Source organism: Peribacillus sp. P4_C12 (assembly GCF_056402095.1).
Window position 1 is genome coordinate 1 of record NZ_JBFUIB010000012.1, and the last position, 43,561, is coordinate 43,561.

At 35.5% G+C, this 43,561-nt stretch carries 53 protein-coding genes and 2 pseudogenes; 42 read left to right on the forward strand and 13 right to left on the reverse strand.

Going from position 1 to position 43,561, the window contains the following annotated elements:
- The 3 genes and pseudogenes from AC1DUW_RS04700 to AC1DUW_RS04710 form a co-directional block, all read right to left on the reverse strand.
- Positions 1–204 (reverse strand): annotated as a pseudogene (locus AC1DUW_RS04700) (helix-turn-helix domain-containing protein); the annotation flags it as partial.
- A 98-nt stretch (positions 205–302) separates the two neighbouring features.
- A complete protein-coding gene (locus AC1DUW_RS04705; protein ID WP_477642069.1) occupies positions 303–1,712 on the reverse strand; it encodes a recombinase family protein in 1,410 nt (469 codons plus the stop codon).
- A 76-nt stretch (positions 1,713–1,788) separates the two neighbouring features.
- The gene (locus tag AC1DUW_RS04710; protein WP_477642070.1) at positions 1,789–2,451 is read right to left on the reverse strand and encodes a LexA family protein; all 663 of its coding nucleotides are present in this window, start codon (positions 2,449–2,451) and stop codon (positions 1,789–1,791) included.
- A 177-nt stretch (positions 2,452–2,628) separates the two neighbouring features.
- On the opposite strand from AC1DUW_RS04710, the gene AC1DUW_RS04715 reads away from it, so the two are divergent.
- From AC1DUW_RS04715 to AC1DUW_RS04740, 6 genes are all read left to right on the forward strand, one after another.
- Entirely contained in the window at positions 2,629–2,865 is a 237-nt protein-coding gene (locus AC1DUW_RS04715; protein WP_397328264.1) for a helix-turn-helix domain-containing protein, read from the forward strand.
- Between the two features lie 47 nt (positions 2,866–2,912).
- Positions 2,913–3,050 (forward strand): hypothetical protein, encoded by a 138-nt coding sequence (locus tag AC1DUW_RS04720; RefSeq protein ID WP_430082323.1) that lies wholly within the window; start codon positions 2,913–2,915, stop codon positions 3,048–3,050.
- An 87-nt stretch (positions 3,051–3,137) separates the two neighbouring features.
- A complete protein-coding gene (locus AC1DUW_RS04725) occupies positions 3,138–3,335 on the forward strand; it encodes a hypothetical protein (protein WP_477642071.1) in 198 nt (65 codons plus the stop codon).
- On the forward strand, positions 3,298–3,669 hold the full coding sequence (locus AC1DUW_RS04730) for a hypothetical protein (protein WP_477642072.1): 372 nt from the start codon (positions 3,298–3,300) through the stop codon (positions 3,667–3,669). The genes AC1DUW_RS04725 and AC1DUW_RS04730 overlap by 38 nt, the downstream gene beginning before the upstream one ends.
- A 190-nt stretch (positions 3,670–3,859) precedes the next feature.
- Complete coding sequence (locus tag AC1DUW_RS04735) at positions 3,860–4,045, forward strand: hypothetical protein (RefSeq protein WP_397328261.1); 186 nt, start codon at positions 3,860–3,862, stop codon at positions 4,043–4,045.
- 6 nt (positions 4,046–4,051) lie between these two features.
- Positions 4,052–4,435 (forward strand): ArpU family phage packaging/lysis transcriptional regulator, encoded by a 384-nt coding sequence (locus AC1DUW_RS04740; RefSeq protein WP_477642073.1) that lies wholly within the window; start codon positions 4,052–4,054, stop codon positions 4,433–4,435.
- A 67-nt stretch (positions 4,436–4,502) separates the two neighbouring features.
- Here AC1DUW_RS04740 and AC1DUW_RS04745 read toward each other — a convergent pair whose 3' ends face one another.
- The gene (locus tag AC1DUW_RS04745) at positions 4,503–4,745 is read right to left on the reverse strand and encodes a hypothetical protein (protein WP_477642074.1); all 243 of its coding nucleotides are present in this window, start codon (positions 4,743–4,745) and stop codon (positions 4,503–4,505) included.
- Between the two features lie 130 nt (positions 4,746–4,875).
- On the opposite strand from AC1DUW_RS04745, the gene AC1DUW_RS04750 reads away from it, so the two are divergent.
- A complete protein-coding gene (locus AC1DUW_RS04750) occupies positions 4,876–5,430 on the forward strand; it encodes a tyrosine-type recombinase/integrase (protein ID WP_477642075.1) in 555 nt (184 codons plus the stop codon).
- A gap of 355 nt (positions 5,431–5,785) precedes the next feature.
- On the opposite strand, the gene AC1DUW_RS04755 is transcribed toward AC1DUW_RS04750, so the two are convergent.
- The gene (locus tag AC1DUW_RS04755) at positions 5,786–6,679 is read right to left on the reverse strand and encodes a hypothetical protein (RefSeq protein WP_477642076.1); all 894 of its coding nucleotides are present in this window, start codon (positions 6,677–6,679) and stop codon (positions 5,786–5,788) included.
- 266 nt (positions 6,680–6,945) lie between these two features.
- Here AC1DUW_RS04755 and AC1DUW_RS04760 point away from each other — a divergent pair, with 266 nt between their 5' ends.
- The 12 genes from AC1DUW_RS04760 (at position 6,946) to AC1DUW_RS04815 (ending at position 16,091) form a co-directional block, all read left to right on the forward strand.
- Positions 6,946–7,890, forward strand: coding sequence for a hypothetical protein (locus AC1DUW_RS04760; RefSeq protein WP_477642077.1), 945 nt, complete (start codon positions 6,946–6,948; stop codon positions 7,888–7,890).
- Positions 7,891–8,086: 196 nt separating this feature from the next.
- Entirely contained in the window at positions 8,087–8,917 is an 831-nt protein-coding gene (locus tag AC1DUW_RS04765) for an ATP-dependent DNA ligase (protein WP_477642078.1), read from the forward strand.
- Between the two features lie 184 nt (positions 8,918–9,101).
- Entirely contained in the window at positions 9,102–9,296 is a 195-nt protein-coding gene (locus tag AC1DUW_RS04770; RefSeq protein ID WP_477642079.1) for a hypothetical protein, read from the forward strand.
- Positions 9,297–9,540: 244 nt separating this feature from the next.
- Positions 9,541–10,275, forward strand: coding sequence for a hypothetical protein (locus AC1DUW_RS04775; protein WP_477642080.1), 735 nt, complete (start codon positions 9,541–9,543; stop codon positions 10,273–10,275).
- A 250-nt stretch (positions 10,276–10,525) separates the two neighbouring features.
- Positions 10,526–10,792, forward strand: coding sequence for a hypothetical protein (locus tag AC1DUW_RS04780; protein WP_477642081.1), 267 nt, complete (start codon positions 10,526–10,528; stop codon positions 10,790–10,792).
- Positions 10,793–10,866: 74 nt separating this feature from the next.
- Positions 10,867–11,052, forward strand: a complete 186-nt coding sequence (locus tag AC1DUW_RS04785) for a hypothetical protein (protein ID WP_477642082.1) — start codon at positions 10,867–10,869, stop codon at positions 11,050–11,052.
- A gap of 325 nt (positions 11,053–11,377) precedes the next feature.
- A complete protein-coding gene (locus AC1DUW_RS04790) occupies positions 11,378–11,977 on the forward strand; it encodes a hypothetical protein (protein ID WP_477642083.1) in 600 nt (199 codons plus the stop codon).
- A gap of 82 nt (positions 11,978–12,059) precedes the next feature.
- Positions 12,060–12,308 (forward strand): hypothetical protein, encoded by a 249-nt coding sequence (locus tag AC1DUW_RS04795; RefSeq protein WP_477642084.1) that lies wholly within the window; start codon positions 12,060–12,062, stop codon positions 12,306–12,308.
- Between the two features lie 298 nt (positions 12,309–12,606).
- The gene (locus tag AC1DUW_RS04800; protein ID WP_477642085.1) at positions 12,607–13,317 is read left to right on the forward strand and encodes a hypothetical protein; all 711 of its coding nucleotides are present in this window, start codon (positions 12,607–12,609) and stop codon (positions 13,315–13,317) included.
- A gap of 396 nt (positions 13,318–13,713) precedes the next feature.
- Positions 13,714–14,046 carry an HNH endonuclease gene (locus tag AC1DUW_RS04805; RefSeq protein WP_477642086.1) on the forward strand — a complete coding sequence of 111 codons (333 nt, stop codon included), beginning with the start codon at positions 13,714–13,716 and terminating at the stop codon, positions 14,044–14,046.
- Positions 14,047–14,157: 111 nt separating this feature from the next.
- Positions 14,158–14,460, forward strand: coding sequence for a P27 family phage terminase small subunit (locus tag AC1DUW_RS04810; RefSeq protein WP_477642087.1), 303 nt, complete (start codon positions 14,158–14,160; stop codon positions 14,458–14,460).
- Positions 14,457–16,091 carry a terminase TerL endonuclease subunit gene (locus tag AC1DUW_RS04815; protein ID WP_477642088.1) on the forward strand — a complete coding sequence of 545 codons (1,635 nt, stop codon included), beginning with the start codon at positions 14,457–14,459 and terminating at the stop codon, positions 16,089–16,091. The genes AC1DUW_RS04810 and AC1DUW_RS04815 overlap by 4 nt, the downstream gene beginning before the upstream one ends.
- A 227-nt stretch (positions 16,092–16,318) precedes the next feature.
- On the opposite strand, the gene AC1DUW_RS04820 is transcribed toward AC1DUW_RS04815, so the two are convergent.
- Positions 16,319–17,104: a hypothetical protein gene (locus AC1DUW_RS04820; protein ID WP_477642089.1), complete on the reverse strand. Its 786-nt coding sequence runs from the start codon at positions 17,102–17,104 to the stop codon at positions 16,319–16,321.
- Positions 17,105–17,543: 439 nt separating this feature from the next.
- Between AC1DUW_RS04820 and AC1DUW_RS04825 the strand changes: the two genes are divergently transcribed.
- The 21 genes from AC1DUW_RS04825 to AC1DUW_RS04925 all read left to right on the forward strand — a co-directional run bounded on the left by AC1DUW_RS04825 (position 17,544) and on the right by AC1DUW_RS04925 (position 36,769).
- Positions 17,544–18,362, forward strand: coding sequence for a DUF2971 domain-containing protein (locus AC1DUW_RS04825; protein ID WP_477642090.1), 819 nt, complete (start codon positions 17,544–17,546; stop codon positions 18,360–18,362).
- Between the two features lie 205 nt (positions 18,363–18,567).
- Positions 18,568–19,665, forward strand: coding sequence for a phage portal protein (locus tag AC1DUW_RS04830; RefSeq protein WP_477642116.1), 1,098 nt, complete (start codon positions 18,568–18,570; stop codon positions 19,663–19,665).
- Complete coding sequence (locus tag AC1DUW_RS04835; RefSeq protein ID WP_477642091.1) at positions 19,655–20,380, forward strand: head maturation protease, ClpP-related; 726 nt, start codon at positions 19,655–19,657, stop codon at positions 20,378–20,380. Before AC1DUW_RS04830 ends, AC1DUW_RS04835 begins: the two co-directional genes overlap by 11 nt.
- A gap of 12 nt (positions 20,381–20,392) precedes the next feature.
- The gene (locus tag AC1DUW_RS04840) at positions 20,393–21,538 is read left to right on the forward strand and encodes a phage major capsid protein (protein ID WP_477642092.1); all 1,146 of its coding nucleotides are present in this window, start codon (positions 20,393–20,395) and stop codon (positions 21,536–21,538) included.
- 44 nt (positions 21,539–21,582) lie between these two features.
- A complete protein-coding gene (locus AC1DUW_RS04845) occupies positions 21,583–21,834 on the forward strand; it encodes a phage gp6-like head-tail connector protein (protein ID WP_477642117.1) in 252 nt (83 codons plus the stop codon).
- Complete coding sequence (locus AC1DUW_RS04850) at positions 21,821–22,189, forward strand: phage head-tail adapter protein (RefSeq protein ID WP_477642093.1); 369 nt, start codon at positions 21,821–21,823, stop codon at positions 22,187–22,189. Before AC1DUW_RS04845 ends, AC1DUW_RS04850 begins: the two co-directional genes overlap by 14 nt.
- On the forward strand, positions 22,186–22,578 hold the full coding sequence (locus AC1DUW_RS04855) for a hypothetical protein (protein ID WP_477642094.1): 393 nt from the start codon (positions 22,186–22,188) through the stop codon (positions 22,576–22,578). Before AC1DUW_RS04850 ends, AC1DUW_RS04855 begins: the two co-directional genes overlap by 4 nt.
- Positions 22,578–22,964, forward strand: a complete 387-nt coding sequence (locus tag AC1DUW_RS04860; protein ID WP_477642095.1) for a gp17 family tail completion protein — start codon at positions 22,578–22,580, stop codon at positions 22,962–22,964. The genes AC1DUW_RS04855 and AC1DUW_RS04860 overlap by 1 nt, the downstream gene beginning before the upstream one ends.
- A gap of 38 nt (positions 22,965–23,002) precedes the next feature.
- Positions 23,003–23,632 carry a major tail protein gene (locus AC1DUW_RS04865; RefSeq protein ID WP_477642096.1) on the forward strand — a complete coding sequence of 210 codons (630 nt, stop codon included), beginning with the start codon at positions 23,003–23,005 and terminating at the stop codon, positions 23,630–23,632.
- Positions 23,632–24,126: a head fiber protein gene (locus AC1DUW_RS04870; RefSeq protein WP_477642097.1), complete on the forward strand. Its 495-nt coding sequence runs from the start codon at positions 23,632–23,634 to the stop codon at positions 24,124–24,126. Before AC1DUW_RS04865 ends, AC1DUW_RS04870 begins: the two co-directional genes overlap by 1 nt.
- 229 nt (positions 24,127–24,355) lie before the next feature.
- Positions 24,356–24,619 (forward strand): hypothetical protein, encoded by a 264-nt coding sequence (locus AC1DUW_RS04875; protein WP_477642098.1) that lies wholly within the window; start codon positions 24,356–24,358, stop codon positions 24,617–24,619.
- Positions 24,620–24,928: 309 nt separating this feature from the next.
- Entirely contained in the window at positions 24,929–25,291 is a 363-nt protein-coding gene (gene gpG, locus AC1DUW_RS04880; RefSeq protein ID WP_477642099.1) for a phage tail assembly chaperone G, read from the forward strand.
- Between the two features lie 38 nt (positions 25,292–25,329).
- Positions 25,330–25,476: a phage tail assembly chaperone GT gene (gene gpGT, locus AC1DUW_RS04885; protein WP_402877955.1), complete on the forward strand. Its 147-nt coding sequence runs from the start codon at positions 25,330–25,332 to the stop codon at positions 25,474–25,476.
- Between the two features lie 37 nt (positions 25,477–25,513).
- Positions 25,514–29,554 carry a phage tail tape measure protein gene (locus tag AC1DUW_RS04890; protein WP_477642100.1) on the forward strand — a complete coding sequence of 1,347 codons (4,041 nt, stop codon included), beginning with the start codon at positions 25,514–25,516 and terminating at the stop codon, positions 29,552–29,554.
- Positions 29,551–30,267 (forward strand): distal tail protein Dit, encoded by a 717-nt coding sequence (locus tag AC1DUW_RS04895; protein WP_477642101.1) that lies wholly within the window; start codon positions 29,551–29,553, stop codon positions 30,265–30,267. The genes AC1DUW_RS04890 and AC1DUW_RS04895 overlap by 4 nt, the downstream gene beginning before the upstream one ends.
- A gap of 12 nt (positions 30,268–30,279) precedes the next feature.
- Entirely contained in the window at positions 30,280–34,329 is a 4,050-nt protein-coding gene (locus tag AC1DUW_RS04900) for a phage tail protein (RefSeq protein ID WP_477642102.1), read from the forward strand.
- A gap of 13 nt (positions 34,330–34,342) precedes the next feature.
- A complete protein-coding gene (locus AC1DUW_RS04905; RefSeq protein ID WP_477642104.1) occupies positions 34,343–34,771 on the forward strand; it encodes a DUF1617 family protein in 429 nt (142 codons plus the stop codon).
- The gene (locus AC1DUW_RS04910; protein ID WP_477642105.1) at positions 34,771–34,983 is read left to right on the forward strand and encodes a hypothetical protein; all 213 of its coding nucleotides are present in this window, start codon (positions 34,771–34,773) and stop codon (positions 34,981–34,983) included. The genes AC1DUW_RS04905 and AC1DUW_RS04910 overlap by 1 nt, the downstream gene beginning before the upstream one ends.
- A 55-nt stretch (positions 34,984–35,038) precedes the next feature.
- Positions 35,039–35,323, forward strand: a complete 285-nt coding sequence (locus AC1DUW_RS04915) for a hypothetical protein (protein ID WP_477642106.1) — start codon at positions 35,039–35,041, stop codon at positions 35,321–35,323.
- A 1-nt stretch (position 35,324) separates the two neighbouring features.
- Positions 35,325–35,570 carry a phage holin gene (locus tag AC1DUW_RS04920; protein WP_477642107.1) on the forward strand — a complete coding sequence of 82 codons (246 nt, stop codon included), beginning with the start codon at positions 35,325–35,327 and terminating at the stop codon, positions 35,568–35,570.
- A gap of 50 nt (positions 35,571–35,620) precedes the next feature.
- Positions 35,621–36,769, forward strand: a complete 1,149-nt coding sequence (locus AC1DUW_RS04925) for a peptidoglycan-binding protein (RefSeq protein ID WP_477642108.1) — start codon at positions 35,621–35,623, stop codon at positions 36,767–36,769.
- 113 nt (positions 36,770–36,882) lie between these two features.
- Here the strand turns inward: AC1DUW_RS04925 and spoIIP are convergent, their stop codons facing one another.
- Positions 36,883–37,815, reverse strand: coding sequence for a stage II sporulation protein P (gene spoIIP, locus AC1DUW_RS04930; RefSeq protein WP_477642109.1), 933 nt, complete (start codon positions 37,813–37,815; stop codon positions 36,883–36,885).
- Positions 37,805–38,344, reverse strand: a complete 540-nt coding sequence (locus tag AC1DUW_RS04935) for an RNA polymerase sigma factor (protein ID WP_402877974.1) — start codon at positions 38,342–38,344, stop codon at positions 37,805–37,807. The genes spoIIP and AC1DUW_RS04935 overlap by 11 nt, the downstream gene beginning before the upstream one ends.
- Before the next feature lie 313 nt (positions 38,345–38,657).
- Here AC1DUW_RS04935 and AC1DUW_RS04940 point away from each other — a divergent pair, with 313 nt between their 5' ends.
- The gene (locus AC1DUW_RS04940) at positions 38,658–39,002 is read left to right on the forward strand and encodes a YolD-like family protein (RefSeq protein WP_477642110.1); all 345 of its coding nucleotides are present in this window, start codon (positions 38,658–38,660) and stop codon (positions 39,000–39,002) included.
- Between the two features lie 37 nt (positions 39,003–39,039).
- Here the strand turns inward: AC1DUW_RS04940 and AC1DUW_RS04945 are convergent, their stop codons facing one another.
- The 5 genes from AC1DUW_RS04945 to AC1DUW_RS04965 form a co-directional block, all read right to left on the reverse strand.
- Entirely contained in the window at positions 39,040–39,441 is a 402-nt protein-coding gene (locus AC1DUW_RS04945; RefSeq protein WP_477642111.1) for a hypothetical protein, read from the reverse strand.
- Entirely contained in the window at positions 39,420–39,809 is a 390-nt protein-coding gene (locus AC1DUW_RS04950; protein ID WP_477642112.1) for a HEPN domain-containing protein, read from the reverse strand. The genes AC1DUW_RS04945 and AC1DUW_RS04950 overlap by 22 nt, the downstream gene beginning before the upstream one ends.
- A 64-nt stretch (positions 39,810–39,873) precedes the next feature.
- The gene (locus tag AC1DUW_RS04955; protein WP_477642113.1) at positions 39,874–40,140 is read right to left on the reverse strand and encodes a hypothetical protein; all 267 of its coding nucleotides are present in this window, start codon (positions 40,138–40,140) and stop codon (positions 39,874–39,876) included.
- A 265-nt stretch (positions 40,141–40,405) separates the two neighbouring features.
- Positions 40,406–41,839: a hypothetical protein gene (locus tag AC1DUW_RS04960; RefSeq protein ID WP_477642114.1), complete on the reverse strand. Its 1,434-nt coding sequence runs from the start codon at positions 41,837–41,839 to the stop codon at positions 40,406–40,408.
- 227 nt (positions 41,840–42,066) lie between these two features.
- A complete protein-coding gene (locus AC1DUW_RS04965) occupies positions 42,067–42,912 on the reverse strand; it encodes a helix-turn-helix domain-containing protein (protein ID WP_477642115.1) in 846 nt (281 codons plus the stop codon).
- 59 nt (positions 42,913–42,971) lie between these two features.
- On the opposite strand from AC1DUW_RS04965, the pseudogene AC1DUW_RS04970 reads away from it, so the two are divergent.
- Positions 42,972–43,561: pseudogene (locus AC1DUW_RS04970) on the forward strand (ATPase, T2SS/T4P/T4SS family); the annotation flags it as partial.

Consider the following 43,561-nt stretch of genomic DNA (forward strand, 5'->3'; position numbering starts at 1 on the left):
GCTCACACCGATTTGCTTACAACTGTGCTGTTTTAATAGCTCCAGTAATGCAATAAGTCGTGATTGTACATCGACGCGCTTAATAGCCGCTCGAATAAGGTCGCTATAAACTCGGACCATTTTATTTAACCCTTCAATGTCAGTGAAAGWTGAAAGGTTGTTATATGCTACTTCATTTGCTATTACATCGATACGAGTTTTCATAATCCTTATCTCCTTTTTATAAGAGAGACAGGCTAAGACATCGTGAATAACTTAGTAATATTTATAGTACGTTACCAACTGGTAACGTACTATAAAGACTAATGAAAATTAACATTAGTAATCACGATTAAAGCCTTGCCCTTCTTTGATTTATCTGGTCTTTTGGGTTGTTGAGGGATGATTTTAAATTCAATTTTTCTAATAAAGTTAGAAATAAAAATTCTTTTTTCTTCTTGAGTTAATGAAAAAAAATTGGTATTAAAACTATTTACTATGTTTTTTAATTCATTTAGATCGACAACTATTGGAGTAGGGGACTCTTCAACTTTAGCTTTTAACTCTTCATACACATTTCTAGTCTCATTCATTAACTTCTTAAATTCATCATCACTCATTAAATCGGATGCCCAAGCTCGTTGATACTTTTCTCGTTTCTTTTCGATATGCAATAATTGTTCATGATTGAGAGAAACATCTGATTCATCTTTGACAGGTTCAAGGTGTTTGATTTCAAAATTTTTCAGATAATCCTTCAAGGCATCCTCAAATCGATATTCACCAATCGTATCCATCTTCCCATGTTCTTTCCAACATAGCTGACAACGATAGACTGCACCTTGGCTTTCAGTACCATCTTTTTTCTTCCGGATATATCTATTAACGGAAAGCGGGTTTCCGCATTCAGGACAAATCAACACTCCTTGAAATAAGTAAGTATTTTCAACTTCCCGTCGATGATGTTTTGCGCGATCACTTAAAATTTGCTGTAATTTTAAATACATAGTTTTGGATATAATGCCTTCGTGAGTGTTTTCGTGAATTTGGTCGTTCCATCTAGTTGCACCATATAGGGCTGGGTTTTTTAAAATTCGAAGTACGCCCTGAGTATGCCACCTCGCTCTATCATTATTAGTTTTGTTAAGAAATGTTGCGACTTGGTTGGCAGACATTCCGGATTCGACTTTCTTAATCATATCGAGCACAATAGCTGATTTATTATTTTTCACAAGTTTCTCGTCTTCAGATAGATCAAAGCCAAATGGTATATTTCCCACACGTTCACCATCGGCTACTTTCTTTTCAAGTGCCATCTTGATGCGTTCAGATAAGTTTTCTGTTTCCCATTGAGCCAATAGTGCAACAAGTCCAATGAACATCCGGCCCATAGCAGTTGATGTATCGTATATTTCTGTAGCTGACTTGAACGTGCAATCATGCTTGTCTAAAGTTTGAAGCAAGTTATACAAGTCTGATACGGAACGAGTGAACCGATCTAGACGATATACAAGAATCATACTGATTGAACCATTCTTAATGTGATTCAATAATAGAGATAATTGAGGTCGATTCGTATCTTTTGCTGATACACCTTCGTCGACATAAAACTTAAAGTCATCCCAACCTTGAGCCATACAATAGGCTTTTAAACGTTCTCTTTGTGCTGCAATAGAATAACCCTCATTTGCTTGTTCTAGTGTACTGACGCGAATGTAAATCCCAACAGTCATATCTAAAAATCCCTTCTTTATAAAAGATGGGGGACCGTCGCCCACCCTTGAATATTAAAATATTAACGTTAGAAATTTAATATTGTATAAAATTAGTCTTTAATTTCCCTATGATTTTTACTTTTGAATTTTTATTCAAAATAATTGGTGGGTATTTTGGGTTTTCCGATTGTAAGAACAATGAGTTATCTGTTCGATACACTCTTTTTAAAAACGCTTCTTCTTCTACCAGTACTGCCATAATTTCACCATTCTCGAATGTTTCTTGCCGTCTAATAAGAAGTAAATCTCCGTTTTCAATTCGAGCGTTAATCATGCTATCTCCTTTTGCCCTTAGCATAAAATGCTTACCGCTACCTAACCAACTTTTCGGAATGTCTTTATATCCTTCAATGTCTTCATAAGTTAAAACTCCATTTACATAACTGAAATTTCCACATATAGGAAGTTTTTCGATGGAATCCGAACTAATTTTTTGATTATCATATTCTTGAACGATATCAATATTGGGTGTTTTAAAACTTGGATCAATTTCTGATTTCGGAACTCCAAAAGCTTCTGATAATTTTTCAACGTTACCTGGATTGATAAGTGTTTTACAATTCTTATAATCTGATAGTGTACTTTTAGATATTCCAGAAAGTTCACTAAGTTTTATTTGAGTCCATCCACGGTCTTTTATTAATTTTTGAATGTTATTAGCTATTTCTTTTTTTAGGGGGAGATCACGATCTATCATTTTTTCACCTCGTTATTTTCATTTTAGTTTATCCGATAAAATACGGAATATCAAGATTTAGTCCGAAAAAACTCGAAATATTATAAGGGTAATTATGAAATATTCGGGAAATTTCGTTTGACACTCCGAAAAAACTCGAATATAGTCTAATTAAGTCGAAAGTAGGAGGTGAATAGTATGGAAATGATTAAACTTACTTTGAGAGCTGCTAGGGTAAATGCGGGTTTAAAATTAATTGATGCGGCCAATTTGTTTGGGATAAATAAAGATACCCTCTCTAAATATGAAAAAGACTCAACCAACGTGCCTCGAACATTCCTTGAAAAAATTGAGGTCCTCTATAATATTCCAGTAGAACATATTTTTTTTGGAGAGCAATCCGAGTTTTTTCGGAAATTTAAACGAATTGCATAAGTGGATATAAAAAAACTAGAACAGTCATATTGAGGAAGGTGCTATTGATGAATCAAACAGTAAAGGAGTTAGTTGTTAAACCGCCTAATATTAGCGAAGAAACGATGAGAGAGATAGCAAAGTTTTTCATGAAAACGTCAATCCCTAGAATTCTTGCCGCAAGACAGAAAGAGCAGGAAAGATAAAAAAGTTTAAAATATTCTTCTTCATTGCTTCCTTATTTGAACTAGGTATCGTTATGGCTGAAGAACGGTTGAAAGGAGGTGAGTCTCATGAGTAAAGTTACAGTTTGGGTCATGACTGAAGAAGAGCGGCTTGCCTATATTAAAAAGTATCCGATTGTACCGATGGAGAAACCGCGGAAAAGTGGATCCTTCACAAACGTCCATACTTATGGAAATCGGAGAAAGAAATCAAAGGGAGGTGAAAAAAATGGGGAGGGTAATAAAATCTTTCGAAGTGGCGGGTGAAGCTTTTATTTATACATTTGCAGTTGGTAAAGTATACAGTGGAGAAGTAGTGGCTGACATTATCGAACATGATGGAGTATTCAAATTGTTTAATCGAAAGAACGAGCTTATCACGGAAATCCATTTACCTGTTATTAGTGTGAAATATGAGCATATCGGAGGCGAATTAATTGCCAAAAAGGATATCGACCATTCGGGAACTACACATACATTAAAAACTGGTTATCCCAATTTAATAGTACAACCAGAACATGCTGGGATCGATTATTATGCTAATGAAATTCTAGTAGTTGATTCAATTGTCATAGATAAATACAATGGTTGTCATAGATAAAAACAATGGTGAAGTCTATTAAGAAAATAGTTTGGAAGATTATTTAATTGAAGTATTAGGTTTTCAATTTACTACGGGCGGAATGAAAAATGACCCCTGTTCTCAGCAGAAGTCACTAAATCTCAAATCAATCTAATTACGACATTCTAGCATAAACACTAGAGAGGTTAAATGAAGTCTATTTAGGAACATGAATGTAATTTCTACTAGAGATATTTATCGAATCGAATGTCTAGAAGATCGCAAGAGGGAATTGGTAGAAGTGAAAATGGTGATTTTTACAACACATATGATAAGGCTGAATTACTTAGAAAACAGTATTGACCATGGTCATGAAAATCAACATAGAAATGGGGTTTCATATTTGAAGGAGTGATTTAAAATGAATGCCAAGCAACTTACATTCTTTTCTGACATAGATGAAAAGGAAGTACAGAATCTTACTATTCGGGAGCTTAGACATTATCGTGCTCTAAAAGTACAAATTGAAAATAAAAGAGAACAGATAGAATCAGGTGTTGTGGATCTCTTTCATTCGGTGCGGAAGCAAGACCGATTAAATGAATTGAAAGTAAAACAGATTGAAAGAGCATTAGAGTGTAGTTTAGATTTTATAGAGAGCAGAATCATTGAAATGAAATATCTAACTTCTCAGGAGACGAATGATATTTATATCTACATGGAGATCGGCTTAAAGAAAGGAAAATTCTATGAGAAAAAAAGGACAGCTATATATCGTTTGGCAACAGCACTCGGCATGATTTGAGGGCTGTTTTTTTTGTAAAAAAATTTGAACAAAAACGGAACAAATATCGGACAAAATGGGTACCTTTTTATTTTTCTAATGAAGGTATTATTTTCTTATCAGGTAAATATCCTGATGGGAGACGCATCTTTCCCATATCAATGGTGTACTCGAGTGTATCGAATGACTGAGAAGGTTGCCGGCTAATTAGGGGGAACAACTGGAGTCTAGCTGTATTGCGAACGATAGCTACGGGGCTACAAAGTGTGAAATTCCTTTGTAAAGACAGACTGTCATTTTGTACAGCGACCGTTACTGCAATCCCAGCCATTCTCCCAGGTGATTGATAAGAACGGGAAAATCTTTTTAAGCAATTAGCATAATGAGGTGGTAATTATAAGGGCATTCCCAGGAGTGCTTTTTCTTTTTGCTCAAAAGAAGATAAGAGTAGGTGAGGCAAGGTGAATATTGTACAACCAATTCGCAATTTGAATACAATTCAAGAAATTAAGATGATGTTAAAAGAGCGAAATGAGCGAAATTATATTCTGTTTTTATTGGGCATACAAACCGGCTTGAGAATATCCGATATATTAAAACTGAAAGTGAAGGATGTTCAAGGCTGTTCTGTTTTTGTAAAAGAAGGTAAGACAAAGAAAACAAAAGAAGTCAAAATGCCCCCCGAACTTAAAAAAGCCATTCGGCAATTCGTTCAAGAGAAAAATAAAAACGAATTTCTTTTTCAGAGTAGGCAAAGAGGCAAAAAAGGAAGAGTAAAACCTATTTCAAGAGGAATGGCTTATATTATATTGCAAGAAATAGCAGATGAATTTGATCTTGAACGAATTGGCTGCCATTCGTTGAGAAAAACATATGGATATCATCATTACAATCAGTACAAGGATGTTGCCGTTCTTCAAGAAGCATTAAATCATAGTCATCCGGAGATTACCATGAGGTATATTGGCATTACTCAGGACAAGCAAAATAAATACCAAACAGGGTTAAGAATCTAAAAAAAACCTTTTTTTGACCAAACAGTTAGATATAAAAACGCTATTGTTTAACTCGTTTTTAAAAGGGGTCTTAAGGTTTCATACAGCAACGTTTAGAAGGTGGTGGCGAGTTATACTCCCTATGTCTTGAAGATAACTCAGAGGGGTGATTTGGCTAAAATTCAAGCGGGGTTCGGCATGAAATAGTAATATTTATTAAATCGAAACAATGACGTTAATAAATCGTGTTGTTAGGAATTAGACACGTTAAATTTATATCATCGGTAATTAAGAAAAGGGAGGAACTCATAGTGTCATCTTTTTAGGTATTATGTAGAATACAAAAAAATAAAAGCCACATCAAGTGGCTTTTTATTTAATCTATAGGCTTGATATTCCTATCTCTATTAATTCTTTTAAAAGATTCACTTGCCATAAAAGCTTCTGGATTCTTCTCTATTTTAGCTATGATACTTTTACGTTGCTTCTCGGACAGGGTTTTCATGCCTTTTTCTCTTTGTTCATTCATATAAGATAATTCTTCGAAAATAGGACTGACGACTTTTTGGGGGGATTTTATTTTACCTGATTCATTTTTTACGAATGTATTTTTCCACTTTTCGTTTTTTGCTGCTTTTATTATCGTTACTATAATAACTCCCAGTAAATTATTAAATATAAAAATCCCACCTGAAGTACTGATGACAGTATAGCCAAAAACACCGCCGTGGACCATTGAATGTGGTCGTAAGTGTAAAATTTCTCGTGACATCTTTTCGACATTTTCATAAAAGAAAAGATGAGTATCTATTGAACCTAAGTTTGATTTTTTTCCTAATAAAAATTGCCTCATAATTACTTCTGCTTTTTCCAATGAACTCAATTGCTTCATAAATAATGGGTTTGAATCATCTTTATTATCAACGAAACTTGGCATATCTTCAAATAAAGTTCGCCAATTTACCGATGTTATAAAATGCAAAAGCCAATTCCCATCATATTTTATGTTTACAACCCCATCCTTTTTAAATGGGAGAAAAACATTATTCGAGAACTTTCTCTCGTTATCACTAAATATATCTTCGCAATCTGAACATAATAAGTATTTCTTATCTCCATCTTGTAAAGCTACATTGGGGTTTGTAGCATTTCTAATTATTCCTGAAAATGAGTCTCTTTTTAAGTATCTGAAAACAAATTTAGGGATTATATGACTAAGTTCTAATTCTCTTTCATTTTTACATAATGCACATATTGATTTTTTTGTCATTAAAATACACCCTTTTTCCTTAAATATAAGTCTCAATGGGGTTAATGATAACAAAATTTTAGAAAAAAAGTAGAAATATTTCCTAAATTAGAGGGATTGATTGTGTTGTTAGGCTGGATAAGTGTTAAATTTATATTATCAAGAAAATAAGAAAGGCCAATTTTGGTGATAAGCGGCATTCCTTGCAGATGTCGTCTTTTTAAGGATAGAAGGATTTTATCCCTTTCTGTCGAAAGTTTGAAGACAAAGAAAAGGGAGGTAGAAAGTTGGGTAAGAGAACTAAGGAGCAACGATTGAAAGAATATAAACATAAAACAAAACAAGAACTAAGAAAAAAACAATCTCAAAACAGAGAAAGGTTTTTAAACGGTGAACCCATAAGATTAAGCACTAGATTACATATGCCAACTAGTGAACAATACATTAAAGTTTTCAATCCAGAAATAATCCAGAATAAAATAACCAAATTAAAAAGCTTAGATTTAAAAGAAGTTAGTGAAGCAGATTTGCACTACGCAATTAATGATGTTATTTCTTATAAGTCCGTACCGGATATGAATCATTCCATGGTAAATATGATGTCAACTTATCGTAATATCAATAAAGACGATAATCTTTATCGGGTCAGAATTTGTGGAGATAACTCTTTTGAAACAATGAAAGAAGAAAGTGATGCTTGGAATCCTCCACAAAAATTCGCTAAAAAGGGGCGCGTAAATAATGAGAATGAATCATTATTATATGTAGCTGAGAATATGGAAACAGCGATTAAAGAAGTGAAAATCAAAGGGAATCAATGTTTCTGGTTAATTGTTTATGATATAAAAAAAGATATAGGAGTAATAAATATCGGTGAACCTTCAGCTCATGACAGTGAGTATTCTTCTATACACAATATAATCGCAGAATTTCTTAGGAGTGAATTTACACGAAATATTAATGAGGGAGAGGAGTATGAATATCGTATTTCAAATAGGATAGCAAAATTCTTTTACCCTTACAATATATACAACTATGATGGTTGGTCTTACCCTTCTGTCGCTGATAAAGGATTATCTAGCCTTTGTCTAGATCCCATAAAAGCTAAAGAAAAAATGGATATTAAATATGTAATACATTATGTTAAGATAAACAATGAAATTAGACCTGATTATAAAGGGTATTTGAATGCTGAATCTGGATTATTTGAATTTGAAAAGATTGATAATTAAACCCATTTCGAATAAGAAAATAAATATTATGTAAGCACCCCATTCATGGGTGCTCTTTTTACAAGGTGGTGGAAAAGGTAGTGCGTAGACGTAAGTCCTGTTAACTCGCTTAGGTCTTCTTTACCTTTTGATTTTACATTATCTACCTCAGAGAATATTGTAATATTAGTGCTACAATTATCTTGAGGTGGTAACTTTGTTTATTTCTCCAATGCTTTTGCACAAAACAGAGCAACCCTTCGAGGACGATGATTTCATAACTGAGTTGAAGCTTGATGGTATTCGTTTGATACTTTCCAAGTTTGATAATCAGATAAGATTATATACTCGTCATAACAATGAGGTCACATCGAAATTCCCTGAATTGCTCCAATTGGATATTCCGAATGGAACAATACTTGATGGTGAAATAATCGTGACAGATCGACAAGGTAAGCCTGATTTTGAAGCAATGATGGAAAGGTTCCAATCCAAGAATTCAGAGCGTGTTATACAATATTGCGTGTTTGACGTGATTTATTATAATGGTCAAAAGGTAACTCATTTACCTCTACCTGAGAGGAAAGAGCTGCTTAATAAAATAGTGGAAGATACTGATTTAATTTGTAAGGTTCGATGGATGTATGGTAACAGTCCTGCTTATTTCGATTTAGTGAAACAACAAGGGCTTGAAGGAATCGTCCAGAAGAAGGCAAATTCACAGTATCAAATTAATAAACGATCTCATGATTGGTTAAAGGTTATTAATTATCAATACACTGATGCAGTCATAACCGGATTACGAAAAGATGAATTTGGATTGCTGCTTGGGATTGAAAAAAATGACCGAATAAAGCCAGCTGGTATAATGGAGTTTGTCACTCCTGCAGCAAGAAAGCAATTCTATAGCCAGTATCAAGATTTAATTGTAGATGAAAACAATAAATTCATTTACTTGGATCCCAAGATTAAATGTAGGGTGAAGTTCAGAAATTATACAAAGAATGGTTTGCTACGCATTCCTTCTTTTGTTGAATATATATCTTAATAATCGTCTATCCTTTGGGTAGGCGTTTTTTAGTGTCATTTTCTTTGTAAACTAGGCATGAAGGCCATATATGTTCGCTAACAAGTAAACGTTCGTGTAAATGTCTTTTGCCTAGTTTAGAGTGAATATATAAGCAGGAAAATAGTCCCTTTGGTCGAATTTCTTGATAAAAGGAGTGATTGTAATGAGAGTGAAAGTTGAATATATAAAGTTTACTGAGTTTAACGGTAATTTGTTCCCAGAAGGCCCCCGTTTTGAAGTTGTTGAAATTGATAACATGCCAAGTGACGATATATCAAAATTAGCCGAAGAAGCGTTAAGTAAGAAAATAAGCTTAAGTAAAAGGAATTTCAAGTGTATGAGTTTTACACAACTTTAAGCATCCTTGCGAGGGTGCTTTTTTATTGTCCTAACACATACAAACGAATGTTCCGTACTCCAATTGCAGTACGCTAGAGTACTCCAATTAGAGTACTATAAAATTTTTTCCTTCATTAGAGCGAGATTCCTAAAGAAAATCTTTAAAGAAAATATATAAAGAAGACCCTCTGAATTCTTTTTATATATAAAGAAGGAAATTAGTCCCTATTGTCGAATTTCTAGGGCAAAAGGGGTGGATTGGTTTGAGGAAAAAGTATTGTGATGCGTTGATTAATGAAAGTGAAGAAATGTTAGGACAGATTGAAGAAATAATAGATATGCACATAAAGGAAACAGATGAACCTACGATAGTTGTTCCGAAGATAAAAAGCTTTTTGGAACACTGCCGCAGTAGTTTAGAATATTGTGCACAGGACATCTTTCAATATGTTGTTCCACAGAACAATAGGGAAAAAAAATTAAACAGTAGAAATAAAAATGTTTATTTTCCGTATGGTAAAGATGAGGACACTTTTAATCTAAGTGTTGAAAGGAATTTGCCTGGTTTATCAGATGTCTTTATTAAACGTATAATTTCAGATCTTCAGGATTTTAGAAGATTCAACAATAAAAAGTTTTTATCCTACATGTGTAAACTGACAAATGACAATAAACATGATCAATTAACTGAGCCTATCCGTAAGAGTGATAAAGGAATTTCAGTAGGAGGTTTTCTTAAAGTAGATGAAGGTTCTACTGTAACTGTAATTAACAGCACAGTTAATGGAATTCCAACTGGAAACTTTACAATTCGAAATGCAAAAATTGAAGGAAATATTAATCAGGTTTTGCTAGGTGAAGTATTGAAGTGGGATAATGGTTCTTTTGTATTCACAGATACAAAATGGAATGTTGTAGATTTCTTGAGACTTTGCTTAAAGGAAATTAAAGATTTTTACTTATCGCTTTACAAAAGATTAGAAGAAGCATTCATTTAATTTATGTAAGAGCATCCTATGAAGGTGCTCTTTATTTTTTGGAATGAAAGGGTGACCTTGATGAAGTTTACCAACCATTAACCTAAACCTTGCACTCTTAAATCCATTCAACTTAATAGATAAATCACATCATCAATGATATGTGAAGAAAATGTGAATATATAATTTCAGATTATCCAAAAAGTTGTCACAAGGACTTATCGTTTTTTAGGAGAACCATTCAGGTAAGAAATGAAAGGTGGTTTTTATTTTGAAATACTGTATTACTACTTTTATTTTTCCTGATGGTTGGCAGACTGAACTATTATTAAAAGGTAGGTCAATTAGTTTTATGGAAGAGCAAATAAAAAGATACGGTAACGGCTGGATAAGTACATCAAAGAAAGGAGTAGCCACAAGTAATGTAGATACTGTATACGTTCAGGAGATTACTGACTTCACTATGTACAATAAAAGTGACTTTAAGCTAATAAATACGACACGCAGCTACGATCATTCGGATTTTAAAAATGAATAGTTTTGGAATCAATATAAAAAGGAAATAATCCTTTTATGTCGAATTGAAAGATAGACAGTAAAAGGAGCGTATATATGAAAACAGAAGATAGTATCATTGATCATATTAAAGGAATGTCTGAAGAAGATGTGAAAATAAGTTTTGCTGAATTAATGCTTAATTATGACCGAATTGGAATCGGGGGATATTCAAAAGAAAAATGCATGAATGATTACGAAAACACATATAAGAAAATCGTGTTGCGTAATATGTGGAAATGAAGCATCCAAACGGGTGCTTTTTTTATTGCCTAATATCATACAAACGCCTGTTCCGTACTGCAATTGCGGTACGGTGCTCAGAGTACTCCAGATGCAGTACGCTAGAGTACTCCATTTAGAGTACTCTAAAATTTTTTCCTTCATTAGAGCAAAATTCCTAAAGAAAATCTTTAAAGAAAATATATAAAGAAAACCCTCTGAAGGATTCATTTAAGTTAATAACATAGAGAAAAAAGAAAAGGAGCGGTACTTATAAAGGTGTCGTCTTTTTTTAAAAGGATTCTGTCATCCTATGTCGAATTTTTGATATAAGGAGATGAATCAAATGGGTAAAAAAACAACATTGGGATTTGGCATAATTACTTTAATATGTATGGGTGGTCTACCTATTCTAATAAACGGGCTCATGTTTAAACATTATTTCCCTGTAGCAGGAAATGAAGTAACATGGATAGGTTCTTTAAGTAGTATTTGGGGCGCAATAATAGGTGGGGTAATATCAGGGGCACTGACTTTAATAGGGGTAAGACTAACTATTAAAAACGAACTAAATAAAGAATTTCAAGAAAAAATGCCCGAACAATTAATGAATATTGAAGATATCATTTCATTTATTAAAAAACAAAATGCATTATTAAATAGAGGTACTAGGCCAGAAGCGACATTGCGTCTAAGAATGAAATACACTTACGAAGGTCTAAGTGAAGATGGTTTATTAAAGAAGTCAACAGCTGTTAACCTACACACATATTCAACTGTAAGAAAACTTTATGATTTTATATATAATTCATTATTTCCAAACCACATCTCTACTTTCACAGAGAATGAAGTTAAACAGTCCTATAAATCATGTCTTGATGCATTAGAGTTGGAACACAAAAAAATAATCAGTAAAATAGAAAAATATGAAGTAAAAAGAAAATGAGCACCCATCATATTGGGGGCTTTTATTTTGAAGGAAATTATCTTCATTTGTCGAATGTGTAGTACATAGGGAGGTGTTTTGCATGTTAATTGAAGGGGAGACTACTTGTCAAGATTGTAAGCATGACTTTATGTGGTATTACTTTTATCAGGAAAAGGGAAACACTGTCTTTAAAATACCGCATTTTAACAATAAGGAATGCGCTACATTAGTGACAGCTAATGAAGATAAAACACCAAAGAGTCTAAAAGTTCATTGTCCTAAACAAGAATGTGGATATCCAAATTATTTTGATGTCGATTACACCAATGTGAAAATAACCAAACAGTAAAAGCGAAGCGCTCAAAACAGAGCGCTTTTTATTATGGAGAAAGAAGGGTGAGCTCGATGAAGTTTGCTGACCATTTATCTAAATCGGATATTCAGAAATTCTGGAATTCAATCAACTTAGAAGAGGCAGCAAGCAGAGTAAACCTGAATCCAGGCCTATTATAAAAGAAGAATTAAGCTGCTGTAGGAAACAGCATCGATTTAGACCAGTTTCATAAATATAATAACGAATTCCCATTCTGTTAATAGAATATTCCAGCTTCCTTTGTATAAGATAAGCTTAATGAAAGGAGGGCCCTATGCCTATTATTCCAGATAGTTCTAGCGTTGGTGTATATATGAAAGCCTTGGCAGCAACCACTGAATTAATCTTTAAGTTAGCAGGATTTTATGGTTCACGGGAGCAGCATATAAATGGACAAGATAATCTATCCATTATTACTCAGATAACAGAGGCAATGGACGAATTTTTAAATGAAAAGTTATATGATGTATTTTATTCACAATTTAAAGGTTCTCTTTATGGTTTAAATATCCGCTATAAGGAGTATAAAGGAACAGCTGATGAAAAGGAATGGCTTAACAATATAATAGAAGATTCGGCCGACTTACTTGGTTTGGTCAAACAACAATTTGAAACGGAAATGGAAAACAAACATGAACATGCTATTTTAACTTTGGGAATTTACACCGATGTTTGTCTTTTTCGTGCTACTGCTATGTCGGAGAGAAAGCATACATATCAAATGGATAGAGATAAAGAAGTCAAAGATATGCTTCAAGAATGCAAAGGAAAACTAGATAATACGGTCGAAAAACAGCAGCGGATATATGATAATAAGAAAATCATAGCAGATAATTGTGTAGATCCTCCTCCAGCACCTGGTACTATTGCGTTGCCTATTTGTTTTATATATAAGGATGAGGCCACGGAAGTTGCGAACATAATCACAAATCTAAAAAAACAAATGGAAAGTATAGAAAAAACAATCTTGGCTATTCCTATATAGGTTCCGTAACATGAATGAATTTGATGAGGGAATTATTTACTATCAATAAATACAGGCGAGATAAAGTAGCTAAGAAGTCATATAAATCTTTTGTGTCGTGCTGTTGTATTAGCGAGAGACAATTATCTTTTCCAGGAATGTTTGAGAAAGAAACGGGTCACACTGGCTTAAATGGTCCATCACATCATTGAATCATCTCAAAATGGGATGATTTTTTATTTTGGAGAAAGAAGGTGGAGTAATGGCTAATAAAGCTAACCGAATTAATCCTATTCATATTTGCAAAGCAGCTATTAATTATCTATCGATTACGTTGCAAAGGAAGATGAGTATCACATAGGTCTTGATAAAGGAAAACCTGTTATGAAGAGTGAATGATATAAGGAGTTGCTATCATTGACCGAGTACAAGACTGAAGCACAGAAGAAGAAGTTCTATAGAACAGGTGACTGGAACCAGCTAAGGCAGCAGGCATTGGATAGAGACAACCATGAGTGCCAACAGTGTAAGCGTGAAGGAAGGGTGCATGTAGACTCAATCAAGGCGCAGGGTGAACGAAAGAGTGTGGAACTCAACGTCCATCATAAGTATGAGATTGAACACTATCCGCAATTGGCATTGGTATTGGATTTCTTGGAGACACTTTGCTTAAACTGTCACAATAAAATGCACGATCGAGTTTTTGGAGAACAAATAAAGAAAAAATGGGATGATGAACGCTGGGATTAACAAACATTCCCCCCACCAAAATATTTCAATCATCTAAAAAAACCCGGGGACCGGGGAGGGGGTCGTTTCCCCAGATTTATCATCAATTTTTCACGTTAGGGGGGTGGGTACATGGCGGTTAGGATCACGGAACTCAAAGAACAGCTAATGAACAAAATAAATTTGGATGATTTAATTCAAGTTGAGAAAGTGGAAAGGTATATCGATTTGGTCAAGTCTTTTAGAAGGGTTAATAAAATCATCAACAAAGAGGGCGAATCCGTTACAACGAAAAATGGATCCCAGTCTTTTACTAAAGCCCACCCCCTGATTGGTGAACGGAATAAAATTAATGCATCTTTATTGAGTATAGAGAAGTCATTTGGTTTCGAGGGTGAAAAGGAGATCAAGCATAGCGCTAGTGACCTTATATGATTTCAAATAAATACATTGATAAATATATTGACTTGTATGAGTCGGGTAATATCAAGCTTAATAAAGAACGGGTAATGTTAATTGATTATCTACAAGAAAACGTGTTGATACGTGATGATCTATATTTCCATGAAGAGCAAATCAATAATTTTAAGAGGTTTACAGAGAAGTGGTATTTCCCCTTAGAACCCTTTCAAATGTTTATAGCGGCATTTGCTTTTTTGTTTTACAAAGATAACGGGAGAAACTTCTTTCGTAAATTCCTAATTATGATGGGGCGGGGTGGTGGTAAGAACGGTTTAATCACTGCCTTAACAAATTTTTTCATAAGTGAACTACACGGTATACCAAAGTACAATGTTTCAATTGTAGCAAACTCGGAAGACCAGGCGAAAACATCCTTTATGGAAATGTATGAAACTATTGAAGAACATGAAATTCTAGAAGAAATGTTTTATAAAACGAAAGTAGAAATTAAAAATAATGCCACAAAGAGTGTAGTCAAATATCGCACATCCAATGCTTCCACAAAAGATGGTCTAAGAGATGGCTGCGTCATTTATGATGAGATTCATCAATACGAAACAAATGAAGTAGTACGGGTATTCTCTAGTGGATTAGGAAAAGTAAAAAATCCTCGCGAGTTTTTTATTGGTACTGATGGTTATGTTCGGGAAGGCTATCTCGATAAAATGAAAGAGCGTACCAACAATATCCTTGAAGGAAAAGAATTAAATGATTCTCTTTTCCCGTTTATTTGTAAATTGGATGATGCTGAGGAAGTAGAAGATATAAGCACTTGGGAAAAAGCGAATCCGATGTTTTGTGAGCCTAGAAGCGATTATGCCGAAGGGCTTTTTTATATTGTTCAGGAAGAATTTAAAGACCTTGTCAACGATCCGTCCAACCGTGAAGAGTTTATGACCAAACGGATGAACCTTCCAGAAGTGGACTTGGCAAAAAGTGTAGCAAGCTGGGAAGATATCTTGGCCACAAACAGACCATTCCCTGACTTATCGCACCGAACMTGTGTAGGCGGTTTGGATTTTGCCAGTATCAAAGACTTTGCTKCAGTCGGGTTGCTTTTTAAAGTCGGTGAGGATTACGTTTGGAAATCCCATTCATTCGTTCGTAAAGGATTTTTGGATACTGTTAAGTTAAAAGTACCTATCAAAGAATGGGAACGCCTAGGACACCTCACCATTGTGGATGAGCCCGTTATTGATATCCGTCATATTGTTAATTGGTTTGTWGAGATGCGTGAGCAATACGGACTGACGAAAATTGTAGCTGATACTTTCCGTTTGGATTTAGTAAGAACCGCATTAGAAGCAGAGGGATTTGAATTAGAATTTATCCGTAATCCTAAAGCCATTCATTCCTTATTAGCGCCGAGGGTAGAAACATTGTTCGCTAAGAGTAATATCATCTTTGATGACAACCCACTCATGCGTTGGTATACCAATAATGTCTATGTTCACATTAAAAAGGATGGGAACAAGGAATATCTGAAAAAAGACGAATTTAGAAGGAAAACAGATGGATTCCAGGCGTTTATCCACTCTTTATTTAAAGCAGATGAAATTTTAGTGGATAATGTGGACTTTTTCTTGGATGATATAGATTTTTAAAAGCTCTGTTAAAAGGATGTTGTTGATTTTCTTGTTGAACTATCGGGGCAGGATAGTTGGAGAAGGATGAACTACTAAAAGTACATAGGGCGATTTTTTAGGACCGCCCCTCAGAAGTATACTAAAAATTTTTCTTAATAAACACTAATACAATATTTTGTGTAGTTTCCCAAGTGAACGGCTTAAGCTAATTTTGTAGTGTTCTTTGATCAATTTCTAGTGATCATTTAATTAGTGGTTTCTTTTTCAATGATATTTGCAGTAAATTCAAAGTACAATTTAACCGTGGAAAGTTTTGAGAAATTAGAGAGAGTGCCGATATTAAGATTGAACCTGTCGTAAAGATTGTTTTGGAGATTTCTATGTAAACATACTCTCGCCTCTTTCTGATATGAATATTTTGGGAACTTATAAAACAACTCTTCTCTTCTCTCTGTAGGTTCAATGTAAAATTCATCTTTTTCAAATTCTGTGTAATTAATATGCTTTATCTGATGGTCTATACCTTGTTTAAGCAACTCACCCCCAAGTAAATATTTAAATGGTTCGACCTGAATAATCAATGTGGCGGGATATGATTCAGTTGATAAAACGTTCCTAATTGGGTCAGAACTAAATTCGCTAAACATTTTATCATCAAATTTATGCTGTATCTGTTGTACCCCAGATTTTTGAATATTTGTACTCAAAGAATCTTTCACTCGGTAGGAATAGAAACAAAAAGTAGGGACAAAGTATGTTGATTTTCTTTTAAGTTTTACATATTCCCCGTCAGATATTATTTCTAAGTCATCTTTAAGTCGTTCAGCAGCTTCTCTAATACGGGAATCTCCTTTTTTTAAACGGGCGAATACACCTTCATCTATGTCACCCTGTTCATTGTTTCCTGTTCTTTTTGCTATATCGATGTAACTACCAGGACAGGAAAAGCTTATTTCGCCTTCTTGGATCTTCTTCATCCATTTATATTCTCCAAACTTAAATAAAATCAGGGAATTTTCTTCAGATATCATTAATGACCTCTCCTTTAATGTGAAACTTACTGAAATTATGAAAGAAAAATAATTGTTTATAATTAAATAGTTCTATAAGGGGATTTAGTACTCCTTCATATAATAGGTAAAAGGTCTTTTGAAGAAACTATTGATAAAATGGTTAAGATGGTAAACTGTAACAAAAGATGCTTTTGGAGTTGAATAGTGTTATTTGTCGGAATAGTGACTTTAATTGTTTTATTTTAGCTATAAACAGCATAGAGAAAGCTTTAAAATCTATTGAAAAACTAATAGAATGGTTTAGAAATTTTAAAAGGAATACGTAATAAACAATAATATAGAAAATCCTTTGTGACATAACAGATCATTACAAAGAAAAGGACTAATTATATTGCGGAGCCACTGTGAAATTAGAAAAAGAACTAATTTCGTAATTGAATCATAGGAGCGAATTTCAGTGAATAAATGGATGAATGAATTTATGACTTTGTATAGTAGTAGTGATAGAGGAGAGGAGGCTTATAGATTTAAACATTTTCATATACCTCAAAAATTATATAAGTATCAATCCCTTTCGGAAAGGAACATTGATTCATTAAAGAATAATAAACTATGGTTTTCCAATCCAAAAAATTTAAATGACCCATTTGATTGTACGGCTTTATATTATGATGAAGAAGTTTTATTAAACCAATTGACAAATAAAAATTTATTCAAAATTGAAAATAGTAATGATATCAATTTATCCCTTAGATCTTTACAGAAAATGACTAAAATCACGTGTTTTACTGAAAATCCTTTTAATATGCCAATGTGGGCACATTACGGTGATAATCATAAAGGTATTTGTGTTGAATATGACCTGACTCAACTCCCTTTTAAAAGTGAATTGTCAAGAGGTCTATACCCAGTAGCATATGAAGATAAAAGATATGACGGCACAAAAACACTAAAGAAGATTTTTGAAGGTGAAGATGATTTAGAATCAGTATTAATGTTATTTTACTCAATGCTCTTAAAACATAAAAGTTGGAGTTATGAAAAAGAATGGAGAATAATTTTACTGGGTGACGATGGAAAAGGAGGGTTAGAAGATTTTCCGATTAAACCAACAAGAATTTATTTTGGATTAAATACAAATCGAACTCAGGTTAAAAATGTAAGGTCATTACTTGACGAAGATATAAAGATTACAAGACTGAGAATGCAAAATGATGAATATTTTAACCTTGAATCCTATGAATGGAAACAAAAAGGAAAAAAATCTTTGTACTAAAAGATTGTTTCTTCTGATACATATAAGTTTTATGGAACTAACGGGTGCGTTAGCTCCATAGGATGTACTAAAGAAGACCACAAAAAGTGGTCTCTTTTATTTGTTCAAAGATCCAACATTAATTTTTAACATAGCCTTAAAAAAAGTAGGTGAGAAATTGGGATTTCTGGATTTAGTGAAAAGCAGAAATAAAGAACTTGAATTCATGTTTGATTTTGATTTAATTCAAGATACTTCCAAGAAAATTCACATGAAGCAATTGGCCATCCAAACATGTATTAATATGATCGGCCGCACCATCAGCCAATCGGAATTTTATGTGAAGAAGGACAAAAAGATTGTGAAGGATGAAATGTATTATCGGTTAAATGTCAGGCCCAATCCAAACATGTCGGCAAGCCAATTTTGGCAGACTGTTGTTCACAAGCTGATATATGACAACGAGTGTTTAATCATCCAGTCGGATACCGAAGATTTATTGATTGCTGACTCCTTTACACGAATCGAATATGCCCTGGTCAATGATTCATTCAAAGATGTAACCATTAAGGACTATACATTTTCGAGAACATTTCAAATGAGTGATGTTATTTATTTGGAATATAGCAATAAAAAACTCTCGGATTTGTTTGACGGTTTATATTCCGATTATGGAGAACTATTTGGTAGGATCATAGAATTTCAGAAACGTAAGAATCAAATTCGCGGTTTGGTAGATATAGAGGCTGTCAGTGATAAATCAGAAAAGACACAGGAAAAACTACAGAATTATATCAACAAAATTTATACGGCTTTCACAGACAAATCTGTAGCCATCGTACCTCAACAAAAAGGATTTAAATTAGAGGAATTGAAGAACACTAGCCAGCTTCAAAGTGTGGATGAAGTCGCCAAGGTAATTGATGGTTTTTTAGATCAGGTTGCCAAAGCCTTAGGTATTCCGGTTTCGTTACTTCACGGTGACATGGCAGATGTAGAAAAGCCTACTCGCAATTACATGACTTTTTGCATTGATCCTTTCTTGAAAAAAATCAAAGATGAATTGAATGCCAAGATGATCGATAAAAAGGAATACTTGGCAGGGAAGAAGATGGAAACTAAACGGGTTTCTTACAGTAATGTTTTTGATGTAGCTGCCGCCGTTGATAAGTTGAGAGCTTCAGGGGCATTTAACGGTAATGAATTACGTGAAGCATTAGGTGAGGAAAGGGTGGACGATCCTATGATGGATAAATACTTCATCACCAAAAACTATCAAGAAAGTTCAGAAGCACTTAAAGGAGGTGAGAAAAATGAAGCATAAAATAAAGGGTGATATTATCAATTGGAATTCGAGTATTTTGGATTTTAACTATCAAATGAAGTCTATAAAAGAAGATGAGGATATTGATTTATCCGTTAATTCTTATGGTGGCGATGCCTTTTTAGGAATTGATATTTGTAATACTCTTAAAGATCATAAAGGACTTGTTACTGTGACGATAACAGGCATGGCGGCAAGTGCTGCATCCGTTATTTGTATGGGTGCTGATAAAATACGAGCGCATGCAAATACCATGCTGATGGTCCACAATGCTCAAACATTTGTAGCTGGGGACGCTAAAAAACTTCGAAAGGCTGCTGATGATGTTGAAAAGGTAAGCCAAGCTGTACTGAAATCATATACAAATCGGGTAGATGCGGATACGATGAAAAAATTACTCAATGATGAAACATATCTTACTGCGGAAGAAGCATTAAAATATGGGCTAATTGATGAAATCATCGATGCTGAACCAGAAGAAGTCGAGTCTGAAATCTTTGAGAACAAAGCAAAAGCATTTAACAATAAAATTACGGCTGCTGTTGCACCAAAGCAACCTATCTCTGCATCAGCATCAGACATCGACGAAAACACATTAAAACAAATGTTTGCTGAATTTAAAAATGAAATTAAGAATGAATTAAAACCCAAAGAGATTGTATCTGATCCTGTTGTACCTAAACAGAATTTGAGCAGTCTCTTTTTACATTTATAGGAGGTATGGAAAATGACAATTAAATTTAATAATTTTGCAGAGAAAAAACTAGCATTTGCTAAAGCAACACAGGAAGGTAGTGCTGAAGAACAGTCTGCTGCGTTAAATAATATGCTGGAAGCGTTGGCTCAGGACGTACAGGGCGATATTATGAATCAAGTTAATACATCAATGCTTGACCGTTCCATCATGCAAGCCAGGGGCGCTAATGTCCTTACGAGTGAAGAGACAAAGTTTTTCAATGTCGTGATTGAAAAGGGTGGGTTTAAAGATACAGAAACACTGCCTAAAACAACACAAGAACGGATTTTTGATGATTTAGTTGAAGGGCATCCGTTACTGCAGCAACTAGGTATTCAAAATCTTGGTGCAGTTACAGAATTCATTTATGGAGATCCGGAAGGTGCTGCAGTATGGGGCCCATTATTCGGAGACATCCAAGGGCAACTAAATGCAACGTTTAGAAAAGAGTCTATCAGCCAACTTAAATTAACTGCTTTTATTCCTCTATCAAACGACATGCTAAAACTTGGACCTGTGTGGGTGGAGCGCTATGTTCGGACCATGATTTCGGAAGCAATGTCCGTTGGTCTTGAGCGTGGATATGTTGCAGGGACAGGGAAAGATATGCCGATTGGATTGTTAAAAGATTTGAAGGGATCTGTTGTGGACGGAAAATATCCTGACAAGGCATCTGCCGGTATCCTTACATTTGAACCAGGTAGGGCGACAATCAATGAGTTAAAAGGTGTTGTCGAAAAATTATCTATTCGTCCAGTTGGAAAGGATGAAGAAGAAAAGGTCCGCAATGTGGCTGGAAAAGTTGTAATGATTGTCAATCCCTTTGATAACTTTAGCATCCAAGCTAATGCGACCGTCCAAAATGCTGCAGGTATATACGTGACAAGCTTGCCATTTAATCCAACCATTACTGAATCCATGTTTGTACCAAAAGGAAAAATTGTATTCTTTATTCGTGGTGAGTATGTTGCAGCTGTCGGTGGAGCGATGGAAGTGAAGAAATTTGACCAAACACTGGCCATGGAAGACGCGACACTTTATATCGCGAAACAATACGCTACTGGTAAGCCAAAAGATAATTATGCAGTGCAAGTCTATGACTTAGATCTAGACTTGGAAGGCGGCCTTGAGGGGTGATTTAATTGATCACAATTGAACTATTAAAAGAATTTAAAGAGCGTATGCATATATCCCATTCGAGTGAGGACGACAATTTAAAACGATTGTTGTCCTTTTCTATTGCGGATTTACTAGACAAATGTGGACAATTCGATGTGGAAAGAGACGAGAGGGCAAAGGAGCTAGTCTTTGAACGTACTCGTTATGCCTATAATGATGCCCTTGAATACTTCAACGATAACTTTCTTAGTCAGATTAATAGTTTGGGATTATCGATCGCATTAAAAGAGGGTGAACCAGATGCAGCCGTTTAAATATAAACCGCCAAAAGTGAAGACGGGGGATTTACGTACTTTTATAACTTTTTATGAGTATGCACCCAATAATGGTCCCGAACCTGGGGAATCTGAAAAAAAGATTCTTTATGAAGGGTGGTCAAAAGTTGTTAACGTTTGGCTAAAGGATTTGGAGATTGCTAAGTCTAATGGAACTTTATCAGATATAACCATCACCATTAGAGACCCACATGCTGACTATATTCCGACTAATAAGCATTATCTTTCCATCGATGCTCCTGAATACCGAGACAAACGCTATAACATCAAGCATGCTCAACCCGATTTGCAAAATAAGGAGTTTATCACAATCGTAGCGAGGCTAACCGAATGAGTGTAAAGGTCAAAGGTGAAAAAGCACTGGTTGCAGAACTTGAAAGACGTATTGGAAAAATGAAGGCGCAGCAATTAAGTGATAAAGCCTTAAAACGTGGTGCCCAAGTATTTATAAAGGAACTAAAAAGTCAATTTGCATCCTTTAAAGATACCGGGGCATCCATTGAAGAAATGAAAATAACAGAGCCGATGTGGGTAGCTGGTGTTAGGACTGTTAAAGTTTATTGGCGTGGTCCGAAAGAACGTTATCGAATCATTCATTTAAATGAGTTTGGCACTGTACAAAACCCAAACCCAAAAGGGAAGGGTTCAATCGCAAGAGCAATGAGAAACGCTGAAAGGGCTTATCGAGAGGCTATTAAACAAGCAATAAGAGAGGGGATATAATGGATGTTCTAGGGATGATATATAATGCGTTGATTGCAGACCCATACATCAAGGAAAAAGCTTCTGGGAGAATCAAATATTATGAGTTTCCCGGAACTGGAGATGTTACAGCACCATATATCATCATAGATCCATTAGATGTCCCTCTTCCTAAAGATTTCGCTGATGATACATGGCTGACATATGATTGCCTATTTCAAATAGAAGTTTGGTCAAAGAATAGGGTGGCCACAAACGAATTATCCGGACGTATCCGCAACGTCATGTGGAACTTTGGTTTTTCCCAAGGAACGGGTGTGGGTGAATGGGATGAAGATACAGGTATTTTTCGAGATGCAAGAAGGTATCGAGGGAAATTGTATAGAGACGATCTAGACACTTTATAAGGTGTCTTTTTTTATTATTTAAAATAGGAGTGATTAATTTGGCAGAAGAGAAAAAAAGCTATAGAGCATCAACCGGTGTGAATGAATTTTATTATGCGGTTTTAACAGATGACGATGACCATTCATTTACGGCTGGTGAAATTACCCGGATTAAATTTCTACAAAATATTGAGGTAGAAATGCCGCAAGAAGCGATGAGGGCGTATGGGGATAATGGTACAGCTGAAATTGCTATTTCAGGTGGAAATGTAACAGTATCCACTCAATTTCACAAAGTACCAATTCAGGATAAGAATATTTTATTTGGTTTAGAAACAGTGGACAGACTTTCATCCATTGGCGGTGAGGATGTGCCACCTTATGTGGCAGCGGTATTTACCAAGACATTTGAGGACGGTTCTAAAGAGTGGGTGGGGCTTACAAAAGGAATGTTCATGCGTTCTAAAATTTCCGGTAAAACCAAAGAAGAAAACAAAGAATTTGATAATGAAGAAGTAACGGGAGAATTTATGGAGCGTTATGTTGAAGGGGCCACATCTGAAAAATCTGTTCTGTTTGGAGCTGACAAAAAAGGTGAAACAGACAGCCGGGATTCTCTATTCCAAAAGATATTTGGCAAGCCTTATCCAGGAACAAATGATGGGGAGCAAGGTGGCGTTGAAGGATAATGACAAACTTTAAAGCTGTTGTAGTTGAAGATATCCACGCTAATAGATTAGTAGTATTAGCAGTCAAAGAAAAGGAAAATGAAAATGAAAATGAAATTAATATTCGTTTAGCCCAAGAAGGCGAAATACCTGACTTTTTAGCAACAAGAGCGATCAAAGAAGGCGAAGCGGTCTATGTGACTATTAAGAATAGAGAAACGTGGAAGGTCGAAGCTGGAGAAGACATTCAAGCAGGTGTTTCTGTTGGTATTGGTGAAGATGGAAAAATCGTTGAAGCTCTTGGAGAAGATGCGCCAACTATCATCGGATATTCAATAAATGCGGCAAATGCAGGGGAAGTTGTTAACTATGTCCGTAATGTAAAAGGCGGAGGAGAAGGTGTTCCGGGTCTGCAAGGCTCAAAAGGCGACAAAGGCGACAAGGGTGCTGATGGATTCCCAACGGTAGAACAGTGGAACGAATTAGTAGTGAGAGTAGAGACACTAGAAGGTTAAAGAGCAGGAATATTCCTGCTCTATCTTTATTTAATTTAAGGCTCTTTTAAAGGATGTTGTTAATTTTCTTGTGAAACTAACGGGGCAGATTAGTTCATTAAATAGGATTTTAATAGAAAAATTTGGATCAAAACTCTTTTTAAATTTACGTTTATATCATAAAAAATCTTGCTCATAAAGAAGAGGTGAGAATTCACCTCGAGATATTACCTAATTTACCACGCTCTATTTGGATACATTTGGTGCCACTGTTGCCAAGAACCATGAGGATGGTGCTGATGCCACTGTTGCCAAGGTACGTAAGGATGTTGTTGTTGCCACTGTTGCCAAGAACCATGAGGATAGTGCTGATGCCACTGCTGCCAAGGTACGTAAGGATGTTGTTGATGCCATTGTTGCCAAGTACTGTGAGGATGATGCTGATGCCACTGTTCCCAAGGTACAAACGAGGTATGTGATTGATCAGGTCGCATTAAATTCACCTTCTTTTTGATTTATTCTTCATAGGATATGTACATTAGTTTTTAAAGAGCTTATCTCTACTAAATATAGGCTGTTTGCTGTTTTACTAATCAATTCTGCTGTAAATGACTCAGAAAACCATCACCTAAAGAGTATCCGAAATTAATGATTGAAGAAATTGAAAAATTGAGGGAGAGGTTAAAAACCTTCTTCAACTACCAGGTGCTTTTGTTCCATAAGATGCACTAAAGAAGATCACAATAAGTGGTCTCTTTTTATTTGATCAAAAACAACATTAATCTATCAATGACCTACTTAAAAAACGAAGGGATGTTTTAAAATGGCAAATTTAAAAAGAAACATGATCGAATTGGTAAAGGAAGTGAAGGAAGGTGAAATTGAAACGGTAAAGTATCTCACACCTGTATTCATTCCTTTTTCAGTAGTTTATGAAGCAATCGATATGACACAAGAAATTGATAAAAGCGAAGATGCTAAAAGTGCTACATCTGAAAAAGAATTGATTGATAAACTGTTAGATTTTGTAGCAAATAAGATTTATAACAAGCAATTCTCTAAAGAAGAATTATTCAATGGCCTACACGCCCCAGATGCTATCCAAACCTTACAAGAACAAATCATCTTTGTTGCACAAGGACGTCAAAATGATGAAACAAAAAAGTTTTTGGAGAAGAGAGGTTAACGGATGAGGACTTTTCTCCAGCCAAGCAAAAAGAATACTTGGACAAACTCATCCTTGATCTCATGAAAGATGGAAAAGACATCAATGAAATACTGAGTATGCCTTACCACTTTTTGATTGAAATTTTAAGAGATACAAATAAACCAAAGCAAGAGAAATCTTTAATCGCCGCATTCGGAGGTTAGGGATTTTTTTTATTGGTATGAGAAGGGTGGGTGATTGATGGAGAAGATAGAAGGACTTTCGATTGGACTTGACCTTGACTCCACAGCCCTCAACCGTGGTCTAACTGGGGTAAAAGATAAGTTAAAGACTGTAAACAGTGAAATGAAGGCGAACATGTCAGCTTTTGACCGTGGTGATCGGTCTATAGGAAAATATGAAACACGTTTATCTGGTTTGAATAGAAAATTGGAAGTGCAAAAAGAGGTCACGAAACAAGCCAAGGCTGAGTACGAAAAGATGGTCAGAGAGCATGGAGAAGGGTCGAAAGAAGCGGATAAAGCTGCCAAAAGCTATAACAATGAAGTGGCATCCCTAAATAACTTAGAACGCTATGTGGGACGAACACGTGAGGAACTAGAAAAGCTAAAAGAACAACAAAAGATAGCCGAATCTAGCTGGGGAAAGCTTGGCAAAAAACTTGACGAAACAGGCACTCGTTTAACCAAAGTCGGCAACAGTATGAAAAGTACTGGAAAGTCTTTATCTATGTATGTAACAGCCCCATTAGCTGGTTTAGGTGGTATGGCAGTTAAGGCCTCAATTGATTTTGAAAGTGCATTTGCTGGTGTCCGAAAAACAGTAGACGCTACCGAAGGCGAGTATAAAGTGTTAGAAAAACAGATAATCAGTATGTCCAAAACATTGCCTGTTTCTGCAAATGATATAGCAGCTGTTGCAGAATCTGCTGGACAATTAGGTATTAAAAAAAGTAAAATCATGGATTTCACCAAAACAGTCATTGATTTAGGGGAATCAACTAATATGACGAGAGAACAGGCTGCTACCGAATTTGCTAGATTCGCAAACATTGTAGCCATGCCTCAAAAGAATTTTGATCGATTAGGTAGCTCAGTAGTTGCATTGGGGAACAACATGGCGACTACTGAATCTGAAATTGTTGATATGTCCATGAGATTGGCTGCTCAAGGTAGTCAAGTCGGTATGACTGAATCTGATATTATGGCTCTTTCAGCAAGTATGTCTTCCCTAGGTATCGAGTCAGAAGCAGGCGGTACAGCGATGACAACTGTCCTTAAAAAGATAGATATGGCGGTTGGTACAGGTGGTAAATCCTTAGCAGAATTTGCGGAAGCAAGTGGTGTATCTGCAGAAGACTTTAAAAAGGCATGGGAAAGTGATCCTGTAAAGGCATTAGAAATGTTTATACAAGGGTTAAGTGAGTCTGGAAAAGAAGGGGAAAACCTAACTTCGATTCTAGATGATTTAGGTATTAAGGGAATCAGGGAATCTGATACTATTTTGCGATTGGCAGGAAATGCAGGACTATTAGGAGAGGCAGTAGGATTGTCCTCCGAAGCATGGGAGGAAAATACAGCATTATCCAATGAGGCAGAACAAAGATATGCAACAATGGCATCTAAATTGGGAACCGTAAAAAACAATATCTTTGCTTTAGCTAAAGACATCGGAGACATATTAAGCCCATATGTGATAAAAGCGGCAGACTTGTTTAATAGCTTGATAGATAAAATGTCGGGGATGTCGAAACATACTAAAATCGCAATGGTTGTTATCGCGGCATTAGCTGCAGCAATAGGTCCATTATTGGTTGCAGGAGGCTTTTTCATCAGCTTTTTGGGAAGTACAGCAACAGGACTCGGAAAACTCTTTCCGTCCATTGCAAAAGCTGGTGGGTTATTAAAATGGCTAAGGTTAGGGTTTACTGCTTTAACAGGTCCCATTGGGTTAACAATTGGTATTTTAGCGTTATTAGCTGCAGGTATTGTCATTGCTTATAAAAAGTTCGAGCCTTTTCGGAATGCTATAAATAAATTAAAAGATGTTTTTGTAAGTGCATTTAAAATAATCGCGGATTTCTTCAAAAGTAAAATAGCAGAAATGAAAGCCTTTTGGGATTCAAACGGGAAACAATTACTCCAAGCCTTCCAAAATATTTTTGATGGTATTATGTTTGTGATTAAACCTATGATGCCGATACTCAAAGCTATCTTTAAAGTAACATTTAAAGTCATTTTGGAAATTGTAAAATCAGTTTTCGGAAATATAAAAGGTGTAATAGACGGTGGACTAAAGGTCATTATAGGTTTAATACAAGTTTTTTCCGGATTGTTTACCGGTAATTTCTCGAAAATGTGGACAGGAATCAAAAATATCTTTTCAGGTTCCATTCAGTTTATTTGGAATTTCGTGCAGCTAATGTTCTGGGGTAAGATGCTTAAAGGTATTTTATCGTTAGGTAAATTAATGGTAAATGCATTCAAGGGCATGTGGGGCAGTATTAAAAATGTATTTTCTACAGTCATTAAGTGGATCGTGGATTTTGTGAAGAATCGATTTACTGCCATGAAAAATACAGTGATCACGATTACTACCACTATAAAAAAACTCATTTCGACCATTTGGAATGGTATTTTAAACTTTTTCAAATTAGTGATTAAATCTATTGTGGATTTAGTGAAAAGCCGTTTCACTACTTTGAAAAATACAATCAATACTATTTTTAGTGGGATCCGTAATCTTACTAAAACCATTTGGAACGCCATAAAGGATTCCATTTATACACCTATCAAAAACGCGGTCACAAATACCTTAAGTCGTTTTACAAATTTAAAATCACGCATATCAGACATATTCGGCACAATTAAAAAAAATATTAAAGGCTATGTTTCAGATATGGTTGATACTGTAAAGGGTATGCCACAAAGGATGTCGGATGGTCTAAAAAAGACAGGCGGTAAGATTAAAGAAGGTGTTATATCCGTATCCAATAAGATGGTATCTGGCTTAGGTAAAGGTGTCAATGGCGTTATTACAGGCGTTAACTGGGTAATGAGTAAGCTCGGAGTAGAAAAGAAATTAAGTGTATGGAAAGTTCCACAATATGCACAAGGTACAGACGGGCATCCTGGTGGATTGGCCGTTGTTGGGGATGGTAAGGGTTCTAACGCCGGTCAAGAATTAGTACAAACCCCTGATGGACAACAATATTTATCGCCGGCAAAATCTACACTAGTTAATTTACCTAAGGGCACTCATGTATTACCTGCAAGCCTGACGAAGCAATTAATCCCACATTATGCATGGGGTACAGACTTTGGTAAGAAAGTTAAGGATACTGCCGTAAATGTTTGGGAATATGCAAGTAACCCTAGCAAGCTATTGAATCTATCCATGAAAACATTGAGGGTTAACGCACCTAGTGAAGATGGCAATTTAGGTAAAATTGCAAAAGGTGGTTTCACAAAAGTAAAAAATAGCGCTATCGATTTTATAAAAGAAAAAATGAAAGGCATGTTTGACTTTGGTGGAAGCGGCAAAGTATCCGGTAACGTTAAAAAATGGATTAGTGAAGCTATTTCTAAAGCCAATGTTCCAGGGAATTGGGCAGCGCCATTAGCAACGATTGCGATGAAGGAATCAGGCGGCCGTACTGGTCCATCCACTATTAATAAATGGGATAGTAACTGGAAACGGGGCACTCCTTCCATGGGGCTTATGCAGACCATCAAACCGACTTTCGATGCTTATAAAATGAAAGGCTATAATGACATTATGAATCCGGTCCACAATGCCATTGCAGCCATTCGGTATATTAAATCTAGGTATGGAACACCTTTCAATACTCCAGGTATCAAATCCTTGGCGAACGGCGGACCGTACAAAGGATATGCTACTGGTGGTTTAATCCGCAATGAAGGCATGTATAATCTTGCTGAAGATGGATGGCCTGAATTCGTCATACCTACTAACCCAAGCAAACGGACAGATGCCATGAAGTTGTTGGCTTTGGCAGGGAAGACGGTTGATAAAGGGAACAAGCGCCCTGGACAATTGCCGAATGTAGAGGGCAGCAGTGAAGGAAATAATGTTCTACAGAAATTACTCGAGGCCACACTCGAACAAACAAAAGTGCTTTTACAATTGTTAAGCAAGGATACAGACATCCATTTGGATGGATCTTCAGTAGCCAAAGGTATTCATAGAGAAGTGGCTAAATATCAGACGCAAGATAAAAGAATAAGTAAAAGAACGATTAAAGGGAAGGTGAGAAGGTGAACAGTTTTACTTTCAATGGTATATCGAAGCCGTACCTCACAGCCCTGATAGGTAGCAACAGACAGCCATGGGCTCCAATCGAGTGGACTTATCAAGACGTTCCAAAACGAACTGGAGCTCTTCCTGTTAAAAAGAATACGAGAGTTAGACCATTACCTATTCCTGTTTTTTTAAAGTCTAATAGTATTGAGGATTTGCAAAAAGTAAAAGAGGATTTGGCAGAATGGTTAATCCATGACGAGCCAAAGCCTCTTATTTTTGATGACGAATCTGATCGGATTTATTATGCAGTCGTGGATGGAAGTTTTGAACCTGAAGAAATATTGAAGTGGGGTGAAGGAGTCATTCCTTTTATCTGCCCGGATCCATACAAATACGGAGAAGAAGAATCATTGCTCCTGGGTGATTATCCAATTCGTAATGAAGGCAACTTAAAAGCGAATCCGGTATTTTCAATTAAATTCATGGCTAACTCTACGAACTATACGGTTTCTGTGAACGAAAAGATAGTTAAGGTTATTTGGAACTTTAAACAAAATGATTTGTTAATTATCGATACAAGCAAGCGGAAAATCATCATCAATAATTTGGTGAAGATGACCTCGTTAGATTTAAGTAGTAAATGGCCTGAATTTAAAAAAGGTCAAAATTTCATCATAGCTGATAAAACTGTGGCTAACATAACAGTAACATTCAGACCGAGGTGGCTATAGGAGGTGTTTCGGTTGTCTGATTTATATATCTTTGATCCATACGACAATCTAGTTGCCATCCTTTCTAACGATGGAGAGGGAGCATGTCCGTTTTGGGATGCTCCTTTTAAGGAGGTACTCAATCAGGGTTCTACCTTTGAATTTACTGCGGTCGGGGATCATAAAGATTCTCAATATATAACAGCAGAAAATCAGGTGGCTTTCCGAGACAAGGACGGAGCTTTCCGTCTCTTTATTATTAAGGAGCCAGAAAGAGCAGATGGTGAAGATGGTCCGATTATAACAGCGGTCTGTGAAGCAGCTATGCTTGAGTTAAATGATGAGGTTATTGAAGATGTTCGGCCTTATAATGTCACTCTTAAAACGGCCATTACAAAAGCACTGGAAGGTGTGAGGTGGAAAGTCGGAGAGGTGGCAGAGTTAGGTTTAAATTCCACGAATTATTATTACATGACACCGACTGAAGCGATAACCGAATGTATTAATACGTGGGGTGGTGAACTTCGGGATCGTGTGGAAATTGAGGGGAATAGGATAACTGGTCGATTTATCGACATCTTGCGTAGAAGAGGGGAAGACATAGGTAAATGGTGGGAAATTGATAAAGACATCCTATCTATTACGGAAAGAGTTCAATCTTACCCTAAGACAGCTTTATACGGACGAGGCTCTTCTCTTGAGATAGAAGATGAAGAGGGAGAAGCTACCGGAGGATACACTAGAAAAATCTCTTTTGCCGATATTGAATGGAAAGTAAAGAATGGTGATCCTGTAGATAAACCAATAGGACAGAAGTGGGTTGGAGACCCTGCAGCACTTACGATATTCGGGAGAAAAAACGTTGACGGTACCCTAAGGCATCGAAGGGGAATATTTGAAAGTAGTGAACAAGAGGACCCTGCAGCTTTGTTACAAGAAACATGGGATGCTTTGCAAGAACAAAAATACCCTATTAGTAATTTCGAGATGAGCGTTTTTTTACTTGAAAACATTATAGGATACGAGCATGAAAAAGTGAGATTAGGCGACACCACTTTTGCTTTGGATTATTCTTTTGCAAAGCCAATTGAAGTTGAAGAACGAGTGATCAGTTTTGAGTATGATGTATCAGACCCGGACAATTCGGGTGTGGTCGAACTTGGGAATTTCATCGACTTGTATTCTGATGATGCCCGACTTGATCAGATTGAATCGGAGTTGAATGATAACAAAGGGGTTTGGAACAATGGTGGGAAAAGGCCAATTACGGATGACAGGATTGAAAATGTCACCCCTACTAAACCTCTAAATGTTATTGCATCTGGATTATTTCAAAATGTATTAGTCGAATGGGATTTTGTTAATACCATTTCTATTGCTAATTACGAGGTTTATGCTTCTCAGATACAAGGATTTACACCTGACATTTCTAATCTTGCATTCCGGGGTAAAACCAGTATTTACACCCACCAGGCAGCTAACAATCAGCAATGGTATTTTCGAGTGAGGGCTGTGAATACACATGGTGTTGCAGGTCCATTCTCTGAGGAAGCAATGGCTCAGACAGCAAGGATTATTTCTGATGATATTTTATTCGGCCCCGAGATAGCTGAAAAACTAAGGGATCTAAGTGAGACGGCTAAACTTCTCGCAGATGGGACAGTTGATTTCAATCTAATTGCTAATGACGTTAAAACACCTATTCAAAATGCGGTTAATCAAGCTAATCATGCAGTAGCGAATGCAAATACAGCGACTAGTCATTCACTGGATGCTATCGTTCAAGCCCAATTTTCTTTTGACGCTGCAACAGACGCAATCAGGAAGGCTGATGATGCAACAGGTCAAGTATCTGTGTTAAGTCAGACCATTAGTGGACTACAATCAACCGTATCAAATAAGGCTGAAACATCTACTGTCACACAATTAGCCGGTGTTGTTGATTCAAAAATAAGCAAGATTGATGCCGATGGTAAGTATGCAACACAATCTCAATTAACACAAACTTCTACTAGTTTACAAAGTACGATTACTCAGACTATTAACGATTTACAGATTGGTGGAGCAAATTTATTAATATGGACGGATTACACTAGTGTAAATATAAATGATATTTTAAGAGACTACCAATATAACGTTACACCAGATATCAGAATTGCAAATTGGTCATCCTTAGAAGGAACATTTATTTATGGGAAGAAAATTTTAGCGTTAGTTAGCAAGGTTGATGGAACGTCCAAAGAATACTACTTCAATATGAAAGGTGATACTAATCAAGGGTATATGGTCTTAGAGCCAAATAGTGAGTATACATTCTCTACGTGGTATTACCATGGTGGTGGAATCGAAAATATCGCTTTCGGTGTCTGGGCATACGATAACAATGGTTCAAACAGAGTATCATATAAATTTCAAATTGCGAGTGATACTTACTCTTCTATGTTTAAACGATTTACTTATACATTTAAAACTGACGATCGGATCAATTACCAAGTTAGGCTTTATGCAAGATACGACCAAACCAAACCAGTTGGAACTACTTCTAGTTTTCATTTATATCAACCTAAATTAGAGAAAGGGATAAAAGCAACGGATTACTCTCCTGCAACAACAGATATGGCAACACAATCGCAATTCAGTCAATTAGCTGACAATATTAATTTGAGAGTAAAAGAAAATGATGTCGTCAACCAAATTAATATATCAACAGAAGGTATATTGATAGACGGTAAGAAAGTTCATATCACAGGTCAAACAATCATTGATCATTCAGTAATTGGGACTGCAAACATCAAAGATGCAGCGATTACATTGGCACAAATTGCTAACTTAGCAGTGGGGACAGCAGCCATTGCAAATGCGGCTATTACCAATGCGAAAATCGCCCATCTGTCTGTCGGTACAGCGCAACTTCAAGATGCTGCTATTACAAATGCTAAGATAGCTAATGCAGCAATCGATAGTGCAAAGATTTCTTCTTTGTCGGCTGATAAAATTAAAGTGGGTACTCTGAATGGGATTAACATTACGGGTGTAACAATTAATGGTAGTACCATTATAAGTCAATCAGGCGGTACTAAAACTGAAATTTCGGGTGGGGAATTCCATACTTCGGGCTCGTTTACTAGGACATTCGGAAGCAACACTGCTGTTTATACTGCCTACATTGATTCATATGATGGAGCATTAAGAGCGAGGATCACTGAGAAGAGGGTCAATGGAGTAAAAAAAAACACTCAGGAAAGATGGCTCACATTTACAGACAAGACCATAACATCTCAGCGTGAAGTGCACTCGGGATCAGTGGATTACAAAAATGCAAGGTTCATTGACTTCTTCGCTGATGAGACTCTAAATGGCGATGTAGCCGGGCTGGGTATGCATATCTACTCTGGTCAAAACACCTTGATAGAAGCGTCTTACAATATGAATATCAAGACAGGATCAAGCCAATATCTGACTATTAATTCTGGTGGAGGGGCGGCAATTGAGTCCACTAATAATATTCTTTCATTACGACGCACATCTGCTTTCACACCTGACTCAGGTACAATATTGACTTTCCAAAGTTCTGATAAAAACTGGCAAGGCGCAGTGGGAATCTGGAATAGCGAGAGAAATATGCATCTTGTTACTTATTTTGGTGACTATATAATGCTGAGATCAAGAACTGAAGTCAGATCAATGGATGTTGATGGCAACAACTACAGATCAATGAGGGCAAGCGCATTTAATACTTCATCATCAAGAAAATTTAAAACGAACATCGAGGACTTAACCTTTGATCCTCTTGAACTTGTAAACCAACTAAAAGTCGTTGAATATGACCTAAAAGCAGATCTGTCTGAGGGGATATTCAATAATAGACAAGTAGGTTTTATAAGTGAGGACAGCCCAGAAATCTCGACAATTGATATGAGCGCAATCAATATTTATAAAGTAACAGCAATCAATACGGCAGCTATTCAAATGGTTTATTCAGAAGTGAAGGATCAAGCAGATCGTATCAATATGCTCGAAATCGAAAATCAATATTTAAAACAGAAAATAAAACAATTAGAAAATCGCCTTGACGCGGCTTAAGGAGGAAAATCACATGCAAGTAAAAATTCAATATTCTTATTTAGTAGATTCCATTAACTTTTTGTCGGCCATGACTTTAAAAGGGAAACAATCGATTCATCGTACTCGTTTTATTAAGCAGCTATCTGAAAAACTTAAACAGGTATCAGAAGAGGAGTTACAGCTTATTAAGGAATTTACAGGTAAAGATGATAATGGTGATCCAAACAAAAATGAAGATGGTAGCTTTGCAATTGATGATATTAATGAGTTCAAGAAGCAGCAACATGATTACTTGTCCGAGTATTATGTCATCGAAGGAGGCGATGCCCATGGAATGATAAAAACAGTGAAGGGGGTTATCGAGAATTACGATAAAGAGGTATCAGGTAAAGAGGCAGACGCGTTTGAGCACTTATTTACGGCTTTTGAAAACTCAAATGAAAAAGGAGAGGAAGAATAATGTTAGAAATTCAGATCACAGCAACTAATATCCGTTATGCCGATGGTGGAGTATCTGCCGTCAATGTGCAGTTCCAGAGTAAGGATTCGGAGGGGACCATCAATCTAAGTGGTTATATTCCCCTTAATTCTGAAGAGTATCAAGGGAATGAGGCCCTTTCATCATTAACGGAAGTTGTGAGGACAAAATTAATTAATCGATTGCAACCATAAGCCGAATAGGCTTTTTTATTATGAATAAATAAAAAATCGGCAAGGAGGTAAATCTTTGGAAATAGGAATCGGGGTTTTATGCACAGTTGCCGGTCTTATTATCGGTTTTTTTACGTTTAGTAGAAATAGAGATAAGGACGTAAAAAGTGATGCTACAGAATCGGCTATCATTAAAACAAAATTAGACAATATTGGTCAATCAGTTGATTCAATTAGGATTGATTTTAAAGCAAGTGATCAACGTTGGACTGCATTATCAGAAAGAGTTATACGAAATGAAGAAAGTGCGAAACAAGCACATAAACGCATTGATAAAATTGAAAATAAAGGAGAGATTTGAATTGGATAAAACAAAACAATATGTAGCAATGATCGGCGGTGCTCTAGGGGCACTGCTTTTATTTTTTCAATCACTCGGTTATCAGGTTGAATGGTTCAATGAAAATACGATAAATTCATTTATTAACTTTCTAACAGCGATTGTTCCCCTTGGTTTTGCTTTATACGGGGTGTATAAGAATCAATATTTAGTAACCAAGAGTGCACAGAAACAAGAAGAAGCATTGAAAAAACAAGGATTAAAATAAGCTGCCCATTGGGTGGCTTTTTATTTTAAATTAAAAGGAGACGATGAAAGATGAACTTTTCTAAACTACCCCAATTAGTCGATATGAGAGGGGAATTAAAATCAAAAGGCACGTATTCAAAACGTTCTAAAACAATCACTCACCGTGTATGGCATCATTCATTAACAAAGAAACATCTGGCAGGATCTGATGCAGCAAGTTTCGCGGACTACCATGTAAATACGTTGGGGTGGCCAGGGGTAGGATATACATTTATTATTGAGCCTAAGAATTTGATTAATACTCCAAATGGTAAAAGGGCTAGGATTGTATATGCACATGATATTGATCGCCGGACCTACCATGTAGGGAATAGCAATCAATTTGCACTAGGCATTTGTGTTGCTGGTGATTATCGCTCCGACACTATGGACGATGCAACAATAGCTTCAATCGCAGACCTTCATTCTGCACTTGTTAAAGATAACATTGGTAAAAATGATACATCTCACAGTGAGATGCCAGGCTATAGCTGGAAAGCTTGCTGTGTATATGATTATCGTAAACTTATTAAATGGCAGGGATCAACAACTCCCGTTACACCATCTCCAGCGCCTAACACATACACCATCCAAGAAGGAGATACCTTATGGAGCATAGCTCATAAGGATGGAGCTGGTGGCGTGCAAGTTGAAGATTTAATTAAAGCGAATCCTGGCATCGATCCATCCAAATTACAAATAGGTCAGAAAATCAATTTCGGAAATGCTAAAGACGTTATTGTTCAACCAGATATAAAAGAGGATCACGAAACTTCGAACAGTGGAGATGAAACAATCAGATCCATTCAAAAAACGTTAAATAGCCGTTATAAAGCTGGTCTTGTATTTGATGGATTTAACGGTCCCAAAACTAAAAAAGCACTTATCAAAGCGCTACAAACAGAACTTAATAAGCAATTCAAAACTGGTCTTGTTGTGGATGGAAAATGGGGATCAAAGACGAAGGCGGCTATCGTCACTGTCAAAAAAGGTGCAAAAGGCAATCTCACATGGGTCTTACAGGCTGCACTCTATCTGGAAGGATATAACCCTGGTTCACTTGATTCAATCTTTGGAAAAGATACTGAAACGGCATTATCAAAGTTTCAGAAAGATAAAAAGATAACTGCAGATAACAAGGCAGGTAAAGCAACTTTCACTAAATTGTTTGCAGCATAATCAATAGCCCTTACTCGTATTGAGTAGGGGCTCTTTTTAAATTCTATAAGACTTATAGTGAGTTGAAATGATAATAATTTTTGATTTATGAGGCAAGGTATGCTTAATTTTTATTAATCAATTTCAATTAGTATTTCATCTATAACTTCTGCTAATAATTCAACGCTCCTATTTTCTTCGTCAATTGTATTTTCTACCCCTCCAATTTGAAGGAGGAGTGAGTTCGCAAATAAGTCTTGATTATAAAATTTTTGTTTATAAGGATTTTTTGTTTGTGATACTTTCAGTAAGACTCCCCTAGAAAGTCCAGGATACTTCTTTTCTAATTTTTGATGAAAGAGATTTGCGATTTTTCGGTTTTCTTTAAAATTAGGACTGTTTTCCGAGACAACAAATGACACACTGGCTACATCTTTTCCATCTATTCTAATGGTTGTAGCATCTTTTAGTTGAGTATCTCTGTGAATATCTATAATTAATTTTAAATTCTTATTTTTATCAAGAACGGTTTGTACTTCTTTCCCTGAAATATCGTATATTTTTGAGTAATCTAAATCACGGTTACGAAGTATTTTGTCAAAATCCGTGGTGCTGTGCAATGCATTAATATTTTTTTTCTTTAATTCACTAGTTAGTTCTGCACCTACCATCGTAATATTTTTATTCTCATCGTATGCTTCATCTTTGTTTTTATTTTCAAGTAACGGCGTAAAGGATTCCGTGGTATGGGTGTGGTAAATAAATACAGAAGGATTTTTATTTGAAGCAGTTATGCTTTCCTCATTGTTTTTAGGAATGGCAGACATTACATTATGAAAAGACTTTAAAATGTACTGATTTCCTCCAAAAAGGAAAGTCCAAGCAGTTATTGCCACTGTAGCAATAACTACAGACCAATAATAAGAATGTTTCTTTATTTTACTTACTTTGCTTATACGGTTAGCTTTTTTTATTAATAGGTGTCTTGTATCATTCACAAATTCTGTTCTTGGATTTAAATCGGGAGAATGTTTAAGCTCTTCAAAAAATTCATTATCATTTTGCATTCTCGAAAACCTCCTCTATGGAAACATTAAGGTTCTTTCTTAACACTTTTAGGGCTCTATGGTAATCAACTTTGACTTTTGATTCATTACATTCCAATATTGTTGCGGTTTCCTTAATGGAAAATTCATTTATTCCCCTTAGAATGATAATGCTTCTATACATAGGTTTTAATGACTGTATAGCCTGTTGCAATATTTTTGTACGTTCATTATCTTGTAGTATTTCATCAGGAATTTTTCTATTTGAAACAAGTTGTTTAAAGAAGCTATCTTTAAATACAGAATAAAATCTTTTTTTTCTGTGGTGATCAATTGCTACATGTTTTGCTATGGAAAGAACCCACGTTTTTAATGTACATTGCTTGTTAAATTTAGATTGAGATATTAGTAACCGTATAAAAACATCTTGGGTTAAGTCTTCAGCATCGTTTTGGTTTCCAGTAAAACAGATTAAGAACTTATAAACATCTCGATAATACTTGTTATATATTATCTCGATACTCTCGTCTAAATTATCTTTATCAAGCAAAAATACCCCTCCTTTTTTTGTGTTCACCTATTAATCGAATAAGAATCCAAAAAGTTACAATATTTAAAAATAAAAAAAGATATTAATTAAAAATAATTTAGAATTAATTGTAAATAAGTGCATAGCGTTGAATTATTTCGGGGGAATAAATTTACTAGTAACAAACCATTCCATAACTTTAATGAACTAACCTGCTTATTTGCTCAAAAATCAATATTTCTCTAGCACTAACTTATTTGGGGAAAGAATTTTTTTCTGCCTTTTGTAAGAACGCTTGTTCGTATATAATGGATGTAAAGGAGGGATTTTTCTGATGGGGACAATTCGTGATAGAGGGCTCGTTAAATGGCAAGCAGCATTGATTATGCCAGAACATAAAGCTTTAAATAAAAAAATAGGTGAGGTTGATTATTTCTTAAATAAAAAACCTATCCTTGATGAATACCAGGTTGAAGAGTTTGAAAACAATATTCACTATGCGATGGAATATCATTTACCAATAAGTTTTACGTTGCATAACGAGGGAAATCCACAAGAATTGCACGGGTATTGTGTGTACATACATCCTGTCACGAAAGAGATACGTATTCAGAAGAAAGATAGTTCCTTTGAGTATATTCAGTTTGATGAGATTATTGATGTAGTCGTCGAGGATTAATATAAAAGCCCTCCTCTTAATTGAGAAGGGCTGCTTTTTATGATTGTAATCTATATATATATGCGTCTTCAATAAAGCTGTTATTTATTCTATTTCTTGAAAGTCTAATACCGGAGAGAGCATCTGGCTCTGTAACAATTACTACTGCAAGCAATTTAATGAGAGGGTGATTAGGACTAACTACAGAAATGTTGTCTAATGTTATTCCAATTTCACCTTGTGTATTTTCAAGTACTCTTAGTGCTTTTTTAACTAGATAATACGCCCTTTTAGGGCTAGTGAATTCTGCTATTTTAGATGCAATAATTAATCTCCAATTTTCTTCATCAGGATTATATAACCATAATGCCGAGTGAACATTGATATGTAGCCTATCTAATTGCTTTATAAGAATTCTTCCATCGTTAAAGTCTTTTTCTACCAATGTTGTTTTATCCATTGGAGAACCCCCTCATCTGGATCTGCTACTGCTTCAAAAATATCCTTGGCCTCTATATCGGTATGCGTTTTATACCGAGCCTGTTCAGACCAATCTTTAATAACAGCCCAGTTTACATCAAGCTCATCGGGGACATTAATTCCAACAACATTTAATAATGTAGATAAATTGTGAGAATAAATTTTGTTTACAATATTTTTATCTGGATAGTCAAACTGTTTGGTCATTTTTGCAACACAGGCTTTTAGAGCACATTCTATTACATAGCCAGATAAATAATAAGAACCATCATAACATTCATTTTCAAGTAAAACCTTTGCGTCACGAAGTCTTATTTCTGCAAGTTCCTGGAATTCTCCCCTATTCATTTCAATCTCCTGTCATATCTTATTATGTGAAGTTTTTAAATATAATATAACACTCTTGAACTTTTCAAAAAGGAAAATCATCTCTATTTAGAGGCTTTACCTTCTCAACTAACTCCGTAATATCAATATCTGCGTTATAAGTTACCTGGTCTATACGAAAATCCTCACTAGCGGCGAAGCTAATTTTAATTTGCTGAATCCATTCGTATGCCGCAATGGCAGCTATCCAGTCAGGGTCTTTCTTAAAGTCGGAATTCAAGACAGGGAAGCTACCACTCTGTAAAAAGTTAGTTTCCTTTGCGTGTAAGTAAACTTTGATATTAATGTTCATATTTCTTTTCCTATTTTCTGATGTGGATTTTTAAAAATAATAAATTTTTCTTTAAGAATATGGATTTGTTCGACTATTTTGGAAACTTTTAAATTTCAAGATACTCATCTGCAACAGATTTAAAATTATTTTAATCAAAATTATCCCAATTTATTTCTTCAAATGTATTTCTAGTTAGTCCGATTTCTTTTTAATCATAGAGTTTGCTGTTTTTATAAGAAAGGTTGATTATTTTTAGTGGTCTTTCTTCAACTAAATCCGCCCTTTAGATGTCCTTAAGCAACAAGTCTTCATCGATCTTCTTTGGATCCAAATATTTAGGATGATTAAGTAATACCTGAATAGCAGATCGTAACAACGTTATTGCTAATTCAATAGTCGGTATCGGTTCTCCTGATGGAATTTTAATTTCTCTTTTACTAGACACCTTAGAGCTACCGTGGACAACGGAAGACCTATAACCGTAAATGTGTTTTACAGCATTAAATACTTCTCTAGTTTCCATCTGAATATCTGGTGACAACTTTAATAAAGCAGCCATTCTAAGGGATAGTTTATGAGTTAATTCTCCTCGTTCGCCACCAGATAATAGTGCTTCCATAGCAATCGTTGCGTCAAGAATTGAATCTTCCTCATTTTCTCTCATATAGCATTGATGTAGACGTCTATTAGCCAAAAGTAATTTTTTATCTTTCGTTTCTACTAATATATTAAGTACATTCTTGACTTTTTGGACATCCTCTATTGTTAATGTAGGTAAAGTTGGTAATAACCAGTAATAATTATCAAAATTTGATGGATAAGATTTAATAGTAGTCCCGTGTAGTGGTACCAAATCAGACTCATAGCTTTTTGCCCAATTAATCGGTTTTGCTATTAATTGGGCATAGCCTGTATTAACATCCGTTGCTATTCTCATTGAATTAAAAAATAAATTTATCTTTGCTTGAGGATAAGATTCGGGTTTAGAAAGAGCATCCTCTATATTCCAATAATTATCGTTTTTAAGTTCTAATCCATTTAAAACTAATGCATGAGTAGCGCATTCTAAAATAGCATCGGGAATTGGTATAGGATAATACTGTCTGGTTATTCTTGACTTTTGAAAGTCATTATTCATTTTCACAATTGACATTGATTCATTTAATTCAAATTCTTGAAAATCAAACTTTGTAAATAAGATTGGAATGTAAACATCCAGTGGAAGTGTTTTTTTGTATATACAGTTCTCGATTCGTACGTAGTCTTCAATAAATTTATCCTTGCAAAATCCTTCTTTACTAAAATGTATGTTCCTAGCCATTAAATCAATTGCCATGTTTTTTATCCTATATTCCGGAATACTATTCTCATCTTCGCCTGCAGATATATATCCTTGAGGTTTAAAATACAAGTTGATCTGTTTATCTTGAAGTAGATACTCTTTATATTCTTGGTAACCTTGAATCTCATTAATATCTATATCTTGGCCATTTGCGTATTTTATAAAATATGACCCATAATTTATTGGCCTATCTTCACCAAATGAGGTTATGTTTACACTTGGCATGCCATTAGGCTTAGTAAATTGAATAGTTGGATAATTTATATGTCTGTACATATAATGCTCTTTAGAGATAAACTCATTTATTTTTTCTATTCCATTCTCTACTAATGTTGACATTAATTCATATAATGTCTTATTTTTAATTGCCTCCAAAGTTCTATCTCCCCTCAAATTCCCAACTCTATATTCTATATTTTTACAATACACCATTATGGTAATGGAAGACTAGATTTATATATATTGTTCAGGTATCCCCAGCCATTCTCCGTTCTAATCAAATTATTTTAGAGATTTACCTGATGAAACACCTATTTAGTCAGCAACATACTCCCAAACCGATTAAAGTAATTTTAAATGCCTTAAGAAGGGTGGTTAGATAATCATACTTCATTGCCCATGAAGTCCAAATCAAAATACAACTTGTCCATCAGTTTATTTACAACCCCATTGAAGTAAGCAAAGATCCCTTTATTCATTTTGATTCCAGCTTTAACTTTCATTACGAATTCTTTAAATGCTTTCACACCAATACTCAATTCTTGCTCTGTAGTAAAGGACCTGTCATTAGTCGAGTAGTCAATAACTCTATTACATTGCTTGACAACTTTCCAAAACTCTTGAATTGTTTTAGCTTCATGATAAAAAGAACTTGCTAGGTTAGCAAAGTTATTTGGAACCCAAGCAGCTACAAAGTTTGCTTTAGGCAAGTTATCAACAGATTTATCCACATGAGAAAGAGAAGGGGCGTTGTTACGTTCTTTATATCTTTTAATATTTTGTTTTAAGGAACTAGTAGTTGTTTTAATGGTAGGACACTTCTTGGACTCTTTCACAGGGGTCTTGTCGGACATTTCATCTTTCACAGGTTGAATAATGACGGCATTGGCAGTTTGCATCATATCCTTTTTTCTCTTCATAGGTATCTGACGGATCATGCCGAGGTCTTCAAGTTTTTTCATTAGACGTTGTACGGTTTTATAAGAAACTTCAAGCTTGTCGGCAATTGTATTCTTACACATATAGCTCACACCGATTTGCTTACAACTGTGCTGTTTTAATAGCTCCAGTAATGCAATAAGTCGTGATTGTACATCGACGCGCTTAATAGCCGCACGAATAAGGTCTCTATAAACTCGGACCATTTTATTTAACCCTTCAATGTCAGTGAAAGATGAAAGGTTGTTATATGCTACTTCATTTGCTATTACATCGATACGAGTTTTCATAATCCTTATCTCCTTTTTATAAGAGAGACAGGCTAAGACATCGTGAATAACTTAGTAATATTTATAGTACGTTACCAACTGGTAGCGGGAAAACCACCACATTATACTCCTTGCTTCATCATTCAAAAGAGATGATAAACCGAAACATCATTACCCTTGAAGATCCCATTGAAAATGTGTCAGAAAAAGTCCTACAAGTTCAAATTAATGAAAAGGCAGGTATTACGTACTCTGTTGGTCTAAAAGCTGTGCTTAGGCATGATCCTGACGTGATTATGGTCGGGGAAATCAGGGATTCTGAAACAGCAAAAATTGCAGTTCGCGCTGCATTAACGGGTCATTTAATCCTCACGACCATGCATACAAGGGATGCACAAGGAGCTATCTCTAGGTTGCTCGAATTTGGAATCAGCTTGCTTGAGATAGAACAGAGCTTGATTGGTGTGACGGCTCAGCGGCTAGTTGAACTAACATGTCTGCAATGTAAAGAGGTTTGTACATCTGCTTGCCAAATGATTGCTCGTAATAAAAGGGCAAGTGTGTATGAACTGCTATATGGAAAAAGCTTGGCAGAAGTATTGAAGATGACGAAAGAGGAAAAAGGGAAGGGGACGGTCTCCTACCGCCAATTAAAGGATGAGATAGGAAA

Excerpts from the sequence above, each read along its gene's own strand:
- AC1DUW_RS04705 (WP_477642069.1), bottom strand. The coding sequence starts at position 1,712 with ATGACTGTTGGGATTTACATTCGCGTCAGTACACTAGAACAAGCAAAT.
- AC1DUW_RS04710 (WP_477642070.1), bottom strand. The coding sequence starts at position 2,451 with ATGATAGATCGTGATCTCCCCCTAAAAAAAGAAATAGCTAATAACATT.
- AC1DUW_RS04715 (WP_397328264.1), top strand. The coding sequence starts at position 2,629 with ATGGAAATGATTAAACTTACTTTGAGAGCTGCTAGGGTAAATGCGGGT.
- AC1DUW_RS04720 (WP_430082323.1), top strand. The coding sequence starts at position 2,913 with ATGAATCAAACAGTAAAGGAGTTAGTTGTTAAACCGCCTAATATTAGC.
- AC1DUW_RS04725 (WP_477642071.1), top strand. The coding sequence starts at position 3,138 with ATGAGTAAAGTTACAGTTTGGGTCATGACTGAAGAAGAGCGGCTTGCC.
- AC1DUW_RS04730 (WP_477642072.1), top strand. The coding sequence starts at position 3,298 with ATGGGGAGGGTAATAAAATCTTTCGAAGTGGCGGGTGAAGCTTTTATT.
- AC1DUW_RS04735 (WP_397328261.1), top strand. The coding sequence starts at position 3,860 with ATGAATGTAATTTCTACTAGAGATATTTATCGAATCGAATGTCTAGAA.
- AC1DUW_RS04740 (WP_477642073.1), top strand. The coding sequence starts at position 4,052 with ATGAATGCCAAGCAACTTACATTCTTTTCTGACATAGATGAAAAGGAA.
- AC1DUW_RS04745 (WP_477642074.1), bottom strand. The coding sequence starts at position 4,745 with ATGGCTGGGATTGCAGTAACGGTCGCTGTACAAAATGACAGTCTGTCT.
- AC1DUW_RS04755 (WP_477642076.1), bottom strand. The coding sequence starts at position 6,679 with ATGACAAAAAAATCAATATGTGCATTATGTAAAAATGAAAGAGAATTA.
- AC1DUW_RS04770 (WP_477642079.1), top strand. The coding sequence starts at position 9,102 with ATGAGAGTGAAAGTTGAATATATAAAGTTTACTGAGTTTAACGGTAAT.
- AC1DUW_RS04785 (WP_477642082.1), top strand. The coding sequence starts at position 10,867 with ATGAAAACAGAAGATAGTATCATTGATCATATTAAAGGAATGTCTGAA.
- AC1DUW_RS04790 (WP_477642083.1), top strand. The coding sequence starts at position 11,378 with ATGGGTAAAAAAACAACATTGGGATTTGGCATAATTACTTTAATATGT.
- AC1DUW_RS04795 (WP_477642084.1), top strand. The coding sequence starts at position 12,060 with ATGTTAATTGAAGGGGAGACTACTTGTCAAGATTGTAAGCATGACTTT.
- AC1DUW_RS04800 (WP_477642085.1), top strand. The coding sequence starts at position 12,607 with ATGCCTATTATTCCAGATAGTTCTAGCGTTGGTGTATATATGAAAGCC.
- AC1DUW_RS04810 (WP_477642087.1), top strand. The coding sequence starts at position 14,158 with ATGGCGGTTAGGATCACGGAACTCAAAGAACAGCTAATGAACAAAATA.
- AC1DUW_RS04820 (WP_477642089.1), bottom strand. The coding sequence starts at position 17,104 with ATGATATCTGAAGAAAATTCCCTGATTTTATTTAAGTTTGGAGAATAT.
- AC1DUW_RS04830 (WP_477642116.1), top strand. The coding sequence starts at position 18,568 with ATGTTTGATTTTGATTTAATTCAAGATACTTCCAAGAAAATTCACATG.
- AC1DUW_RS04835 (WP_477642091.1), top strand. The coding sequence starts at position 19,655 with ATGAAGCATAAAATAAAGGGTGATATTATCAATTGGAATTCGAGTATT.
- AC1DUW_RS04840 (WP_477642092.1), top strand. The coding sequence starts at position 20,393 with ATGACAATTAAATTTAATAATTTTGCAGAGAAAAAACTAGCATTTGCT.
- AC1DUW_RS04845 (WP_477642117.1), top strand. The coding sequence starts at position 21,583 with ATGCATATATCCCATTCGAGTGAGGACGACAATTTAAAACGATTGTTG.
- AC1DUW_RS04850 (WP_477642093.1), top strand. The coding sequence starts at position 21,821 with ATGCAGCCGTTTAAATATAAACCGCCAAAAGTGAAGACGGGGGATTTA.
- AC1DUW_RS04855 (WP_477642094.1), top strand. The coding sequence starts at position 22,186 with ATGAGTGTAAAGGTCAAAGGTGAAAAAGCACTGGTTGCAGAACTTGAA.
- AC1DUW_RS04860 (WP_477642095.1), top strand. The coding sequence starts at position 22,578 with ATGGATGTTCTAGGGATGATATATAATGCGTTGATTGCAGACCCATAC.
- AC1DUW_RS04870 (WP_477642097.1), top strand. The coding sequence starts at position 23,632 with ATGACAAACTTTAAAGCTGTTGTAGTTGAAGATATCCACGCTAATAGA.
- gpG (WP_477642099.1), top strand. The coding sequence starts at position 24,929 with ATGGCAAATTTAAAAAGAAACATGATCGAATTGGTAAAGGAAGTGAAG.
- AC1DUW_RS04890 (WP_477642100.1), top strand. The coding sequence starts at position 25,514 with ATGGAGAAGATAGAAGGACTTTCGATTGGACTTGACCTTGACTCCACA.
- AC1DUW_RS04905 (WP_477642104.1), top strand. The coding sequence starts at position 34,343 with ATGCAAGTAAAAATTCAATATTCTTATTTAGTAGATTCCATTAACTTT.
- AC1DUW_RS04910 (WP_477642105.1), top strand. The coding sequence starts at position 34,771 with ATGTTAGAAATTCAGATCACAGCAACTAATATCCGTTATGCCGATGGT.
- AC1DUW_RS04925 (WP_477642108.1), top strand. The coding sequence starts at position 35,621 with ATGAACTTTTCTAAACTACCCCAATTAGTCGATATGAGAGGGGAATTA.
- spoIIP (WP_477642109.1), bottom strand. The coding sequence starts at position 37,815 with ATGCAAAATGATAATGAATTTTTTGAAGAGCTTAAACATTCTCCCGAT.
- AC1DUW_RS04940 (WP_477642110.1), top strand. The coding sequence starts at position 38,658 with ATGGGGACAATTCGTGATAGAGGGCTCGTTAAATGGCAAGCAGCATTG.
- AC1DUW_RS04945 (WP_477642111.1), bottom strand. The coding sequence starts at position 39,441 with ATGGATAAAACAACATTGGTAGAAAAAGACTTTAACGATGGAAGAATT.
- AC1DUW_RS04950 (WP_477642112.1), bottom strand. The coding sequence starts at position 39,809 with ATGAATAGGGGAGAATTCCAGGAACTTGCAGAAATAAGACTTCGTGAC.
- AC1DUW_RS04955 (WP_477642113.1), bottom strand. The coding sequence starts at position 40,140 with ATGAACATTAATATCAAAGTTTACTTACACGCAAAGGAAACTAACTTT.
- AC1DUW_RS04965 (WP_477642115.1), bottom strand. The coding sequence starts at position 42,912 with ATGAAAACTCGTATCGATGTAATAGCAAATGAAGTAGCATATAACAAC.